Raw genomic sequence first — 57,369 nt, 5'->3', positions numbered from 1 at the left:
CCAGCCACATCCGGGGCGTGATGAGCAGGAACGTCAGGCCCTGGAGCACCAGGAAGACCACGGCGACGCGACGGACCACGCCGGAGACGTCCCCGATCCACAGGCTCCGTGTCTCGGCCTGCACGTTGAGCTGGGAACGCAGCCGGAAGCGGTGGATCATGGCCGTTCCGAGCACGGACGCCAGGGTCATGATCCCGATGCCCCCGACCTGCATCAGGGTGAGCATGACGATCTGGCCGAAGAGGTTGAGGTCGTGGCCGACCGAGATCACGCCGAGTCCGCACACGGCCAGGGCGGAGGTGGCCGTGAAGAGCGCGGGGACGAAGTCCAGTCCCTCGTCGCCGGGGGTGGCCAGCGGGGTCATCAGCAGGGCGGTGCCGACCAGGTCCACGGCGAGGAAGACGAGGAGGAAGACGCGGGCCGGTTTGCGCCAGGCGAGGAGTTCCCGGGTCGGCCGCCAGGCCAGGCGAGGGCGGAGGAGGGTCTTCGGCGATCGGAGGCGGAGGGCCGTCCTGCGGGCCAGCGCACCGAGGCTGCCTCCGCGCGGGCGGGGGCGTCGGCTCACCGGGTGCGCAGCCCGTGGCCGTGTGTGGTTTCCACCGGATTCTCCTCCTTCGACGAAGCGCGAACGATTCTGTCAAAGGTTGCGGGTCTGGTCACGTCGACGGCCCGGTGCGCGGGAACGGAGGGGCCGGTCAGGGCCGGGAGGACCCCCGCTCAGTCGTGTCTGGCGCCCTCGTGGTCGGCGTGGCCCGGGGGCTCCAGCTGCAGGGTGGAGTGCTCGACGTCGAAGTGGCCGGTCAGGCAGGCGTGGAGTTCGTCGAGCATCCTCCCGGTGTCCCGGAGGTGTTCCTCGGCGACCACCACGTGCGCCGACATCACGGGCACCCCGGAGGTGATGGTCCAGGCGTGCAGGTCGTGGACGTCCAGGACCGCGGGGTGCCCGAGGAGGTGGTCGCGCACCTCTGTGAGGTCCATGCCCTCGGGGGTGGCCTCCAGCAGGATGTGCACGGCCTCGCGCAGCAGGGACCAGGCCCGGGGCACGATGACGGCGGCGATGCCCAGGGAGACGAGGGTGTCGATCCGGCCCCACCCGGTCAGCCACACGGCGACTCCGCCGACGATGACGCCGACGGAGGCGAGGGCGTCGCTCATGACCTCCAGGTAGGCGCCCTTGACGTTGAGGCTGTCCTTGGCGCCCGAGCGGAGGACGAACAGCGCGGCGATGTTGGCGACCAGGCCGAACGCGGCGACGGCGACCATGCCCGGACCGGACACCTCGGCGGGCGACCGTAGGCGGTCGACCGCCTCGACCACGATGAACCCGCACAGCAGGAACAGCACCAGCGCGTTGACCGCGGCGGCGAGGATCTCGGCGCGCTGGTAGCCGAAGGTCCGCCGACTGGTGGCGGGGCGGGAGGCGATCCAGACGGCGGCCAGCGCCAGGGCCACGCCGAAGGAGTCGGTGACCGTGTGGCCGGCGTCGGCGAGCAGCGCCAGGCTGCCGCTGTACGCGGCGCCCACGACCTGGACGGCGGCGACGGCGACCATCATCGCCAGGACCAGCGCGAGCCTCCCGCTGTTGGCCGCGCCGGCGGTGATCGCGTGCCCGTGTCCGTGCCCGTGTCCCGCTCCCACGGCGCCTCCCTCTTGTCCGCGTCGTCCCGTGTCACCGGGCGCCGTGTGCGACGGCGCCCAACAGTTCAGCCTTCACTGTTTATACAGCCAAGGCTGTCTATACAGCAAACTATGTACAATGGTTTTCATGTTGACCTCCGAGCAGCGCCTGTCCGCCATCCACCGGCTCGGCCGCGCGCTGTCCGATCCGACCCGGTCCCGCCTCCTCCTGGCCCTCCTCGAAGGGCCGAACTATCCGGCCGGACTGGCCGACCAGCTCGGACTCACCCGGCAGAACGTCTCCAACCACCTCGCCTGCCTGCGCGACTGCGGGCTGGTGCACACCCACGCCCGCGGCCGCCAGGTCAGCTACGAGCTGGTGGACGCGTCCCTGGCGCACGCGCTGGAGGACCTCCTGCGCGTGGTGTGGGGGACCTCCCAGCCGCACGAGTCCCTGGAGGAGCACCGGGCGGGCTGAGCCCCACCCCTTCAGGATGCCCCGGCGGGCCCCGCTCTCCCGGTTGTCCACAGGCCGTTTTCGCGGAGGCGTCGCGCCCCCGGGAGCGACGCCTTTCTGGTGGGCCGGAAATCGTGGCTGTGATGTCCGTTACAAGAAGGCGGCGTCTGCGGCCACGGGAAGGCCCACCTCACCCCGGGGAGACTCCGACTTACGGCGGACGTCCCTAACTTTGGTCAGGGCTCGACCCTGACAGAAGACTGACGCGCCCCTGAGAGTCCCCTGAACCGGGCGGGGTTGGCGGATCTTCCGATATAACGCGACGTATTCTGAGATCGTGCGCCAGGCGGATGCTCCCCCTGTGCCGCACATCGCGAACGCACAACCTGCGTCCCCACCAGCACCACACGTTCGAGGACCGGTCACCAGACCGCAGTGACGGCGTGCCCGCCCGACGGTCGTCGGCAAGCGCTCGACCACCACACCACGGTCTGCTCCCGTGGTCAGCAGCGAACTAGGAGCGAAAACCTCTCATGTCCAGATCGGCCACAAGGGCCCGTGGTACGGGCCGTCCCCCGGCAGGGACCGCCGCCCGCCGCTCGGAAGGGGCCACGGTATGAACCGCCTCGCGGTCATGTCGCTCAAGAACCGGGCGCTGGTCCTGCTCGTCACCCTGGCCGTCCTCTTCTTCGGAGTCCTCGCGGCCACTTCGGCCAAGCGGGAGCTCTTCCCGGAGATGTCCCTCCCGATGGTGATGGTCTCCGGCACCTACCAGGGCGCCTCGCCCCAGGTCGTGGAGAACCAGGTCACCGAGCCCCTGGAGCAGGCCGTCCAGGGCGTGGCGGGCGCCACCACGGTGACCTCCACCTCCAGCACCGGCTCCTCCCAGGTCACCGTCGAGTTCGACTACGGCTCCGACCAGGACGACCTGGTGCGCCAGACGCAGATCGCGGTCGACCAGATCTCCGGCATGCTCCCCGAGGACGTCAGCACCAGCGTCATGTCCTTCAGCACGGACATGATGCCGGTCGTGATGCTCGCCGCGGGCGCCGAGGACGGCGACGACCAGTCCATGGTCGAACCGCTGGAGACGCACCTCGTCCCCGAGATCGAGTCCCTCCCCGGCGTGCGCTCGGCGATGGTCACCGGCGCCATGGGCTCCGACGTCGTCGTCAGCCCGGACGCGGACGAGCTCGCCTCCGCGGGGCTGTCCCCGCAGGACCTCACCCAGGCCCTCCAGTCGAGCGGCCTGCTCCAGCCCGGCGGTGACATCGACTCCGACGGCCGCACCCTGAGCGTGACCACCGGGGAGCAGTTCTCCTCCGTCGAGCAGATCGAGGACGTCTGGGTCCAGCCCTCGGCCGCCGCCGGCGACATGTCCGCCGCGGCGCCCGGAGCTCCCCCCGCGGCCCCGCCCTCCCCGGTCCAGATCTCCGAGGTCGCCGACGTCGAACTCGTCCAGGACGACGCCACCACGCTGGCCCGCGTCAACGGCGACCCGAGCATCGGCGTCATGGTCATGGCGACGCCCGACGGCAACACCGTCGAGGTGTCCGAGGGGGTCCAGAGGGTCCTCGACGAGCAGGCCGACGTCCTCGGCTCGAACATCGACGTCAGCGTGGTCTTCGACCAGGCCCCCTACATCAACGAGTCGATCCTCGCGATGGTCGAGGAGGGCGGCATGGGCCTCGCCGCCGCCGTCGTCATCATCCTCGTCTTCCTCCTGTCGATCCGCTCCACCCTGGTCACCGCGGTGTCCATCCCGGTGTCGGTCCTGATCGGGTTCCTCGGGATGCAGGCGTTCGGGTTCAGCCTCAACATGCTGACCCTCGCCGCCATCACGATCTCCATCGGCCGTGTGGTCGACGACTCCATCGTGGTGCTGGAGAACATCCGCAGGCACCTCGACTACGGCAAGGAGCGGATGGAGGCCGTCCGGACCGGTGTGCGCGAGGTCGCCGCCGCCGTGGTCTCCTCCACCCTCGCCACGATCGCCGTGTTCCTCCCGCTGGCGTTCGTCGGCGGCATGGTCGGCGAGCTGTTCATGCCGTTCGCGGTCACCGCCAGCCTCGCCCTGGCCGCCTCGCTGATCGTGTCCATCACCCTCATCCCGGTGCTCTGCTACTGGTTCATGCGCCCCAAGGACATCGGGGACGCCACCCAGGAGGAGATCGAGCAGGAGGAGAACGAGCGCGAGCGCAAGGGCGTCCTCCAGCGCGCCTACCTGCCCGTCATCCGGTGGATCACCACCAAGCGCAGGACCGCCACGATCACGACCGTGCTCGCCTCGGTCGTCATCTTCGCCGGCACCGTCTTCATGGCCACCAACCTCGAGACCGACTGGATGGGGCAGTCCGAGGAGAACTCCTACGCGATCGTCCAGGAGCTGCCCCCGGGCACGTCCCTGGAGGAGGCCGACGCCGAGGCCGTCAAGGTCGAGGACGCCCTGGCCGGGTTCGCCTGGGTGGAGTCCTACCAGACCAACGTCGGCGGCGGGGGCATGGCCGGGATGATGGGAGGCGGAGGCAGCAGCCAGGTCGACTACACGGTCACCGCCGACCCCGACACCGACCAGGCCCGCAACCGCGAGGTGCTCCGCGACGCCCTCGCGGACCTGGACACCGAGCACGAGCCCATCCTGAGCAGCATGGGCGCCATGGGCGGATCCGGCATCGAGGTGCAGGTCAGCGCGGACGACCAGGAGGTCCTCGCCGAGGCCACCGGCATGGTCGAGGACGAGCTGGGCGCCATCGACGGCACCGCCGACATCACCAACAGCGTCGCCGCGGAGCAGTCCTCGCTGGAGGTCAGCGTCGACGGCGAGGAGGCCGCGGCCGTCGGCCTCACCGAGGCGGCGGTCGGCCAGCAGGTCTCCGCGGCCTTCAACGGCCAGAACGTCGGCACCGTCACCCTCGACGACACCCGCCGTGACCTGGTGGTCCGCTTCGACGAGGCCCCGCAGACGGTGGCCGACCTGGAGGACCTGCCCGTCATGGGCGCGACCGGGGCCGTCCCGCTGTCGGACGTGGCCACGGTCGAGGAGGTGCTCCAGCAGCCGGAGCTCACCCGGATCGACGGCATCACCAGCGCCACCGTGTCGGCGAGCGTCACCGCCTCCGACCTGGGCGCGGTGAGCGCCTCCATCACCGAGGCCCTCGACGGGCTGGACCTGCCGGAGGGCGCCACGGCGACCCTGGGCGGCGTCAGCGAGGACCAGTCCGAGGGCTTCGCCGCGATGTTGCTGGCGATGCTCGCCGCGGTCGTGATCTGCTACCTGATCATGGTCGCGACCTTCAAGAGCCTGCTCCAGCCGCTCATGCTGCTGATCTCGATCCCGTTCGCGGTCACCGGCTCGCTGGGCCTGCTCCTGATCACCGGGAACCCGCTGGGCATCGCCGGCATGGTCGGCATGCTGATGCTCATCGGCGTGGTCATCACCAACGCCATCGTCCTGATGGACCTGATCAACCAGAACCAGAACAACGGGATGCCGCTCAGCGAGGCGATCGTGGAGGGTGCCCGCCACCGTCTGCGGCCCATCCTCATGACGGCGCTCGCCACCATCGCGGCACTGACCCCGATGGCCCTGGGGATCACCGGCGGCGGGGCGTTCATCTCCGCGCCGCTGGCGATCGTGGTGATCGGCGGCCTGCTGACCTCGACCGTGCTGACACTGGTCCTGGTCCCGGTCCTCTACCAGCTGGTGGAGTGGTCCAAGCAGCGCCGTGCCGCGCGGAGCGCGGAGCGCGCCGAACGGCGCCGCGCCCGCAAGCGGAAGACCGCGGGGAGTGCGCCCGAGGGCGGCACGTCCGGGTCCGAGCGGACGGAGGAGCGGGTCGGCTCGTAGCCGCAGGCTCCACAGGGGCGCCCCGCGCGATGCGCGGGGCGCCCCTCGCCGTTCGCGGCGCCGCCTCGCGGGGCCCGTGCCCAGGGCCCGCGGATCTCGGTACCGCCCCGGTACCACGGGGCGGGGACGGGGCAGGTACCGGCGACGGACCGCCGGAGGGCCCTGCCGTGCAGGGCCTGCCGAGGGGAAACCGGATGATGTCACCGAAATGCCTGCTATGTGGGACTTATCGGTCGTCCCTCTCCGTCACCGGAGCGGCGATTTGTGCAATCCGCGCACTACAGGCAGGCTGCGACACATGGCAGAAACGAACAAGAGCCTCGACGACCTGGTCCGCGACGAGCTGGGCGAGGAGCCGTCGCAGGAGGCGAAGGACTACGCACGCGAACTCTACGAGCGGTACCGGCTCCCCGCGCCCACCGAGGGCGGTGGTGGGCAGGAGCGGCAGGAGGCCGGCACCGAGGGGTGACGGCGGGCCCGCGCCCGCGGGCGGCCGGGGCCGGCGTGACGGAGGGGCCGCCCGCCCGAACCCCTACTCCGCCGCCGCGTCCACGGCGTCGGCGCCGCAGTCCCACACCAGCTCGAACCAGACCCTGCGCCCCATCCCGTCGGCGCGGGGCTCGGTTCCCCACTTGCTGGACAGCGCCTCGACCAGGTCCAGGCCCCGGCCGTGCTCGGCCGTGTCGTAGGGGTCCCGGTGCTGGGGTTGCGGCGCCTCCGCCCTGTTCCCCAGGTCCCGCACCTCCACGCGTGCCCACCCGGGGGCGAGGTGGACGCTGACCTCGAACTTGCCGGTCGCCCGGCCCGAGGCGCTGTGCGTGATGGCGTTCGTGGCGAGCTCGCTGGTCAACAGCGTCGCCGTGGTGAGCTCGGGTGAGGCGGCCAGCTGCCGGGCGACGAACCGCCTCGCATAGGCGATCTGGCTCGGCAGCCCCGGGAACCGTCGCCTCGCGGGTCTGCGGGCGGCGGCGGTGCTGTGGGGTATCTCGTCTTCCATGTGATTCGCCGGACTGTGTAAGGGACTGGGCGGAGGGACCGGGGCCGGGAGTGCGTCCGGCGACGGGGGACGGGTCCTGTGGGCGGGGCCGTGCGCGTGGCGCGCGACGAGGGGTCCGAGAGGGCTCTGGGATGCTGCGGTCTCACACATTGGGTTCGCTCCCCGATGACGTGTGTTCGCGGCGGGCAGGGCAACGCAGCGCCGGGTCCTCGAGGCGTCCGTGCCCGTGGGGACGGGTCACGGCGCGGAGCGGACGCACAGGGCGGAGCCCCCTGGAGCAGGGAGGGAAGCGGGACTGTGCCACGACTGCGCAAGGGCGGCGACAGGCGTTGGGCGGGAAGCCGCTGGGCTTCCCGAGGGACGGTGGTGGGGCCTGGGGCGGGCCGTGCTGCATGCTCATGTCTGGTAGCGGATGTGCCCTACGACACTGAAGGGCGTATTCGCGCTCAGCATACGCTCTGTGCCTCCCCGGAAACCCAGCCGACCTGGCTTGGTCAGGATAACCCCCGTTGAGCTGCCCGAAGAGGGCGTTCGGCCCGATGGGCCGGGTGGTCGGGCACGCGTATCGGCGCGGATTCGTGACTCGTGGGACTCGGGAGGCCGGATAACGATTGCGTCAAGCTCTCCCCCGGGTTCCGGTGCTTCCCGCGGTCTTGCGTCCGCCGTGTCCGACCCGACAAGGTATGGGGCATGGCCTCCCGCTCCCCGCTTCCCCCCGGCCTCGGTGTCGAGATCGACCGTTCCGTCCGCCTCGCCGACGAGGGGCACCTCCTCCTGGGCGGTCGCCCGCCACGGGCTGTCCGTCTCGCCCCGGCCCAGGTCAGCGCGCTGATCCGCTGGCTGAGCGGCGCGGTCCCCGCCGGAGCGGACGAGGGCCTGCTCGCCCGCGACCTGATCAGGGCCGGGCTCGCCCACCCCCGGCCGCTGCCCCTCCCGCCGGGGCGCACCGCCGACGTGGCCGTCGTCGGCCACGCGGGTTCCGCCGCGCTGGAGACCACGCTCGGCCTCCTCGCCGCGTCCCACCCGGGACTGCGGCCGGTCGTCGTCGGGGCCACCGGGGCCTGTGCGTGGACCGCGCGCAGGCACGGCGCCCGGGTCGTGCCCGGTCCGCCCGGGGGGGCGCGGGCACGGGCGGTGGCGCTGCAGGCCTGCTCCGCGGAGTTCGTCGCCCTGCTCGAGTCGGGGACGCGTCCCACCGCCGGATGGCTGGACATCGCCCTGGGCCATTTCGCCGACCCCGGGGTGGCGGCCGTGGTGCCCCGCGTGCTCACCGACCGGCCACGGGCCCCCGGCCCCCTGAGCAGGGCGGTGGCGGCCGTCGCCGCCCACGGGGCCGGGCCCGACCGCGGCGCCGACCCCGGTCCCGTCCTCCCCTGGGGACACGGGACCCCGGGCCAGGCGCGCCCGGGGGCCTTCGGCGACCAGGGCTCCGACGATCCGCTGCGTCCCGTCCCGGTGCTGGTCGTGCGCCGCTCCGTCGCCGACCTGGACCCCGGGCTGGGGCCGGCCGCCGAACTCGACCTGCTGTGGCGCCTCGCCGGAGGCGGGTGGTCGGTGCGCTACGAACCGAGGTCCCGTGTGCGGATGCCGCCGACCACCGTCATGGGGGACTACCTGCGCGCGTGTTTCACCTCCGGAGCGATCGCGGGCCCCCTGTCCCGCCGCCACGGAGGGCGGGCCGCCGGGCCCGAGGTCTCCTGGTCCGGGGCGGCCGCCCTGGTCCTGGCGGCGTCCGGCCGCCCCGGGGCCGCGCTGGCGGTCGGGACCCTGGGCGGCGCCGCGGCCGCGGCCGCGGTCTGCGGCCGGGCGCGCGCCCCTCTGTCGGAGGCGGTGAGGCTGACGGGACTCGACCTGGTGCGCACCGCCGGGGCGGGGGCGCACGCGGTGCGGACCGGCTGGTGGCCGGCGGCGGCCGCCGCCGTGGTCGCCGGCGCGGTGGGGCGGGGACCACGCAGGACGGGGGCGGGGCGGCCCGCCCTGTCCCGCCGGGTCGGCCGGATCGCGGCCGTGTCGGGGGCGGCCCTGGTCCTTCCGCACCTGGCGGCATGGCGGAGGGGGAGGGGCGTGTCCCTCGCGGGACCGGTGACCTGGACGGTCCTGGGAGCCGCGGGCGACGCGGCCCGCTCGCTGGGCGTCTGGTGGGGGACGGCACGGGCGCTCTCCGCGGCCCCCCTGGTGCCGAGGCCGGCGGCGGTGGCCGGGGCCGCCCCGTGGGCGCCCGCCGCCGAGGGGGCCGCGGCAGCCGCCGTCCGGGAGAGCGCGCCCGCCCTCGTCGGCCGTCATTGACCTTCGCTACCCAGGGTGAGTGGACTCGCGTGCGCGCTCCCGCTGTGCCCCGGGAGCGGGGCGCGGCGGGCACGGGCGTTCGGTACGCGTTCGCAGGTAGGAGGAGTCAGGGTTTCGTATGTGTTACTAACTATTGATGTTTGATGGCGTGTTTGTGGCGTTATGTCCAGTTCGAGGGCTTGAATGTTGTTTCGTTCGGGATGCTCTGGAGTTTATTCTTGCAGGTCAAGTGGTGTATTGGTAACTGTGGGGAGTCGTCGGGAGGCCGTGTGTGTAAAGATTGACAAAACGGATGCATCTGGATGACCGAATAGGCACCGTTGTCTTTTCTTGATGGAGTGGTTACCGTCGAGTGTCTAGTGCTCCCGCAGACTCTTGACATTCCGGTCACCGATCGTGAACCGGATGCAATTGTGTTTTGGTAGTCACCGGGAGTAACCCCCACCGGTGGTCGCAGGAACGTGAAGGCTTGACGGCAGTACCCGCCGTGCCCCTCCGATCCGTGACCCTCGGTGCTCTCAGTCACGACCGCGCACAAGGGACAAGCGTCGGGCTCGGCTGTGAGGTTCGGAGATAGTTTTGGGCAAGTTCCTGGCCAGGCGGCTGCTGAACTACGTCGTGCTGATCTTTCTCGCGACGAGTTTCGCCTACCTGCTCGCCGCAACCAACCTCTATCCGCGCGGCTATTTCGAGCAGATGCAGCCCCCGCCCACGGCCGAGGTCATCAACACCCAGCTCGACACCCTCAACCTCAACGACGAGACGCCCCTGGCCGAGCGCTACGCGGTCTGGTTGGGCGGTGTGGTCCAGGGAGACTTCGGGCAGAGCATCCAGGGGCGCGACGTCACCCCCCAGATCTGGCTGAAGGCCGGCGTCACGCTGCGCCTGATCACGTTCGCCACCGTCCTCGGCGCCGCCGTCGGCATCGCCGTCGGCGCCTACTCCGCCGTACGCCAGTACAGGCGCTTCGACAAGGCCTCCACGGCAGTCGCCTTCTTCGTGCTCTCCGTGCCCACCGTGGTCATCGCGATCAGCGTCCAGGTGGGCGCGACCGCCATCAACGACCTCGTCGGCTTCCAGCTGCTGATCTTCTCCGGCGAGTACTCGGCGGGCTTCCGGGGGGAGTGGTGGCAGCTCCTGCTCAACCGGATACACCACGCGCTGCTGCCCACGATCGTGCTCGCCCTCTCCCTGTTCGCGGCCTTCGCGCGCTACCAGCGCAACATGATGCTCGACGTGCTCAACGCCGACTTCGTGCGCACGGCCATGGCCAAGGGGCTCACCCGCAGGAGGGCGCTGTTCAAGCACGCCCTGCGCACCGCGCTGATCCCCACGATCACCTACTTCACCTTCACCTTCGGGATCATGGTGTCCGGCGCGACCTTCACCGAGAAGATCTACGGCTGGCACGGCATGGGCGCCTGGCTGATCGACTCGATCTCCCAGCACGACGTCCACGTGGTCGCGGCGGTCTCCTTCTTCATGGCGGTGACGGTCATGGCCGCCTCGTTCCTCTCGGACATCCTCTACGCCTGGCTCGACCCGAGGGTGCGGGTGTGATCGTGACCGGCCCCCGCACCGCCCACGGCGACGCCCGCGCGTCCCGCCCCTCGACCGCCCCGCACACCACCGCGGCAGCCCGCCTGGAGACCACGCCATGAGTACGACCGAAACGAGCACGGAGCCCGCACCGGCACCGGCCGTGCCCCCGGCGCCCAACCGCCTGAGGGACATCGGGCGCCAGCTCCTGGGGACGCGGCGCGTCGTCATCGGGCTCGGCCTGCTCGCCCTCCTGCTGGCCGTCGCCTTCATCGGTCCCCTCCTGACCGGCTGGGACGTGGGGGAGCGCGACTACACCGCCCTCATCGACCCGCCCTCGCCCGAGCACTGGATGGGCACCAACCGCACCGGCCAGGACGTCCTCACCCAGAGCACCGCGGGCCTGCAGAGGTCGCTGCTCATCGGCCTCCTCGTCGCCGTGCTCTCGACGGCGATCGCCGCCCTGGTCGGCTCCTTCGCCGGGTACTTCGGGGGAGTCACCGACCGCGGCCTCATGTGGATCGCCGACCTGGCCCTGGTCCTGCCCAGCTTCGTCGTCCTGGCGATCCTGTCCAGGCACTTCGTCGGCAACGGCGGCTGGCTGGTCCTCGTCATCCTGCTGGCCGCGTTCAGCTGGATGGTCACCTCCAAGATGGTGCGCGGACTGACCATCTCCCTGCGCGAACGCGAGTACATCCACGCCGCCCGGTACATGGGCGTCCCCCCGCACAAGATCATCCTGCGGCACATCCTGCCCAACATGTCGTCCCTGCTCATCGCGGACGCCACGATCGCCGTGAGCACGGCGATCATCGGCGAGACCGCACTGAGCTACTTCGGCCTGGGCGTGCAGGCGCCGGACATCAGCCTCGGCGTGGTCATCGCCGACGGCTCGCGGTTCGCGACCACGGCGTGGTGGATGTTCATGTTCCCCACGCTCCTGCTGGTGGTCCTCGTGCTCGCGGTGAACATGATCGGGGACGGGCTGCGCGACGCCCTCGACCCGCAGTCCAAGTCGCGCCGCTCCTAGGGGGACAGCAACACATGAGCACCGAAACGGTCGCCGCCACCGACGTCGCCCGCGACGGGCGGACCGCGGACAGCCCGGTCCTGGAGGTCACCGACCTCACCGTCACCTTCCCGGGGTTCGACGGCAACCCCGACGTGCACGCCGTCCGCGGCGTCAGCTACGCCGTCGGCCGAGGCGAGGTCCTGGGCATCGTCGGCGAGTCCGGCTCCGGCAAGTCCGTCTCCTCGATGGCCGCCATGGGCCTGCTGCCCGAGCACGCGAAGGTCACCGGCTCGGTCCTGCTGCACGGGGAGGAGATCCTCGGACTGGACGACCGGGCGATGGCCGCCAAACGCGGCAAGGTCATCTCCATGGTCTTCCAGGACCCGCTCTCCGGCCTCACCCCCGTCTACACCGTCGGCGACCAGCTGGCCGAGGCCGTCCTGGTCCACGACCCGAAGACCCCCAAGGCCAGGGCGCACGAGCGTGCCGTCGAACTCCTCGACCTCGTCGGCATCCCCAACGCGGCCCAGCGCTACCGGTCCTTCCCGCACGAGTTCTCCGGCGGCATGCGCCAGCGGGTCATGATCGCCATGGCCATGGCCAACAACCCCGACGTCATCATCTGCGACGAGCCCACCACCGCGCTCGACGTCACCATCCAGGCCCAGATCCTCGACCTGCTCCGCACCGCGCAGAACGAGACCGGCGCGGCCATCGTCATGATCACCCACGACCTGGGGGTGGTCGCGGGCTTCGTCGACCGCGTCCTGGTCATGTACGCGGGCCGCCCCGTCGAGATCGGCACCGTCGACGAGATCTACTACAACAGCCGCATGCCCTACACCATGGGCCTGCTCGGCGCCGTCCCCCGCATGGACCTGGACCACCAGGGCGCCCTCGTCCCCATCAAGGGCACCCCGCCGTCGCTGTCCGCCCTGCCGCCCGGCTGCCCCTTCGCGCCGCGCTGCCCCATCGCCCAGCCCGAGTGCGAGGCCGCCGAGCCCGAACTGCTCGCCATCGGCTCCCAGCCGAGCGCGGAGACCATCCGGACCGCCCACGCCGACGGCGGGGCCTCGCCCGACAGAACCGGGGTCCACGACACCGGCGTGCAGCGGGTGGCGTGCATCCGCTCCGGCGAGATCGCCGACCGGGACTGGACCGCCCAGGACATCTACCCCGTCCCCGAGATCCCCGAGGTCCCGGCCGCCGACGTCCCCCGCGAGGACCGGCCCGAGATGCTGCGGGTCGAGGGCCTGGTCAAGCACCACGCGCTCAACAAGGGCATGGTGTTCAAGCGGCGCGTCGGCACGGTCTACGCGGTGGACGGCATCGACTTCGACATCCGCGAGGGGGAGACCCTCGCCCTCGTCGGCGAGTCCGGCTGCGGCAAGTCCACCACCCTCATGCAGATCATGGACCTGGAGAAGCCCCAGGGCGGCTCCGTCTCCGTCATGGGCAAGGACGTGACCACGCTCGGCAAGAGCGGGCGGTTCGCGCTGCGCCGCGACATGCAGATCGTCTTCCAGGACCCCATGAGCTCCCTGGACCCCCGCATGCCGGTGTTCGACATCATCGCCGAGCCCCTGCGGGCCCACCGGACCGGCACGGCCGAGGTCACCCGGCGCGTCTACGAGCTCATCCAGCTGGTCGGCCTCAACACCGAGCACGCCACCCGCTTCCCCTCGGAGTTCTCCGGCGGCCAGCGCCAGCGCATCGGCATCGCCCGTGCCCTCGCGCTGGAGCCCAAGCTGCTGGTCCTCGACGAGCCCGTGTCCGCGCTCGACGTGTCCATCCAGGCCGGCGTCGTCAACCTCCTGGAGGAGCTCCAGGCCAGGCTGGGACTCTCCTACCTGTTCGTGGCGCACGACCTGTCCGTGGTGCGGCACATCGCCGACCGCGTGGCCGTCATGTACCTCGGCCGGATCGTGGAGATCGGCGACACCCGGTCCGTCTACTCCAGGCCCGCGCACCCCTACACCCAGGCGCTGCTGTCCGCCATCCCGATCCCCGACCCGGAGAAGGAGCGGGCCCGCACCCACATCGTCCTCGACGGAGACCTGCCCAGCCCCGCCAACCCGCCCTCGGGTTGCAGGTTCCGGACCAGGTGCCAGAAGTTCATCACCCTCTCCGACACGGAGAAGGACACGTGCGTGAACGTCGAACCGCAGATCCTCGCCACCAACGGAGGAGACCAGGGCGCCGCCTGCCACTACGCGGAACGGCGCCAGGTCGTCTGACCCCCCGGCCCTTCGAGGCACGGCCGGCGCCGCCCCGCGCGCCGGCAGAACCACCCCCATAGGAGGAATCCCCATGCGAATCGGGAAGGCGCGCTATCTCGCCCCCGTCGCCGCCCTGGTGATGGTCGCCAGCGCCTGCGGCAGCGATGACGGAAACGACACGGACGCCGCGCAGGAGGAGGTCGCCGCGCTGCCCGCGTCCGACCTCAACGCCGCTCCGCGCGAGGACCTGCAGGAGGGCGGCACCTTCGTGTGGGCCCTCAGCGAGTACGAAGAACAGCACAACATGGTGCACGTCCAGGGCAACAAGGGCGACGTCCGCCGTGTCCTGGGCTCCCTCATGCCGACCCCGACCCGGTTCGACGACCAGGGCGGCTTCGCCCCCAACGAGGACTACGTCCTCGAGTACGGGGTCAGCGACGACGGCCTGGAGGTCTCCTACACCCTCAACCCCGACGCGGTCTGGTCCAACGGCGAGCCCATCACCTGGGAGGACTACGAGGCCCAGGTCATCACCCGCAAGGGCGAGCGCGACGGCGAGTTCGAGATCGGCTCCGACACCGGCTACAGGTGGATCGAGGACGTCGTCCAGGGCGAGGACGAGTACTCGTTCACCCTGGAGTTCTCCCAGCCCTACGCCGACTGGCCCGCCCTCTTCGACATCGTGTACCCCAAGGAGTACATGGAGGACGAGGAGCTCTTCCTGGAGGGCTACGACGGCGAGATCCCCGTCACGGCCGGCCCGTTCGCGGACCCCGAGTTCGACGACGTCACCCAGCGCATCACGGTGACGAAGAACGAGGACTGGTGGGGCGACCCCGCCATGCTGGACGAGATCATCTTCACCAACGTGGCGATCGACGGCCAGGCGACCGCGTTCAACAACGGTGAGATCGACGCCTTCTACCTCGGCTACGACGCCGCGGCGTGGGAGCTCCTGAAGGACCGCGAGGGCACCTACTTCACCCGCGCCGTCGACAACGCCCACCGGTTCATCTCGCTGAACGCCGGAAGCGAGATGCTCCAGGACAAGAACGTCCGCCAGGCCATCTCCATGGCCGTCAACCGCGACACCATGGCCGAGGTGGCCCTGGGCGCCGTGGAATGGCCCATCACCGGCGAGGTCAACCGCCTGCTCCGCTCCAGCCAGAACGGCTACCAGGACAACAGCGACCCGGTCGGCACCTACGACCCCGAGGCCGCGGCGGCGCTGCTCGACGAGGCCGGCTGGACACTGGAGGAGGGCGCGGAGTTCCGCACCAACGAGGAGGGCGAGACCCTCACCCTGGGCTGGGTGGCCTCCGAGGACATGCAGCTGGCGCAGGACGAGGGCGACATCGCCCGCGAGATGCTCGCCGAGATCGGCGTCGAGGTGGACGTCCAGAACGTCCCGGGCAACGCCCTGTTCTCGGACTACGTCGTCCCCGGCAACTACGAGATGGCCAGCTTCGTCCTGACCGGCTCCAACCCCTACCCCACCGACTCCGAGGGCAACTACAGCGGCCCGTACGACGAGGCCGGGGAGGACTGGGGCAACAACACCAGCTTCCACTCCACCCAGGAGATCAACGACCTGTTCTCCGAGCTGGCCCAGGAGACCGACCCGGACCGCTACGCCGAGATCGCCAACCAGATCGACGCCGCCATCTGGGAGGAGGTCCTCACCATCCCGCTGTTCGAGCGGCCCGGCCTGTACGCCATGGACGAGAACCTGCGCAACTGGGGCGCCTACGGCGTCGCCGGCAACTACGTCTACGAGGACATCGGCTGGCTCGCCGAGTAGCCTCCGCGACGGCGTCGCCCACGGCGGTCTGAGCGGTCGCCGCTCCGAGCGCCGAAGGACACCCGGGCGCCGGTCCCCGACAGGGGGCCGGCGCCCTTCGCCGTGCCCGGCCGCCTGCGGCCTCCGTTCCGCCACCGGCCCTCGGAACGGGCCCCGCGCCCGCTCCCGGAGAGTCCCCCGGCGCCTGCCGCGGCGGCGCCCGGGTGCCGCGCACACGGGGCGGGCCGGGCGGGAAGCCTCGCGCACAAGGGGAACCGGGCCCTGGGTTGGGTCTGCGACCCCCGCTGTGGCAGGGTCGGGGGTGCAACCCCCCGCCCCCCGTACCCCGCTCGCTGGAAAGCTCTCGATGAGACCTCACCCCATCCCCGCCGCGGCCGCGGCGGTGCTGCTCTGCGCGGCACTCGTCTCCTGTACACGCCAGGAGGAGGAACCCCGGGACGCCGTCGAACCCCCCGTCGGCGCGGCCGTCGAACCGCAGACGGAGGAGGCCGACGAGTCGAGCCCCCCGCCCTCGGAGGAACCCGGGGAGGAGGACCCGTTCGGCACACCGGTGGGCTGGGCCGGCGAGCCCCTGGAACGCGACGGCGAGGACCACCCCGGCGTCGCCGGCGGAGCGGGTGGCGAGACCGTCACCGCGTCCGACGCGGACGAGCTCTCCGACCACCTGTCCGACGAGGAACCGCTCACCATCGAGGTCAGCGGACGCATCGACCTGGACGGAGCCGTCGAGGTCGGCTCCGACAAGACGCTCGTGGGCGTGGGGGACGGCGCCGAGCTCACCGGCGGGAGGCTGGTCGTCGACGGCTCCAGCAACGTCGTCCTCGCCAACCTGGCGCTGGAGTCGGACGGGACCGCGGTGGCGGTCCGCGGAGGGGCGCACCACGTGTGGGTGGACGGCTCCACCCTCACCGGGAGCGGCGGCGGCGCCGCCCTGGTCACCGTCACCGGGGGCGCCGACAACGTCACCCTGTCCTGGAACCACTTCCGGGACGCGGAGTCCGCGATCAGCATCGGGGGCGAGGACGACGAGCCCGGCGCCCTCCGCGTGACCGTGCACCACAACTACTTCGACGGGACCTCCGGCCGGCACCCGAGCGCCCGGTCCGCCGAGCACGTGCACGTGTTCAACAACTACTACCGGGCCAACACCGAGTACGGTGTGCGGTCCACCCACGACGCCAACGTGCTCGTCGAGGGCAACTACTTCGACGGCACCCCGGTCTCGGTGGCGCCCGAGGACGAGGAGCCGGGCAACGTCGTCACCCGCGACAACCTGTTGGTCGACTCGGCCCAGCCCGACCTGCGCGGCGCCGTCCCCGACCCGCCCTACGCCTACGAGCTCGACGACACCGCGACGGTCCCCGACGTGGTGTCGGAGGGAGCGGGCGCGGACACCCCGTAGCCGAGGGGCGGCCGGCGCCGGGCCCGGGGCGGGGCGGTACCGGGCCCGGACGGGCGCCCGCCCCCGGGGCTCAGCTGAACGAGTGGTACTCGTAGCTCTCCGCGAAACCGCCGGGGGCCCGGTAGTCGAGTCTGCGCGGATACCCCTGCTCGTCGATCCACAGCTCGAACTCGGCGTCCGGCACGAGGGTGAGGGTGTTGATCCCGCTGTCCTTGTCGTAGCCGCCCACCTTGGCGGAGAAGGTCCCGGTGTAGAGGTAGGCGCTGTGGGTGCTGCGCTGGCCGGGCCGCCGCAGGTCCACCTCCTCCAGACCGACCAGGGCCAGGTCGGAGGACGTGGCGAGGATCTCGTGCAGCTTGGCCGAGCCGAAGCCCCGCGAACAGAGGTAGCCGTCGGCCTCGCTCGGCGGATCCAGGAGCTTCAGCCCCCGGTCCGCCGTCATCATGAGCTGCCCGTCGCCCACGTCGTAGCGGTAGACGCTCTGCCCCTCCGTCGTGGTGAAGAAGTGGTCGAACTCCGGCTCGGCCGTGGCGTCGTACATGACGCGTCCGTGGCCGGAGGCCACGTTCGGGTACCTGGGCGCCTCGGGGACCGCCCCGGAGGCGGGACGGTCGGCGGGACGGCGGGCGTCCTCGGCGGAACCCCCCGAGGCGGGCAGGACCCGGGGCGCCCTCCGCTCCGGGAGGGGCGCCTCGGTCCCCTCACCGCCTTCCGGGTCCTCCCGGTCCTCCGAGGCCTGCGAGCCCTCCGGTGCGGTGCTCCCGTCGTCGACGGTGAAGGTGATGTGGAAGGCGGCCGCGTCCTCCACCAGGCCCGCGGCCACCGCGACGTAGGACTCGGCGTCCTCCGGGTCGGCCTCCGAGGAGGGGGCGCCCGTCCGGGGCGGCCGGGACTCGGGGCCGTCCGCGACCTCCAGGGGCTTCAGGGGGGAGCCCAGCGTGAGCCGGGCCACCCCCCAGCCGCTGGCGATCACGGCGAGGCAGACCACGACCACGAGCACGGACACCAGCCAGTTGGGGCGCTCTCCCCCCTCCGACGGCGGGTCCTCGGAGTCGGAGGTGCGCGGTATCGACGGCATCGACACGGCCTGGGCCTCGTTTCTGCGAATCGGAACGCGCCCGCCAGGGCACGGAGGGGGACGGCGGCGCATCTTCGTCAGCTGGCGTCGTCGGGTTGTGTCTGCGGGGGGTACGACGCGGTGACGCAGTGTTCTGTTCGATGGTCGCATGCGCGTCATCGCCTCCCGCATCGGCGAACCGGAGCACCCAGTCCAGGTGCGGCGCCTCCAGAGCCGGCTCCAGGAAGCCGAAGGTGCGGGTCCGTGACAGCCTCCGCAGGGCCTCCTCCGACGCGTGCTCCCACAGCGCCCGGACCGCGACCCGGGCCGCGCCGGTCGCGGTGAAGGAACGGCTGGAGAAGAGTTCGTGCAGCTCATCGGCTTCCAGACGGAGAACGGTCGCTTCGAGTACCTCCGATTCCAGCAGTCCCAGGAGCGCCAGGGCACAGTCGACGCGAGCCACGGGGCCGGGAACGATCGTGCCCCGCGAGCAGCGCAGGACGGCTTCGGCCGCGGCCACAGGATCCAGCGTCCAGTCACCGTCCGGTGGGCGTTCGTGGCCGATTGTGGCCTCGTCGTTATGGTCCGGCCCGAGCGTTCCGCCGTCCGCGGGGAGCCCGTGGCGGCCGCTCCCGCTCGCACCGGGCTCTCCGCCGGAGCGGCCGCCCGGAGGGGGCGCGTCCCCGGGCCGAGCCTCCGGGGCCCGGCCCAGGGCGGCGTGCACGGCGTCGAGGACCTCCCCGGGCAGCCCCCGAACCGGCGCCTGGACGACGAGAGCCGCCACGGCGGCCACCGCGACCAGCAGTGCCGTGTACTCGATCACGGCGTTGCCCCGGTCCACGTCGGGTCTCCTCTCTCCGGTCGGGGACGGTGTTGGAGGCACCGCGGGCGGCCCCCGGGGAGGGGTCCGGTGCGCGGGCGCCGGGCGCCGCCCTCGGGAGGGCCACCCGGGCCTCAGGGCTCCGGGGGAGCCGCCAACAGGGGCGGCCGTGCCGCGTAGGCGCGGATCTTCCGGCGGACGTGGCGCAGACGGTGCGGGGGACACGACCAGCCCCGGCGGACGAGCGTGTGTAGGAGGCGCCGCACCAGGCGGTCGGGGCGCCGCTGGAGGTCGTGCGCACCGACGGAGACCACCTCCCAGCCCTCGGCCCGCATCGCCGCGTAGCGCGCGCGGTCGCGGGCCAGGGACTCCCGCGAGGAGTGGAACTCCAGGCTGTCGTACTCCAGCGCCACCCCCAGGGAGGGCCATCCGAGGTCGGCGTGGAACAGGCCCTCCGCGGTGGCGACCGGGCGCTGGGGGACGGGAGGCGGCAGCCCCGCCTCCAGGAGCAGTACCCGTGCCCACGACTCGGCGGGGGACTGGCTCAGGGCGCTGGAGTAGGACAGCGCGGAGCGGAGCCGCCGCAGCCGCTGGCGCGTCCGGGGCGCGAGGGCCGAGCGGGCCATCTCGTCGCCGGTGACCAGACCCCGTGAGAGGAACCCGTCGAGTCGGGCCGTGGCCACGAAGACCGAGGGGGCGCGTGCGGCGACGTCGGCGGCGGTCCTCGCCGGGGTGGTGATCCGGACGCCCTCCACCACGGTGGTGTCGGCGGGCGGCAGGACCTCCCTGTGGGCGACGACCGGGGCCCCGGCGGTGCTCACCCCCGGCGGTACCGACACGTGCAGCCGGGTGCGGGTGGGCCGGGCGCCGCGCGGGTACAGGTCCACGCCCCACACGTAGGCGGCGGTGACGTCGGCTGCGACCGCCGTGGCGGACACCGTGTCGAGGACGGGGGCGAGTGTGCGGAGGAGGAGGGAGCGGTCGGGAAGGGCGGACCCACGGAGTGTCATACCTCCAGGCTGGACCGCGGCCGGAGGGGGGACAAGGGGGAGTTCGCGCCTGTGGACGGCCGCCCCGGCGCGGCCGGCGGGCGGAGGAACGGCCCTACTGCATGTTCCCCTCGCCCGCGGCCAGGTGGATGTGGTCGACGTGGTCCTGGGTGTTGTTCCCGGTGTCCTGGTGGAAGCGGCGCACGCTCTCCCAGGGCCCCACCGGGTCCCGGTTCGCGTTCCAGATGTGGTGGTCGTAGATGATGCCCTTGACGCGCAGCTCCCTGGCCCGCGGGATGATCCAGTTGATCACCGTCACAGCGGTCTGGTGCATCTGCGGGGTCGGCACCGCGCCCAGGTCCGACACCATCATGTAGTCGACCGCCTGGCCGGTGTGGTGGTCGCTCCCGGGCTCCGTGCGCCGCCCGCCCGCGGAGATGTAGAAACCGCCGAACTCCTCCTGGAGGCGGTTGTGCACGGCGCACATCGCGGGGTGGAGGGAGCCCAGCGAGGAGCAGTTCACCACCGCGCCACCCCCGAAGTACGAGTCCGGGTCGAACCTGTACCGGCCCTCCTGGTCCACCAGGTGCACGGCGACCAGGCGCTTGGCCGACTCGACGTCGGTGACCGGCCCGCCGCCGCAGTCCATGACGCCGCCGTCCACGCCGCAGTCGTGGGGGACCCGGACGATCGCGATGGCCGAGGCGTTGCCGACCACGGTGTCGGTCTCGTCCTCGCTCCCGTCGCACACCACGTCGTTCCAGTGCCGGGACCCGTCCTCCTCAAGCTCCCTCTGGCAGACGGCGCCGCGCACCTCGACCCGCACGATGTTGCCGTACCGCCCGAGGCTGTTGTCGCTGGCGCGGATGTCGGTCAGGACCGCCCCGTTGGCCCGCGCGTACTCCTCGGCGCGCCCCTCGGCGACCTCCTCGTCGAACCACGGGTACGGGATGCCGCCCTCGACCATCTCCTGGGCGGCCTCGTCCTGCAGGGCGCCCACGGCGGCCAGCGCGGCGGCGTCGGCGGCCGTCTGGACCCTGGAGCGCGTGTCGTTGGCGGCGCCGACCCTGACGAACAGCAGGGTCAGGGCCAGCAGGGCCAGGGTGAGGCCGAAGAGGAGGAGGGTGTTGGCCTGCCCGTCGTCGTCGCGGCCCAGGAGGGGCCGTGGCCTCTTCCGGGCGGGGGAGGAGGGGAGGAGGGTCCGTCGCAGTCCCATGTGTTTTCCGTGGGTGGGGGCCTTCCCCGTGTGGGCGGGGAGCGGGGGCGGGTGTTCGAGGGGCCGGGAGCGCGTCGCGCGAGGCGTGCGTGCGGGCGCATCCGGACAGGTGCCCTGCCGGGCGCAGCTTATCCGGGCTCGTCCATGATCGGTAGTCGCCTGTGGACGGAGCCGCGTTTCACACGACGCCGGAGGGGGTTTTCGTCCTTGTGATGTCGCCCTGGGCGGTGGAGGCGTGACCACACCTGGCCATCGGCGCGGGAGTTCGTCCACACCCGCCTGTTGGCCCGTTTCGCGGCGCTTGGCCTGGTAGGAAAGGAAACGCGGGCCGAACGTCCCGCCGTTCCGAGGGGTGGGTCCGGAAGGCATGCGGGGGCCGCGCCGGACTCGCACGCGGGTTTTTGTCGTGTGTTCGGCCAGAATCGGATTCCACCCGGAAGGATGTACACCGTCCGGAAGCCGTATACGGGAAACTTTCCCCATCCTCGCGGCAAGCCACCCAAGAACTCCATGTGCCACATACGGGGCAACTAGAAGGCGAGAACATGAGCGCCCGAAAAGCGATGACGCCCGTCGAACAGGACGAATCCCTCCGCGGTCTGGGAGCGGACCTGCTGCGGACGGCCCCCGAGGACTGGGTCAAGTTCCGGCTCGTGTACGCGGGACTCGCCGACGCCGAGTCCGCCCACTTCGAGGTCATGTTCGACGGGGGCCGGAGCTCCGGGTGGCTCCCGCCGCTCTCCGCCCTGGAGGTCCTGCGGGAGGTCCGCACCGGCATGTACACGCACGGGAAGGGCACCTGGTACACGGCCTACTTCGAGTACGACCGGACCGGCCGCTACCGGGTCCGGTACGACTACGACAACGAGCCCTGGTTCGACGAGCCCCGGGGCGCCGCCGACTACATGCTCGACCTGGAGTACTTCCCCCGCGACGACGAGCACCTCCCCGACTGGCTCATGGAGAGACTCGAGGGGGAGCGGGTCCCCGACACGTCGGAGGCCTCGTCGCCCTGGAGCGTGTTCCGGAGCGCGCGCGTCACGCGGGAGACCAGGATCGCCCCGGGCGACATGTCGCCCGAGGAGATGATGGACACCGTCCAGGAGATCGTCGACCGCACGATCGAGTCCGTGTGGGGCGAGTGGAGCGAGATCGTCGTCGACTACAAGGGGCTCGTCGGCGTCTCCTCGGCCAGGGTCAGCGTGCGCACACCGGACGGCGGGACGGAGTGGGACCTCCTCCTGCCGGAGGCCGGCCGCCTGCTCGGCCGCCTGAGGACGGGCATGTACCAGCCGGGCAAGGGGACGTGGTTCACCGCCCGCATCACGATCCAGGAGTCGCGGGAGATCGGGATCCACTTCGACCACCAGAACCCGCCGGAGTTCGACGTGGAACCCGACCCCCGCAGCTACCACCAGGACATGCGGTACTTCCCCCGCAGCGCCGACCACCTCCCCGACTGGCTCCTGGACCACCTGAGCGCCGCCCAGCGCCTTCTCCGCGCCGACGGGCAGGAGTAGCCGCGGCGGGGGGGGGGGGGCCCCCCCCCGGGGCCCCCCCCCCCCCCCCGCGCCCGGGGGGGCCCCCCCCCCCCGCCCCCCCCCCCCCCCCCCCCCGCCCGGGCCCCCCCCCCCCGGCGCCGCCCCCCGCGCTCGCCCGCGGCCGCGGGGCGGGTGGCCCCGGGGGGCCGGGGGGGCCCCCGGGGGGGCCCCCCCCGCCCCCGCCGTGCTCCGTTTCCGGCCGCGGCCGGCCGCCGCGCGTCAGCGCAGACGCCGTCTGACCGAGCCCCACAGGTGCACGTCGGCGACGGTGACCCTGAGGTCGCCCGAGCCCACCGGCATCACGGTCACCGAACGCAGGTAAGGGCCGTGGTTCCAGCGGCGCGCCGTGTGTCCGGGGACCTCCTCGGCCCTCACACGGCCCATCGCGTCCGAGGGCCCCGCCAGGAGCCGCAGCTGCCACGTGGCCCGTAGAGCGGACGCTCCGCCGTACTCGCCGCCCCGGAGCAGCGGCAGGCTCCCCACGAGGCGACCGCCCCCGGGGGCGGGGGCCGTCCCCGGCCGACTCCGCGGACCCTCGGCGTACAGGGGGAAGCGCCGGCCCGTGTCGGTGCCGCGCACCACCTCCACCGCGTACTCCGCGCCCTCCGGCAGCGGGCCGTCCAGATGCGCCTCGAACCGCAGACGCCTTCCGTGGAGCCCCGTCGGACGCACCCGCACCTCGCCGACCCCCAGGGACGGCGCGGACGGGGACGTCAGCAGCCCCAGGCGGTCGTTGACCGTGTAGTAGGGCCGCACCCGCACCCCGCCCCCGCGCGGGGACTCCACCCGCTGCGCCGGGTACTCGATGATCTTCTTGTAGCCGACCACCCCGGACAGGTGACGGCCCAGGGTGCACTCGGCGCCGTCGGACAGGACCAGCCGCATCTCCCACTTCCGCGACGTCCCCTCCTGACCGCGCACGACCGTCTCCGGGTCGATCACCGCGGTGAAGAGGCCGTCGGCGGCCACCGGGGCCGAGAACTCCCGCGGCGCCCGCGGCGCCTCCCGGAGCCGCACGGCGAGTCTGGCCCGGGCGTCCGGCCCGCCCCGGCCCAGGACCCGCCCCCGCACGGTGATCAGCCCGTCGGCGGCCTCCACGCGCTCGACCTCCGCGTGGTGGGCGGAGCGGCGCACGTGCAGTACCAGGCGGCCCTTGCCGGAACGGGTGGGAAGCACCAGGGCGAGCCGGTCGACGCCGTCGGCGGCCAACGGGTAGCCGTGCTGGTGGATCTCGACGTCCTCGACGGGGCTCACCCGGCCCCCGTCGACCCGGCACACCTCCCACGTGCGCGCCGCCAGGCGGTCCCGCTCGGCGTCCACCACCACCTCGCCACCGGGGTCGGGGGCCAGCGGGACCCGCTGCCCCGGGCGCACCAGCACCACCTCGTCGGGAGGGTCCGTGAACGAGAGCACGGCCGTGCCGTCGCCCCCCGCACGCACCCGGCACGCCGCCGGCGGCTCGGGCCGGGGCACGGGCGCCGCGGGCGCCGGCGTCCGCAGCGGCCGTCCGGCCAGCTCGGAGAACAGCTCCTCGTGCAGGCGCACGACGTTGGACGGGTCGAACCGCTCGGAACCCACGAGGGCGGCCGAGGACATCCGGCGGCGGAGGCCGTCGTCGGCCATCAGCGTGGACAACCCCTCGGCGATGCCCTGGGCCGACCGGTTGGGCACCAGCAGCCCGTCCTCGCGGTCGCGGATGATCGACGCCGGCCCGTGCGGGCAGTCGGTGCTCACCACGGGCAGTCCCGACCGCATGGCCTCCACGATGGTCATCCCGAACGGCTCCTCGCTGGAGGTGACCGCGGCGAACGCCCCCTGGGCCCACGCCTCCTCCACCCGCGGATGCGGCCCCATCAGCCACACACGGTCCTGGAGGCCCAGCGAACGCACCAGGCGGACCAGCGACGCACGCTTGTCGCCGCGCCCGTAGATGCGCAGTGTCCACTCGGGGAACTCGTCGCCCACCATGGAGAACGCCTCCACCAGCAGGTCGTGCCGCTTGCTGGGCGCCAGCCGCCCGGCGGCCACGATCGTCCGCGTGTTGTGGCCGTTGGTGGTGAACGGAGGGGCGGGCACCGAGTTCGGGATGGACAGCACCCGGACCCCCGGCATCGGCATGCGCTCCGCGTAGGTGCGCGCGTCGGCCTCGGTCACCGTCACGAAGGCGTCCAGGCGGGGGTACTCGGCCTCCATCACCCGGCGCAGCGGTTCGGAGTGCTGGTCGTAGGTCAGGTGCTCCTGTCCCACCTTCACCACCCGGCTCGGGGCGGCGCGGGCGATCACCACGTTCAGACCGGGCCGGGTCCCCACGACCACGTCGGCGTCCGTGGTCGCCAGGTACTCCTCCAGCCGGTCGTCCGTGAGCCGGCTGTGCGTGGACCCCCGCGTGTCCTCCCGGGGGAACAGCTCAGGGGGGAGCCCGGCCCGCTCGGACCCCTCGTACAGGGGGCGCCCCTCCGCCCCGGCGCCGGGCCCCCGCCGGTCCTTGCGCACGTCGACGAGGGGCCGCAGGCGCACCCCGGACGGCACGGGCAGGGCGGGCTCGGCGCGGTGCCGGAACACCGAGACGATCTCGACCTCGTGCCGCGCCGACAGCGCCGCCGCCTGGTTGGCGACGGTACGGACGGTGCCGCCGATGCCGTACATGTCGTTGATCAGATAAGCGATCTTCACTGGCCCCCCGTGCTTTCCGGCGCCGCTCGGCGTTCTCTCGCGCGGGAAGGCGCCGACCCCCGCCGACCACGCCGATCCGAGCCCCCGGCAGGGAAAGGCGTGGGGAATGAACGCTCAGGCTATGGGTCCTGTGTAAGTAGAAAGTACTTTATGTCTGATTGATGCCTGAAGGTTTGCCGGTCACTGTGCGGCTTTTGCGCACACCACGGGGCGTCCGGGGAACGAGAAAGGCGCCGTCCCCCGGAGGGGGGACGGCGCACGGGACGCCGGCCCCGGCGGGCACGCGCCGGGGACGTTCAGTAGGCGCCGGAACCCTCCCACTGGGCGAAGGCGCCGCAGGGCGAGTCGTAGGCGGCGGCGATGTAGCCGATCCCCCAGGAGATCTGCGCCGAGGGGCTCTCCATGTAACCGGCGGGCATCGAGCCGTGCCTGGCCGGGTTGAACCCGGCGATGCCGCTGTTGCCCGTCTCGGTGTCGATGACGGTGTGGTCCCAGCTGGAGATGGTGCCCCACAGGTTGCTCAGGCACTGCCATTCGCCGTCGGTCCACCCGGCGTCCGCGGCCATGCGCATGGCGAGGCTCTGGTTCTCGGTGGAGGTGGGGTCGTCGCCGCTCCACTCGTACTGCTCGGGTTCCTCCGGCCGGTCGGCGTCGACCCACGTCTCGTCGCCGCAGTCGGGCCCCTCGACCAGGCAGACCATCTGCCGGACCCCGCTGTTGAAGGTCTGGCTCAGTTCGAGCTGGTACACCGAGACCATGATCGCCGCGGCCAGTACGGTGACCGCCGCGAGCTCCACGAGGGCCGCGCCCCCGTCCCGGTCGGATCTTCGCGCCGGACGGAACCAGCGGCAGGCGCGTTCGATCCGGGCCCGCACGCGAGGCGGCCCGTGGCGTGCGCCCGAGCGTCCGGGCGGACCGCTGGGGGAGGGCCGTCGGCTGCCTCCGGGGGCGGGGCGGTGGGGGGTGGGCAACGCCGTCTCCTACGGGTGTCCGGAAAGGGAGCGGGACAGGGGTCAGGAAATCGGAACATCCTCGATGGGCTCGAACCCGGGGATCTCGATCGTCACCGCATCGACGTCACCCGGCACCGAGAACATGGACCAATAGGAGACCTTGTCGCCGACCTCCAGGCGTTCTTTGAAGGAGGAGGAGTTGTTTCCTGAGCACAGGCACTCACCCATGCCGTCCATCACCGGGTGATGGCGGGAAGCCCCCTCATTGCTCGCTACTGTGACACCAGAGAAGTTGGCTCCGGAGTAGGTGTAGGTGCGACCGTACAGCCAGGTGAGAACCACCCGTTCCGAAGCTTGGTTCTCGATGCTCCAGGTGACGGAGAGGATATTCCCCGATTCGTTGGTTTCCACTTGGTTGACTTCGGCGATGAGTCCGGAGGACTCCGTCGCGTTTCCCTGTGACGTTCCAAGCGCATCAAGATCGCTTGCGCGGGGAGCTGCAGATGCCCCGGGGATTCCGGTAGAAACGGCAAGGAAGGTGGACGCGGTCAGTGCCAGGAGTCCGGCGGATCGAGTTGTTCTCCTCACGGCTGTCCCCTACTTTTCAAAGGTAACACTGACTCGGCGGTTGCGCTCTCGTCCTACTTCGGAACTGTTGTCGGCGATGGGGTCGCTTGAACCGTGTCCCTCGCTCTCGTAGGAGATGCCGTTCCTGGTGACCAGTTCGCTCAGTGTCGTCTCCACTGCTTCTGCTCGTTCCTCGGAAAGCGGGAGATTGATGGAATCGTTGCCGGTGTTGTCCGCGTGGCCGTCAATATTCACCGTTGCCGAGGTGGCATCGTCGATCTCGGTCGCCACTTGTTCGAGGATTTCCTCTGCTTCGGGGCTGAGGGTTGCCCTGTTCGTCTCGAACAAAACGTCCGAGGAGAGGATGATGCTGACCTCGTCCCCGCTCTCTGTGCGGCCCGTCTGGTCCTCGAGGTTGTCCGAGATCAGGGTGAGGTCCAGGATCTCGGCCTCAGCGAGCCCCTCGTTCTCGATGCTCTCCGAAGCATATCCCAAGGGTACGTCGAGCAGAGGAGGCGCTAAGGCGGTGACAACCGTCATGGATTCCAGCTCCGGTGGGGGTTCCGGGTAGATGACCCACATGTCGACCGACTCACCTGCCTGAAGGGACCCTTCTACAGGAGGAGAGCAGAAGCATTTTCCATTGCTTTGATCATAACTCAGATAACGCTTCTGGTTTTCTGAATCGATGAGTGATACGTGACTCGCTGTGCTCTGGTCGCCTTCTTGGGAGAGCCCGTCGACGAGGGAGAAGCTCTCGGAAGAGTTGTTCGTGACCCCGAGCTTGAGTCTGACGAGGTTGTTCTCGAGCCTCTCGAGCGCGAACACGTCTATCTGGAGATCGCTCCCGGGGTCTGTGGCTGTGGTTGTGGTGCTTGCGATGGGTTGGGTTTCTTCTCGATCGCCGGGTTCGGAGGGCTGGGCGGCGGACGAGTCCGGGTTGCCGTTGTCGTTTCCGGTTGATTCCGGGGCGACCACGCATCCGGTGATGGTGAGGAGTAGAAGAGAGGTCGCGGTGCCGCGGCCGAGGAATGCGGAACCGGCCCCCGTGGTGAAGGTATGGCTTCTGAAGGTATGGGCATTCTTGCTTTCGCATGCCCGGTCGGTGTTCATGTGCAGGTCTCGGTCCCCTGTGCGTCCTTGTCGGAAAAGAGCGACATTGCGCACGTCAGGGCCCACTGAGAATATCGGAAACGGCCGTTCCGACAGCCCCGCTGATGTTCTCTGGAATTCCGAGTGCGAACACGCCGACGGCGATGGCCGCGACGAGGATGAGGATGGCGGCGTATTCGACGATCCCCGCGCCCTCGTCCTGCCTCTCGGAGGGGGGCGCCAGGTAGGTGCTGAGCGTCACCCAGAACCTGTTGGGACTGTTCACGGAACTGACTCCTTGCGGGAAGGGCTGGGGGCGCCGACTGGGTGCGGCTCTGCGCCGGTGAACCGAGGCGGGGGTCCACGGGGTGTGCGTGCGGGTTCTGAGTGACCCTGGGGAACCACTATCCGACACGGGCTCGGGTGCCGCCCCGCGTCCTGGCCGGATGTGGCCATCTTTCTTCAGGATGCCCTCCGGGGCACGGGGCCACACACTTTCCACAGGGCTCGATGTCGGCCCAGGTGGATGCCGGTAACCGGGGAGTCGGTGGTTCACGTCCGCGCTGCCAGGGAGGTCACGATCGGTGCTCGTCGAGTGACCATGATGGCACGCGGTCCGTCGAGGTGCCATGGCCGGGGGTGTAGTGCCAGGCCACCCCGTGTACGCGGTAGCGCCGTGGTGTTGGATGGGTGGGCCGTTCCGGCCGGGACGGTCGGAGGGAGCGTGATCCCGACACCGACGCGGAAAGGCGGCGGGGATGGACGGCGGTTCTATTCTCTTCCTGGTGCTGGGGGTGGCTGCGGGCCTCCTGGTCGGAGGCGTCCCGCTTCTGCGGGTCGTCCGCGGCCACCTCGACCTCCGTGCCGCTCTCCGGCGGAGCCCGGGACCGGTCCCGGCCCCCGACCCCGACGAGTTGAGCGCGAACGAGCTGGCCTTCCTCGCCGGGGGGCCGGTGCGGGTGGGGGAGACCGCGGTCGTGGACGCGTTCCTGGGCGACCGCATCCGGCGCCAGGCCGCCAGGGGGTTCTTCACCCTCGTGGGGCCCGGCAGCCCCTACGCGCACGAGAAGGATCCCGTACGGCGCGTCCTGGTGAAGGCGTTCAAGAAGCGCGTCGGGGTCAGCGCCCGGGAGATGGTGCGCCGGGTGGTGACCGGCCGCGGCGTGGAGCAGATCAGACGGGACCTGGCCGGGTCCGGCCTGATCGTCGACACCCCCGAGGTTCGCGCGATCCTGGGGCGGCGGGCCGGGCTCCCGAGGACGATCCGCGGGCTGAGGATCCTCTCGCTGCTGGTAGCCGCGGTGGGAGCGGGAACGTTCTTCCTGGTGAAGCCGGCGAACCCGGGGTTGGCGGCCCTGGCGGGCGGCCTCGCGGCCTCGGCCCTCCTCGTCGCCGCACAGGCGGTCCTGGCCGCGACGGGCGGTCCGGCCGTCCTGCCCAACACCGCGGCGGGCGACGAGGTCGTCGCGCGGGCCCGGGAGCGCTACGGGAACAGCACGGCCCTGACCACGGCCGAGATGACCCGGGACCAGGCGGTTCGCCGTACGGCGGTCACCGGTTTCCGGGCGCTGCGGGCCGGCGCCCGCAGCGGGATCTCCCACAGGACGGTGTACGAGGACGGATCGCCGGCCCCCAGCCCGGACCTCACCGCGGCCAACGTCGGCTCGGGAGGCCGGGGGGACGCGGGCGGCGGGGGAACCATCGACCTGGACTCCCTCTGCGAGTTCGCCGAGCTCTGCCAGGGCGGAACCTCCGAGAGCGGCACCTCCGGCGGCGGTTCCGGCGGCGACGGCTGGAACGGCGGTTTCGACGGGTCCGGCGGCGACGGGTCCGGCGGCGGCGGTGGCTGGGGCGGCTTCGGCGGTGGCGGCGGTGACTCCGGCGGCGGAGGAGGAGACGGCGGTGGCGGGGGCGGCGGGGGCGACTGAGCCCGCCGGTCGCGACCGGGGGCGGCCTCCGGGGGCGGCTGTCCGGGGTGGGCCGGGGCCGGGCGGGGTTCTGCCGAAGCCCCGCCCGGCCCGCCCTCACCGGGAAGACGGCGCCACTGCCTGCCTACAGTTCGGCGCCGCCACCCTTGACCGGTTCCCGGCTCGGGTGTGGGTCAGCCCTGTTCCGGACGCCGGAGTTCGGCCACCTCCGCTAGCAGCTCGAACGAGCGCAGGCGGGCCGACTGGTCGTAGATCATCGACGACACCATCAGCTCGTCCACACCCGTGTCAGCGACGAACAGTTCGAGCTTCTCGCGGACGGTCTCGGGGGAGCCCACGAACGAGTAACGAAGCATGTGGTCCAGTCGTTCCTTCTCGCCGGGACGCCATGCGGTGTCGAGGTTCTCGACCGGCGGGCGCAGCCGCCCGCGGGCGCCGCGCAGGGTGCCGAGGAACGCCTGCTGCATGGTGGTGAACAGTCGGCGGGCCTCCTCGTCGGTGTCGGCGACGAAGGCGTTCACCCCGGCCATGACGTAGGGCTTCTCCAGCTGGGCGGAGGGCCGGAAACCCGCACGGTAGGCCTTGAGGGCCTCGTACAGGGCGTCGGGGGCGAAGTGCGAGGCGAACGCGTACGGCAGGCCGAGCTGGGCGCCGAGCTGGGCGCCGAAGAGGCTGGAACCGAGGATCCACAGGGGGACCCGGAGCCCTTCGCCGGGAACGGCGCGGACCGGCTGGCCGGGTTCGGCGGGCTCGAAGAACGCCTGGAGCTCCTGGACGTCGCTGGGGAACGTCGAGGAGGCGCTGTGGTCGCGGCGCAGCGCCGCCATCGTGCGCGGGTCGGTGCCGGGCGCGCGACCCAGGCCGAGGTCGACGCGTCCCGGGTAGAGGGCTTCCAGGGTGCCGAACTGCTCGGCGATGACGAGCGGCGAGTGGTTGGGGAGCATGATGCCGCCGGCGCCGACCCGGATGCTGGTCGTGCCCTCGGCGATGAACCCCAGCGAGACCGACGTGGCGGCGCTGGCGATGGCCTGCATGTTGTGGTGCTCGGAGAGCCAGAAGCGGGTGTAGCCCGCGCGTTCCGCGTGCTGGGCGAGTTCCCGGGCGGAGCGGAGCGCCTGGCCGGGGGTGGACCCCTCGGCGATGCTGGCGTGGTCGAGCACGGACAGCGCGATGGTGGACATGGTTGCCCTCTTCCCCTGCTGCGTAGCGGTTCCTGCGGCAGGGCCGGGGCGGGAGGGTCGGTGACCCCAGCCTGTCTGCGCGTTCGATGTTCGACGAACATCGAACTACGAAGGTACACTCGCGACTGTCCATGAGCCAAATCCCGTCTGGTCGTCGGCCAGGCCCCGCACGAGGAGGACCGCCTTGGCTCCCAGGGAGCAGGAGCACCCCGCCCTCAACGACGTGGAGCTGGTGACGGTGCTCTCCGCGCTGGCCGAACCGACCAGGTTGCGGATCGTGCGGATGCTCGCGGCGATGGAGGGCGAGCGGGCGTGGAAGGACATCGACCTCCCCATCGCCCAGTCCACGCTGAGCCACCACCTGAAGATCCTGCGCAACGCCGGCCTGGTGCAGAACCGGACCGAGGGCACGCGTTGCTTCATCTCCCTGCGCGACACGGAGCTGGACATCCGTTTCCCGGGGCTGCTGGAGTCGGTGCTGGAGTGCCGGGACACCGCTGCAGGCGGCGAGCCGGAGGAGCCCGGGGCCCCGGAGGACCACGGGACCACCGAGGGCCCACCGGTTCCAGCGGCCACATGAGGGCGGGTCAGCGCCCAGTCACGGCCGGACGGAAGCCGTGGCCGGGCGCTGCGTTCACACAGTAGGCGACGGCGGAGGCCCCTGTCAGGGGTTGCGCCCGGCTGCAATGGGGCCCTCCGCGCTCCTCCGTCTCCGGCGGGCCGCTGTGTCCGGGCCCGGCTCCCCGCCCCGGGAGCGGCGCACCGTCGGTCGGCCCCCGGGGCCTGCCGGGCCGTGGGCCCGGCGCGGTGCACGCGTGTTCTCCGGCCCCTCCTCCAGGCCGCGGGAGGCGGGCGGGGAGGTCCCCGGGTGCGTTCGGGAATGTACGCTCTGTATCCAGGAGATTCCCGTACCCATGGGTCGTGGCTGGACGGGTCGGACACCGCGCCGACGGCCCAGGAGAGTCGAAAGCGTTCCCCCCATGGCACCCACCCCGTCTGCTCCCCTCCCACCGCACGTCCGCCCCCTCGCCGGCGACGACCCGGAGGAGGTCGGCGGCCACCGGCTGATCGGCCGCCTCGGCCGCGACGGCGCGGGCACCGTCCACGCGGCCGTGTCGCCGGACGGGGAGCCCGTCGCGCTCAAGCTCGCCCACCCGGAGCGGTCCCCGTCCCCGGGGGCGCCGGGCGCCCCCGCCGTGGTCCGGGGGAAACGGGGCGTGTGCTGCGTGAGGGTCGAGGACAGCGGGAGCCTGGGCCCCCGACCGTGGTCGGCGACCCCGTACGTGCCCGGGGCCGACCTCGTCCGCCACCTGGAAGACAGCGGTCCGCTGGCCGGCGGCGCGCTCCTCGTCCTGGCGGCGGGGACCGCGGAGGCCCTCGCGTCGGTCCACGCGGCGGGCGTGCCCCACGGTGACGTCAGGCCCGCCAACGTCGTCGTCGCCCCCGGCGGCCCGCGGTTGATCGACCACGGGCTCGCGCGCCGGTCGCATGCCGGCGAGGCGCCGACGACCGAGGGCGGCCCCGGGTGGCTCTCCCCGGAACGCCGCGCGGGGGCCCGGCCCGACCCCGCCTCGGACATGTTCTCGTGGGCGTGCCTGGTGGCGTTCGCCGCGACCGGCCGGGCCCCCGAGGGCTCCGTCGACCTGTCCGCCGTCCCCGAGGGGCTGCGCGACCTGCTGAGCCGCGCGTTGTCGCCGGACCCCGGGCGACGGCCCTCGTCGGAGGAGGCGTACCTGGAGTGCCTGCTGCTCGCGGGGGTCGAGGACGACGCCACCCGCGAGGTGTGGGCCGACCGCCTGCGCGGCCTCGTCCACGCCCACTGGCCGCCGGTCGACACGGCCTGGCACCGGCCCGGGCGGTGGGCCGACGCCGCCCGGGCCCTGGCGGAACACGGCCCGGGGGCGGTCCGGCCGCACCCCGGTCCCGCCGGCCCGGGCCGGGAGGGCACGCGCGACGGAGGCGCCGGGCGCCCCGTCGGCGCCCTGCTGCGCCGGGGCCGGCCGGGCGGGCCCCTCGCCCTCGCGGTCGCCGCGGGTGTGTTCGTCGGTGCGGCGCTCGGCGGCGGGTACCTGTTCCTGGACTCCCTGGCGGAAGGGACGGACGCCGCCGCGCCGGAAGGCGGGGGCGGCGCCGGGGCGGAGCCGGAGGGGTCCGCGCGGCTCTCCGGGGCGGACCTGGTGGCGGCGTCGCTGGACACGTTTTTGGCCGCGGAGTCCTTCGAGCTCACCGTGCTCACGCACGCGGGGAACGGCGAGGGCTTCGGCCAGCCCCTTCCCGCCGACACCGGTACCGTCCCGACCCTGTTCGACCGGGTACTGCGCCAGTCCGGGCCCCCGGACGCGCTCCGCTGGAGCAGTACCGTCAGCGGGTCGCGTACCAGCGACCTGATGGCGGTGGACGGGGAGCTGCTGCGCGGGGAGGGGAGCGCCTGGGACGGCGCCCCCACCTGGTACCGGGTCGGGTCCGGGCCCGCGCCGGCCGCCACGTTCACCCCGGAGGGGGTGGTCGGGCCGCTCGTCCGCGCGGCGGAGGCCGGCACGGTCACCGGAGAGGCCGAGACGGTCTTCCGCGCGCCCGCGCCCGCGGAGGACGCCTACGGGCACCTCGCGGGCGGTGTGCCCGAGGAGGTGCCCGCCGTCCGGGTGGAGGGGGACTTCCGGACCTCCGACACCGACGCGCGGGAGGCGACACGGTTCACGCTCGTCGCCACGGAGGACGGCGTCCCGCTGTCCTTCGCCACGGAGGGAGCCGCGGACGTCGGCCCCGTCCTCAACGGGCGCCCCGTCTCCCAGGAGGCGCCGCCGTCGCTCCTGGCCCCCGCCGTCCCGGTGCAGCGGTGGTACACGCAGTACACGTTCGTGGAGCTGAACGGCCGACCGGACCTGCGCGTCCCCGACCCCGCCGAGGTGCGGCCCCCGGGCGCCGAGACCCCCTCTCCGATCGCCCACCGGCCGATGCGGTCGCCGCGTCCCGGGCCGCCTTCTCAGGGGGAGGGGGCGTGGGTGCTCCCGGCATAGGTCAGACGGCGCAGCACCGCCTCCGCGGGGCCCCGGCGCCCCGCCCTGCGCAGCACCTCCGCCAGGACCACCGTGGCCAGCCACGTGGCGACCGCGACCGCCGCGGCCCCGGCCACGCCGAGGGTCGCCCCCAGCCCCGCGCCGTAGGGCGCGAACACCAGGGTGAACACCACCGACTGCGCCAGGTAGCAGGTCAGCGACCGCTGTCCGACCGCCGCCACCGCCGACACCGCCGGTCCGTACCCGGCGGAGGGCCCTCCGCCGGCGCGGCGCCCCTCCCAGCGGGCCGCGAGAAGGGCGAACAGCGCCGCCCAGCCCAGGCCGCCGAACCAGCCGACGGCATCGTGCAGGAGCTCCAGCAGGGCCTGCGGAAGGGGCGCTCCCGCGGGCACCAGCTCCGCGTACACCAGAGCGCTCGGCAACCCCGCGGCGACGGCCGCGCCGAGACCGATCACGGCCGTGCGGACCAGCAGGGGGCGGTGCGCCCCCGGCTCCTCCAGGATTCGGCGCCGCGCCGCCCAGACGCCCAGGGCGATCATCGGCATGGCGACGGTCAGCATCGTGACCGGTGTGTACAGCAGCCATTCCCGGAACCGTTCGGCCGAGGCGGCGAGGAAGCCGGCCTCGGTCAGCGACGGCGCCGCGATCGAGGTCTCCCCGCCCGCGCCGGCCAGCGCCACGGTCAACGCGGTGTTCAGGGCGGTCGCCCCGGCCGCCAGCAGACCGGCGGTCCACAGCAGAACGGCATCGCGCGCCCGCGTCAGCCCCACGAACAGGAGCAGCGCCAGCCCGTAGGCGCCGACGATGTCCACCGGCAGCAGCAGGACGCCGTGCACCGCCCCGATCGCCAGCATCACCCAGCCGCGCCGCCGCAGCAGCCGGCGGACGTGGATCCACCCGCCCCCGCCGGCACGGACCCTGCCCATGATCCGGACCGCCCCGTACCCGAACAGGAACGCGAACAGGGGGACGGCACGGGCGTTCACCAGGGTGAGCTGGACGACCGCCACGGCCTGGTCGCCGAAGGTCCGTACGGGATCCGGTCCGACCAGGAAGAACTGGGCGTTCACCAGGGCGATGAACACCAGCATGAAACCCCGTGCCAGGTCCGGCGCGAGGGAGCGCACCGGGGTCGGCGCGGGGTCGGTGGGCGGCGCTCCGGCCGTACCCGGGTTCGGGCTCACTGTGGTCCGCCTTCGTCTCGATCGGTGTGTCCACGAAGCTACGGACCGGGGAGGCCGCGCCCCATGGGGCAGGCACACCTTTTCCGGTGGACCCGGCCCTACCCCCTGGGGTAGGCTCACCGGCGTGTCGCGTGCCCCGACCATGAGCAGTGGGCCGGTCGGCGGGCATGGAGGCACCTTGATCGTCGAGGAGAGCACCGTGAGCGCACCCACCATGCATCGCGCCTAGGAGTCCGCGCGGCGTCGGCCCGAGCCACGCCCGAACGCGTTGATCCACCGCGACCTCCCCGAGTTCCACGACACCCGGTCACCTCCGGGACCCCTGTCACCCCGCCCGACCCTTCCGCGCCCGCGCGCAGGGGCGGTCCGCCGGCGTGCTCCGCCGCGCGGTCCGCCGTGCGCGCCTCCGGTCGCGTGCGGGATCCCTCGGGGGCGGTCGCCCACCCCACACCCCGAAGGAGACCCGTGTCAGATCCGTACGCACCGACCGCACCGCACGTCAGCGACTTCAACGTCCCGGTCGTGGAGGAGTTCCGCGCCAACGGCGGCCGCGTGGGCGGCATGTTCGAGGGCGGTGACCTGCTGCTGCTCACCACCACGGGCGCCACATCGGGCCGCGAGCACACCACCCCGCTCGGATTCGTCCGAGTGGAGGAGAAACTGCTGGTCGTCGGCTCGGCAGGAGGTTCCGACCGCCACCCCGCCTGGTACCACAACCTCCTCGCCCACCCCGCGGTCACCGTGGAGCTGGGCACCGAGGAGTTCACCGCCGTCGCCGTTCCCGCCGAGGGCGCGGAACGGGACCGGTGGTTCGCCGAAATCGTGCGCCTGGTCCCCGGGTACGGCGACTACCAGGCCGGGACCGCCAGGGTCCTGCCGGTGGTGGCACTGGAGCGGACCCACTCCCCGGGCCCGTCCGAGGCCGCCAACCTCGCCGAGAAGCTGGTGGAGATCCACACCTGGCTGCGCGCCCAGCTCCGGCACGTCCGGGAGGAGGCCGACGCCTTCCTCGCGGAACGCGCGGCCAGGGAGGAGCGGGAGGCGGACGTGGAGCCGAGGCTCGGGCTCAACCTCCAGCTGCGGCAGCACTGCCTGGCGTTCTGCGAGTCCCTGCACTACCACCACACGGGGGAGGAGTCGATGTTCCCCCGCCTCGCGGAGGCGGACCCGCACCTGGAGGAGGCGCTGAGGAGGCTGTCGGAGGAACACCGCACCGTGGACCGCGTCCGCGGAGAGCTGGAGGCGCTCATCGGCGACCTGGCGACCGCCGATCCGGAGGCCTTCCGACGTGAGCTGGACCGGATGACGCGGGAGCTGGAGGCGCACCTGGACTACGAGGAGTCCGCGCTGTTCCCCGTGCTGACCGCCATCCCCCTCCCTCCGGGCGGGCCCGCGTAGCCGCTGTCCGGAACCGTGGGCGTCGTGCCGCCCGCGGTCGACCGTGAGGAGACCCGCTCCCACTGCCACCGCCGTCGCCCCTGGCGGCGGTGGGGGCGGGGCCGTTCCCGCAACCGGTCACGACACGTGTCCCTCCGGAGCGACCGGTCTCCGGGGCCCGACGCGAACCGCCGCGCCGGTGTCCGTCAGTGTCCGCGGAAACGCCCTACGTAGCCCCGGTCGCTCCGGGAAGTTACGTAGTGACCACGTATTGTCCTCACCCGGGCCGGCGCGCATGATGGGAGCAGGGTGGCCACCCCCCCGCATCCCCCGCCCCCTCCCCGAAGGGTTCCTCCCACCATGCGCAAGTTCGGTGCGGTCCTCGCGGCCGCAGCCCTGTTACCCGCCGTGCTCGCGAGCCCGGCCCTCGCCGACGGCGGCCCCGGCCCCGACACGACGGACACGGCAGAACGCACCTACATCGTCGTCCTGGACGGGGACGCCTCCCCGGACGACGTGGCCGACCGCCACGGAGACGACCCCAGCAGCGTCTACGAGCACGCGCTCACCGGCTACGCGGCCGACATGACCGCCGCCGACGCCGCCGCCCTGCTCCAGGACCCCGACGTGGCCTTCGTCCAGGAGGACCAGGTCATGCACACCTTCGCGCAGGACGTCCCGGACGGGGTGGCCCGCACGTTCGCCCCGGACAACCCCGGCCTGGCCATCAACGGCCAGGCCGACTACGTGCCCGACGTGTCCGTGGCCGTCCTGGACACGGGTGTGGACGCGGGCCACCCCGACCTGAACGTCGTGGACGCCGTGAACTGCACGAGCGGGACCTGCGTCCCCGTCACCGGCGCCGACGGGAACGGCCACGGCACCCACGTCGCGGGCACCGCCGCCGCCGTCGACAACGACGAGGGCGTGGTGGGCGTGGCGCCCGGCGCCGCCATCTGGAGCGTGCAGGTCCTGAACTCCGGCGGCAGCGGCTCCCTCGCCGGGATCACGGCGGGCGTGGACTACGTCGCCGCCAACGCCGACCAGGTCGCCGTGGCCAACATGAGCCTGGGCTGCCAGGGGTGCACCAACCAGGCCCTCAGCCGGGCCATCGCCGGGTCCGTCGACGCCGGCGTCGCCTTCGCCGTCGCCGCGGGCAACAGTGCCACCAACGCCGCGAACTTCTTCCCGGCCAACCACCCCGACGTCCTGACGGTCTCCTCCATGGCCGACTCCGACGGCGCACCCGGGGGCACCGGCGGCACGCTCCGCTGCACCGGTGACGACGACGACACCCTGTCCTACTTCTCCAACTACGGCTCGGTCGTGGAGATCGCCGCACCCGGCTCCTGCATCACCTCCACCATGCCCGGTGGCGGCTACGGGTCCATGAGCGGTACCTCGATGGCCTCGCCCCACGCCGCGGGCGGCCTGGCCCTGCTGGCCGCGGGCCCGGCCAAGCCGACCGACCGGGCCGGGGTGCTGGCGCTGTACGACACCCTCGTCGGCGCGGGCAACCACGACTGGACCGACACCTCCGGCGACGGGATCCACGAACCGCTGCTGGACGTGGGCGACCCCGGACTCTTCCCCTCCGACGGGTGACCGGCGGGCCCTCCGCCGCCGACCGCGGGCGGCGGGGGCCCGGCCGGCCCCGGGCGGCCCTTCCCCGAGCACGGGGAGGGGCCGCCACCGCGGTCGGGGGACGCCCGAGGGCCCGGCGGTCAGCCGCCGAAGATGGCGCCGAGGTCGATCTCGGTGCCCAGGAACATGGACCCGACGATGAGGATCAGCAGCCCCGGCAGCAGGGTCACCGCCGTCACCATCGTCACGCGCGGGTTCATCCTCTGGGCCTTGCGGCGCATGTACTGGGCGTCGGCGCGGCGCATGTCCCGGCTGATGTCCACCAGGGTGTCGCTGAGCGGTGCGCCCAGCTCCTCCGCCTGCTGGATGGCGGTCACGAACTTGCTCAGCGACTCGTTGCGGGTACGGCGCCGCAGCATCTCGAAGGCCTCGCGCCGGGACGTCCCCAGCTCCATCTGCCGGAGGGCGAGCGTGAACTCGTCGGCGAGCACCCCGGGCATCGACTCGGCCACCCTGGCCACGGCGGCCCGGAACGACATCCCCGCGCTCACCGTCACCGAGAGCACGTCCAGGAAGTCCGGCAGCTGCGACTGCACCCGGTCGGCCCGCTCCTGGCCCTGGACGTACATGCTGAGATCGGTCAACCCCATGAACGCCAGCACGACCACGCCGACCAGAGGGCTGCCCACGGCGAACATCAGCAGCCCCAGGGGGCCGTACAGCGCCACCTCGCCGATCTTGCGCCGCACGTACCGTTCGACGGTCAGCCCGTCCGGGCGCCCCGCCGCCTCCAGCCGCTCGGTGACGGAGGCGCGCATCCGCGGGCTCATCGACGCCAGGACCGACGTGACGAAGGGCCTGCCGATCGCCTCGGTCAGGCGGTGCAGGAAGAACGTCTCCTCCGTCCTGGTCCGGGGTGCGCGGGCCGCCGGACCGCCCACCTCCACCCGGGTCCGCGACATGGTCAGGTACAGGCCGTAGCAGGCGGTCAGCACGACCAGGGCGCCGGCCAGCGCCGCGGCGAGCGGGACCAGGGTGGGGAGCACACTCATCGGGGGAGTCCTTCTAGAGGTCGAACTTGGTGATGCGGGACACCAGCAGGAAACCGAGCGCGAACAGCGCCGCCACCACCAGGAGCACCGTCACCCCCGCGACGGACGTGGTCATGACGCGCATGATCCCGGGCTCGATGCCGTTGATCAGGAACAGGGCGCCCACCGACATGAACCCCAGAGCCCACACGGTGCTCGTCGTTTCGCTGAGGATCGTCTGCACCTCGCGCCGGGTCTCCTTGCGGTTCTCCAGCGTCGTGGAGATGTTGCGCAGCGCCGTGACCAGCGAACCCCCCGAGCGCGACGCCACCACCAGTGTGGACAGCAGCACACCCAGCTCCCGCGAGGGCATCCGCTCGCGCAGCTCCCGCACGGCCTCCTCGAAGCCGGCGCCGAGCTTCATCGACTCCGCCATCCGGCCCAGCTCCTCCCCGGCGGGCCCGTCCAGCTCCTCGGCGGCCATCGCCACCGCCGTGGGCAGCGCCAGCCCGGCGGAGGTCGCGTTGCCCAGGACCCGCGCCAGGTCCGGCAGCTGGGCGGTGAACTCCTCGCGCCGCTTGGCCTCCGCCCGGTTCAGGTAGGAGAAGAAGAGGAACGCCACCCCGACCGCGGCCAGCAGGCCGAAGAACGGGGCCAGGACCTGCCAGACCACGACCACCGCGAGGAGCGATCCGCCGGTCAGCGCGAGCACGAACGTCGAGAGGCGCACGTCCGCCCCGGACCTGGCGATCCGGCGGTACAGACGCGAACCCCACTGGGTGCGGTAGATGGCCGCGTCCAGGCGGGCGGCCGGCGTGGACGCCTCGTACTCGGCCCGGTCCAGGGCGCTGCGGGCGGCGATCATGCGACGCTGCTCGGCGCTGGCGACGAACTCCCACAGCCCCCACAGGGCCAGGGCGAGGACCACGGCCAGGCCGCCGAGGATCACTACGAACTGCCAGGTCACCGGGGCTCCAATCGGGTGGGGGGCGGGCACGCCCCGGAGGGCGCGGGAAGGGGGTTCACCATCGGCCCGCGACGCCCTCGTCGGGGACGACGCCGAACGCCGCCGGGATGGCCTCGCCCACGTGGTAGATCCGTCCCGCCATGTGCCGCGGCATCGGGTAGTGCCGGAACTCGCCGGACACGGACCGGTTGGGCCCCGTGGGCAGGGCGTCGAAGGTCATCACCGGGTCCAGCCGGAACTCCTCCCGGCGGCGCGAGGAGACCACGGCGATCTCGTTGACCCGTCTCGACCCGTCCGGCCAGCGCCCGAGGTGCACGATGGCGTCCACCGCGTTGTTGATCTGGTCGCGGATCGCGTCGTAGGGCACGTTGCCGTCGCCCAGCGTCGCCAGGGTCTGCAACCGGTGGATGGCGTCGTCGGCCGAGTTGGCGTGCACGGTCACCAGGGAGCCGTCGTGGCCGGTGTTCATGGCCTGGAGCATGTCGATGGTCTCCGGGCCGCGCACCTCGCCGACGATGATGCGGTCGGGGCGCATCCGCAGCGCGTTGCGGACCAGGTCGCGGATGGCGATCTCGCCCCGGCCCTCGATGTTGGCCGGCCTGGTCTCCAACCGCACCACGTGCTCCTGCATGAGCTGGAGCTCGGCGGAGTCCTCGATGGTGACGATGCGCTCGTCGGTCGGCACGAACGCCGACACGGCGTTGAGGAACGTGGTCTTCCCCGTGCCGGTGCCCCCGGACACCACGATGTTGAACCGGGCCCGCACCATCGCCGCCAGCAGGATGCCCGTCGGCGCGTCCAGGCTGCCCATCCGCACGAGCTCGTCGATGGGGTAGGGCTTGGGGAAGCGCCGGATGGTCAGGATCGGCCCGGACAGCGACAGCGGCGGGATGATCACGTTGACGCGCTCGCCCGTGGGCAGGCGGGCGTCGACCATCGGCGAGGACTCGTCCACCCGGCGGTTGACCAGCGACACGATGCGGTCGATGGTCTGGTAGAGCTGCTCCTCGCCGTTGAAGGTGGCGTCCACCCGCTGCATCCTGCCGCCGCGCTCGATGAACACGTTGTCGGGGCCGTTCACCATGATCTCGGTGACGGTCTCGTCGGCCAGCAGGGGCTCCAGCACACCCAGGCCGAGGGCCTCGTCCACGACCCTGCGGATCAGCAGCGACCGCTCGCGGTCGGACAGCACCGGGCCCTCGCGGGTGAGGATGTGCCCCACGACCTTCTCCAGCCGCACGCGGCGCTGCGCCAGGGTCAGCTGGGTGAGGTCCTCCAGGTTGATCTCCTCCAGGAGGCGGCGCCGCCAGTGCGTCACGCTGGCGCTGTCCGCGCGGCCCTCGACCACGCGGTCCTCCTCGAGGCGGTCCTTCAGGCCCATGTCCCTCGTCTCCTTCCCCCCGGACGGGCGCGGGGCGCCGCTCCCGCCTCACACATTGGGCATGTCCACGCGACGCGTCAGGGTCAGGTCGAGCCCCGACGCCGAGAACACGATGGGCAGCGGGTGCGACACCTCCACGTAGAAGCCCTCGCTGTCGTTGGTCCCGCTGGTGACGGTCGCGCCGTCCAGCCACGAGGGCAGGGCCTCCCGGGCCGCCGCCTCCGCGCCCGGCAACTGCTCGGCCCCGGCCACCCGGGCGCCGGCGCGCGCGGCCGACTCCAGGCGCTCGACGGCGACGAAGGCCAGGAACGCCTCGATCGCGACGACCGCGGTCAGGAGCAGGATCGGGAAGAACGCCGCGAACTCCAGGAGCGGGCCGCCGCGGTCGGCGTCCCGCCCCGGCCGGGCGCCGAGCGGTACGCGCCGTGCGGCTCCACCGCGCGGGCGCCCGGGGGAGGACCTCCGGGCGGCGGGGCCGCCCCGGCCGGGGCCGGCGGTCGGTCGGCTCATGGCGTGGTCCCCCGCGGCTCCACCTCGGGGACGACCAGGGCCTCACCGGTGATGTCCCACGGCCCCGTGACCCCGGGCAGGAAGATCGGCATGGCGAGGGTGACCCGGGCGAACCGCCCGCCGTCGCGCTCGACGACGCTCACCGTCATCACGTCCTCGCCGTCCCACGGCGGACGCACCCGTTTGCGTGCCTCCTCACCGACGCGCTCCATGTCGTCGGGGGTCACGGAGGCCTGGCGGGCGGCCTCGGCGGCGCCGTGCGAGGCGTACATCGAGGTGATGCCGAGGAGCAGGACCTGCCACACCAGTGCCAGGGCGAGCATCATGAACGGCACCGCGGCCGCGAACTCGACGATGACCGCGCCGTCGTCGCGGCGGCGCCGTGCGCGCGCGGACCGCGGCTCAGCCATCGAACCCACCGCGGCCCCCGCCGCCCCAGGGCCCCGCCGCCGGGTGGCCGCCCGACGGGGTCGCCGAGGACCCGTTGGCGGCCCTGCGGGCCGGGTCGGGGACCGACGCGTTGAGGAACCCGGACACGTCGCGGGTGGACGGCGCGAGCGCCTGGCGGTCCGCGAGGGCGGCGAACGACCCCAGCCCGCCGGAGGGCGTGGTCGGCCCGCCCTTGCCGCCGCTGCCCGGAGGGGCCGGCGGGCTCAGCAGGTCCAGCTCCGCGGCCAGGCGCGCGAAGGCCTTGCGCAGGCCCTCGTCGGTGACCTTGGTCGGATCGCCGTTGTTCTCCCCGGGTTCGAGGGCCCGGTAGGCCGCGGGGACCGGGGTGCGCAGCACCCTGGTGCCCAGCAGCTGCTGGAGGAAGTCCGGCTGGATCTCGTTCTTGCGGCTGTGCCGTGTGACCAGCGAGTACACGTCCTCGTGGGAGCGGATCTGCAGCCGTTCCCACATGCCCATGAGCCGCTGGGCGCCGCGCAGGGCCGGGACGTCGGGGGTGACGGTGACGACCGCGGTGTCGGCGAGCTCCACCGCCATGGCGGTGGCCTCGTTCATGGTCGAGCCGCAGTCCACCACCACCAGCTCGTACCGGGAGCGCAGCGCGTTGAGGACACGGCGGGTGGCGCGGGCGGTGACGTCCTCGCCGCGTTCGCCGTGCTCGGGAGCGAGCAGCACGTGCGGGCCGCGGTGGTCCACGTACAGGGTCTCGGCGAGCATCCCCGGGGTGATGTCGTCCCCGGCGTCGACCAGGTCGCTGATGGAGCGGCGGTGGCGCAGGTTGAGGAACGCGGGCAGGTCGCCCGTCTGGAGGTCGAGGTCCACCAGGCACACGACCCGTCCGGCGGCCGCCGCGACCATCGCGAGGTGGACGGCGCAGGTGGTGGCGCCCACGCCCCCCTTGGCGCCGCTGACGGCCATGATCCGGCCGCGCACCCCCGAGGCGGGCAGGTCCAGGGACGCCGACTCCAGGTGGCGGCGCAGGGTCCGCGACCACTCAGCTGCCTTGGTGACACGGGTCTCCAGCTCGGCGATCCCGGAGTCGTGGGGCAGCACGCCCCGTGCGCCGGCCTCCATCGCCCCGGTGAACGTGTCGGGGTCCATGGTGGGGGAGACCAGGAGGATCGCGAGCTGGGGGTGGCGGTGGGACAGGTCGCGGATGGCGTCGAACACCGGGGCGGGCCCCAGTTCCTGGTGGATGAGCACGACGTCGATCTCGGGGAACTCCCCCGCCGCGTCGATCAGCGCGGAGGTGGTGGGCCGGGAGGCCACCAGTTCGGCGCTGCCCAGCTCCTCGAAGCGGGCGGCCAGCACCAGCTCCGCCTCGGAGGTGGGCATCCCCGCCAGGACTCGGAACATCAACGTCTACCCCCCATGCGGCGCGGGCCGCTCGTCGGTCGTCTCTCCCTCGTCGGGGGTCGCGCCCCCGGCGAGGTCGTCGAAGTCCCCGCTGCAGAACTCGCTGGCCCCGGGCGAGCCGCCGCCGTCGGCGCTCACCAGGGCCAGCCGGAGCTTGGTGGAGAAGTCCTCCGCGTAGGCGAGCTGGAGCGCCGCCTGCGGATCGAGGCGGAAGGTCACCGGGACGACCCCGGAGACACCGCCGTTCTCGCGCTCCTGGGAGCGGAGCTCCCCGATGTCGAGGACCTCGACCTCGGTGATGATCCGCACCGCGCACGCCTCACCGTGGTCGCGCGGCTGGAACGTGCCGTAGATGTCCACGAAGGATCCGCGCTGCACCTTGCCCGCGACACCGGTCTCGGCGTCGACCATGATCGCGATCTCCCGCTCACCCGTGGTGAGGGTGGGCTGGGGCTGCACCATGCCGCGCTGGAGGTAGACGCCCTCCTCCAGGTGGGAGGCGGCGACGAGCTCCTGGTCGGCGGGGGTGTCCACGTCGGCCAGGTCGGTGATGAACACCTCGGGGTCGAAGTACATCCTCGGCACCTGCACCCGTTCGACGGAGTCCTCGCCGACGGGCTGGTAGGCGTCCACGTCCTCCGACAGGCGGAGGACGGTCGCGAACTCGCCCAGGCGGTCCTGCTGCGAGTTGAGGTAGGTGAACACGGACGCGAACACGGCGACGGCGCCGATGGCGGCGACGACCATGAGCAGCACGCCACGTCGCTGACGGGGGTTCATAGGGGGTCTTTTCCGTTTCCAGTGTCGTCGCGGAGCCGTCCGCCCGTCGGGCCGGCGCGGTCGCGGGCCCTAGCGGGAGTAGGTCCTGGGTGTCCCGGGCCACAGGGCGCGGCCCGCGAACGGGGCGCCCTCCGGCCGGTCGGCGGTCGGTGGGGTCGGGCCGCCGTCGGAGGCGTCCCCGCCGCCCGGGGGCGGGGGAGCGCCGTCGGACGGCGGGTCGGAGGGTACGGGCCCCGCCCGGCGCCGGCCTCGCGCGTGGCCGGGCGGCGGGTCCTCCACCGGGCCCCGCGCGGGTCCGGAGGGCGGGCGCCGCTGCGGCCGGGGCGCGGATTCGGGCACGGGGGGCCGGGGCGCCTGCGGTGTCCGGACGCCGGCGCCGGTCCGGGGGCTGTCGGCCGAGCAGAAGGGGCACGGTCTGCCCGACATGGGTTCGCCGCACCAGGAGCAGTAGGAGGCGCGAATGGCGCCCGCCGCGTAGGCGAGCGCCTGGGGGTGGGCGCTCAGGGCCACGAACTCCACGTACCGGGACGTCCCCCAGTACACGGGCCCGAGCGGTTGGGCGGGAAGGGTGCGTGTGGCCACCGGCTGGATGGCCTGCGGCAGGTTGTCGTCGAAGACCCCGGTGATGGCCGGGTCGGGGGTGGAGCAGAGCAGCTGGACCGGCTGGACCGGGCGGAAGGGCAGTGTCCGGGAGACGTCGGCCGGACGCAGGCGTCCCACGCGGGCCGTGGGGGCGCAGTAGGCGAGGAAGGACACGGACGGGGCGAAGGAGCCCATGTGCTGGCGCATCGAGGTGGGGATGGTGGACAGGCCGGAGACCGTCTTCAGCCAGGCGCCCGCGAGCAGGTGCCGGGGGAGTTCGTCGCAGAGCGCGGCGACCATGCCCGGCGGCAGGTAGGGGGCGAGGTAGGCGAGCTGGTCCGCGATCAGTGACAGCGCCAGGGGGGAGAGGTCGACGGCGATCCCCGCGACGTGGTCGGTGCGCATGGAGCCGCGCGCGAAGTTGATCGCGCGTTCGGCGTCCTCGGACCGCCAGGCGGGGTAGAGCGCGACGACCTTGCGGCCGGCGTCCACCTGCTGCCTGGCGAAGGCGACGAACGCGGAGCTGCGCTCGCCGATGCCCTCGCCCCGCATCGCGAACCGCTGCGCCCGGACCTCGCCCACATGGCCCGTGCTGGGGATATCCGCCAACAGGGCGACGGTCGTCGCCGACCGAGGTTGGGCTCTGGACACTGGGCAAGCTCCATCGGTTCTGCGCGCTCGGGAGAGATCTGAAGCAGAGCGGCCTTCCGCGTCGAAGGTGCCACCCGAACGCATCGTAACGAATGTGTGGCTGAAGGGGGGAGACCTCGCATTTGTCGCCATTGAACAGGAGGCGCGGGCCGGCCGGAAGGGCCGGGGGCGGGAACCCGCGTGCGCGGCCCGTGCGCGGCGCCTCCCGCGCGGGTCCCGGGGGACCGGCCCGGGGCGGGAGGCCGGTCGCGTGCCGCCAGGGGGCGGGCGGGCCGTTCTCCGCCGGCCCGGTGGACGTGTGTGTGCCTTGCCCGCCGTGTTCGCGGGATGTGCGCGCGTTCGTTTCCTCACCTCCGTCCTTCCCACCCAAGGATGCCCCTCCGCTCCGCCTCCCACCAGTGCCCGCGGCCGAACTGTGGAAAACTCCCCGGCGGGCACGTGTGTCGTGTGCGTCTCGTCGGGGGTTGGGTCGTGCTCCCGCGGGAACGAATCGGGGGGACTTCGCGTCATATCTTGAGAAGTCAGACGCCCCCTGAGGAGACCAACGATGCGCAAGGCAAACCGTGCCGCGGCCGGAGCCGCCGCCTGGCAGGTCATCCAGAACTCCGACACCGACATCTCTGTCTGGAAGCGGGTCGGGGCCGTCCCACGCATGCTCGGGGCCAAGATGCGCGGCCGGTACCCGGATCTGAGCAGCGGGAAGCTGCTCGGCATGCTGGTGCTGGCGGTCTACATCGTCTCGCCGGTCGACTTCGTTCCCGAACTGTTCATCCCCCTGCTCGGCCTCGCGGACGACATCGGCGTCGCCGTGTGGCTGACCACGATGGCGCTCGGCGAGAGCGAGCGCTTCGTGCGGTGGGAGCGGCAGAACCAGGCCCAGCAGGCCTTCCACCAGGCCAACCGGCCCGGTGGGGGCGCCGGGCGGCCGGAGCCCGGACAGACGGGCCCGGGCCGCGAGGGCGCCCGCGACGGGGCCGACCGGGCCGCCGCCCGGCGGTCCTGACGGGCGTGGCGCCCCGGCCTCCGGGAAGCCCTGACGGGCCCCGCGTGTCACGGACGCGCGGGGCCCGCTCCGTTCCGTCCGTCCCCGCGGTCGGGCCCCGGGCCCGCCTCGGCGCCGGCCCGCTCCCGTGACGCGCGGGGGATGGGACCTCAAGGCAATTGTGGTCGGTCCGAAAATGGTGACAGTGTGACGCCTGCGGCTCCGTAAACGAGTGGACGGGCCCTGCGGCCCGCCCGCTCCTTGCGCCGGAGCGCGCCGTGCGTCACAGCGCCCGGCCGTGTGCCGCCCCGCGGCGGCCCGCAGCCCCGGGACCCGCGCCCGCCGGACCCCGCTGCCCCGACCCCCGGGGCCGGCGCCCCGACCCCGGGGGTCGGGACCGGCCCCCGTCCGCCGCACCGGCGCGGGATCACCGGGCGGGGCGCACCGTCTCCCGGTACGACGCGTGGTCGAAGTCGGCGTGGCACCCGGTCCCGGCGAGATCGTGCACCCACAGGCCGAGGAAGGCGCCCGTGAAACCCCAGGCCCTCACCAGGCCGGCGTTGCCCTCCCGGTCCGGATGGCCGCCCTCGCCGCCCTCGCGCTCGGCCGCGTGGTCGTCGGAGAGGATCCCCGCGTCCAGCACCACGCCCATGTCGGTCCACGAGCGCCCGTCCCGGGAGAGGCCAAACCGCAGTTCGGCGCCGTCGATCGCGGCCCTCATGTGGTACCGCTCCCAGTCCTCGACCACGACACGGTGCCCGACCTCCCGGTACCGGCCCCGGTCGCAGGTGAGGACCCTCGCGAACATCCCCTCCTCCTCGTCGAAACCGATCCGCAGGTAGTGCCAGTGCCGGGTGTTGTAGTACGCCGTGAGGCCGGCCATCTGCTGGAAGGTGCGGGTGCGGAACTCCATCACCGTCTCCATGGCGCACCGCTCGTGCTGGACGCGCCGCGCCACCAGGCTCGGCGACCCGGTGCCCGCGGGGGACTGCCCGCCCCGGACGCGCAGGTGCCCCGGGCGCTCCTCCAGCGACAGCCAGTCCGCGGAGGCGTGGCGCCGCAGGGTGCTCCACTCGGGACGGAGCTCGGCGGCGTCGAAGCCGTCCGTCTCCGGGGGCTCCGGCCACGGGTGGGGCTCCAGCCCGGGGCCGGGCACCTCCTCGCGGGGCGCGGCCCCCTCCACCCGCGGCCACCCCTCGGGCGACCAGGCCACGCGCTGGAGCGCCGTCTCCCGTCCGCGCACGCACCTCCCGCGCTCGGTGAGGGGGCGCGAGGCCAGGTGCGCCAGGAACCACTCGCCGTCCCGGGTCTCCACCAGGCTCCCGTGGCCGGCCTTCTGGAGGACCAGCGAGGGGTCGGGGCGCGAGGTCAGGGTCGGGCCGGCCGGGTCGGGCTCGTAGGGGCCCTCGATCCGGCGCGACCTCGCCACCGTGACCTGGTGGTCCCAGGTGGTCCCGCCCTCGGCGGTCATCAGGTAGTACCAGCCGTCCTTGCGGTACAGGTGCGCCCCCTCGGTCACACCCGCCTCGGTCCCGGCGAAGATCAGCCGGGCCTCGCCGACCAGGCGCATCGCGTCGGTGTCCAGCTCCTGGAGCACGATCCCCTTGAACGCGTTCCTGTCGGGGCGCCAGTCGTTCAGGTTGGACAGCACCCAGCTGCGGCCGTCCGCGTCGTGGAAGACCGACGGGTCGAACCCCTTGGAGTGCAGGGGCACCGGGTCCGACCAGGGGCCGGTGACCGCCGGTGCGGTGGTCACGAGGTTGGGGGTGTCCCAGAAGCCGCCCGCGTAGTTCTCCACGTTCGTGAAGATCAGGTAGAACAGCCCCTCCTTGTGGGAGAGGCAGGGGGCCCACACGCCGGCGGAGTCCCGGCGCCCCCTCAGGTCCAGGAGCCGCGCCTCGGTCAGCGCACCGCCCAGGGGACGCCAGCGGACCAGGTCCCTGGAGTGGTGCAGCACCACCCCCGGGCACCATTCGAAGGTCGACGTGGCCAGGTAGTAGTCGTCCCCGACCCGCAGGATCGAGGGGTCGGGGTGGAACCCGGGCAGCACCGGGTTGGCGATGGTCCCGGAGAGCGCGGCGGTGGCGGGGAGGATCGTCATCGTGGCCTTTCGTCAGTGCGGTTCGCGTGTGGTCGGGAGGGGTTTCCTACTTGCCGAACCCCGCGGCCAGCCCGCCCAGGAGGTGCCTGCGCCCGAACAGGTAGAGGGCGAAGATCGGCAGGGTGGAGAGGACCACGGCGGCCATCAGGCCGGGCACGTCGGTGCCGTACTGGGTCTGGAAGGACCACAGGCCCAGGGGGAGGACGCGGTTCTCCTCGCTCTGGGTGAGCACCAGCGGGAAGAGGAAGTTGTTCCAGGCGTTGAGCCCCACGAAGATGGCCACGGTGACCACGCCGGGGCGCGCCAGGGGGAGCACTAGGCGCAGGAACGCCTGGAGGTTGGTGGCGCCGTCCAGCGCCATCGCCTCGTAGAGCTCGCCGGGCACGTCGCGCAGCGAGCTGGTCAGCACCACGATGGAGATCGGCAGTGTGAACGCGGCGGTGGGCAGGATGATCGCGGTGAGGCTGTCGTACAGGCTCAGACGGGTGATGATCAGGTAGATCGGGATGATCACCGCCTGGGCGGGGACCGCCAGCCCCAGCAGGAACAGCAGGAACGCCACGCGGAGGGCGCGGCTGCGGCCGCGCACGATCGCGAACGCCGCCGGCAGGGCCACGGCGAGGACCAGCGCCACGGAGCCGCACGCCACGACCAGGCTGTTGGCGAGGAACCGCAGGAACCCCACCTCGAGGACGTTGAGGTAGTTGTCCAGGGTCAGGTTGTCGGGCAGGGCCAGCGGGCCGTCGGCCATGTAGTCGCCCGGCCCGCGCAGGCTGGTGACGAGCAGGTAGTAGATCGGCACGGCGACGACGACGAGCCACAGCGCGGCCCCGATCCCGCCGCCGACGGAGGGCCTGGTTCGGGCGGCCATGTCACACTCCCTCTCTCTGGCTGGTCATACGGGCGTAGCCGGTCACGCGCACCACCAGCAGCGACAGCCCGGTGCCGATCACGACCAGCAGCACCGCGACGGCGCTCGCGTAGCCCATCTCGAAGGCGATGAAGCCCTGGTCGTACATGTGCAGCGGCAGGATGCGGGTCGCGTTGCCCGGACCGCCGTCGGTGAGCAGCAGGACGGTCTCGAAGTAGGTCATCGACCCGACCAGGATCAGCACGGACGAGGCGATGATCGTGTGCCGCAGCTGGGGGACGGTGATGTGCCAGAACCTCCGGAGGGGGGAGGCCCCGTCGAGTTCCGCGGCCTCGTAGAGGGAAGTCGGGATCTGCCGTGCCGCCGCCTGGTAGAGCAGCATGTGGAACGGCAGGAACTGCCACAGCAGGATGAGGACGATCGCGTACAGGGCCAGTGAGCGGTTGCCGAGCACGTTGCCGTCGGGCAGCCCGATCCAGGGGCCGATCTGGGAGGGCAGGCCGAAGTTCGGGTCGAGCAGCGCCTTCCAGATCAGGGCGATGGCGGCGGTGGACAGCAGGAGCGGGAGGAAGAACACGGCGCTCGCCACGGCCCGTGCGCGCTGGTGTCCCGCCGCCCATGTGCCGAACGCCAGGGCCAGGGGGGTCTGCGTCGCCCAGCACAGCGCGGTCAGTGCCAGGGTGACGCCCAGTCCCCGGGTGACGTCGTCGTCGCCCGGGAGCGCCCGCCAGTTGTCCAGGCCCACCCACTGCGGGGAGCCGAGCCCGTTCCACGCGGTGAGGCTGAGGTAGACGACCACCGCGACGGGCGCCAGGCCGAACAGGCCGAAGAACAGCAGGGCCGGAGCGGCCCAGGCGAACCCGGGCCGCTCCGCGGGGGTCGCGGTCCTCACAGGTGCTGCTCCATGTCCTGGGAGAACTCCTCGGGGGTGATGTCGCCGAGGAAGAGCAGCTGGAGGTTGGTCAGCAGGGCCTGCGAGGCGGACGGGGAGAGCGCCTGGTCCCACGACTGGGTGAAGCTCGGAGCCTCGGAGACCAGCTGGTGGGTGAAGACGGCGAAGTCGGCGTGCTCGCTCTCCTGGAGCCGGTCCTCCACGCCCTCGATGGGGGGCACCTGGCCCGCCTCGATGAGCCCGTCGACGTACTCGTCGGAGGCGAAGGTCTCCACCAGGAAGTCCACGGCCGCGTCCGTGTGCCCGCTGTCGGCGTTGACAGAGAAGTAGTTGCTGGGGTTGCCGACGATCGCCCCGGGCTCGCCCTCGCCGCCCTCCACGGTCGGGAAGGCCGTGTACCCGAGGTCGCCGCTCGCCATGAACTCGGGGCTGTCCTGCTGCTGGCGGGCGATGTCCCAGGTCCCCATGAGGAACATGGCGGACTCCCCGGTGGCGAGCAGCGCCGAGGCGCTGCCGTTGTCGTAGTCGATGGAGCTGAAGTTGGTGCCGAACGCGCCCCTGTCCACCAGCTCCCGGCACATCTCCATGGCCCGGACGATCGCCGGGTCGCTCCACGCGCCCGCCTCGCCGTCGACGACGGCCTGGAAGCTGTCGGGGCCGCCGATCCGCTCGACCAGGTACGAGAACCACATCAGCTGGGTCCACCCCTGGGCCCCGGGGAGGGTGACGGGGGTGACGCCCTGCTCCTGGAAGGCGTCGACGGCGTCGAGCAGTTCCTCGTAGGTCTCGGGGGGCTCGATGCCGGCCTCCTCGAAGACCGCCCTGTTGTGGAACAGCACGACGGGCTGCACGCCGAGGATGGGGACGCCGTAGTAGGCGTCGTCGATCCGGGCGACGTCGAGCACGCTGGGGAGGAAGGCGTCCCGGAACTCCGGCGCGTCCTCCAGGGCCCCGGTCAGGTCGACGGCCTGGCCGGCGTCGACGTACTGCGCCAGGTTGCCGCCGCCCCAGTTGAAGAACACGTCGGGGGCGTTGGGCGAGCCGAGGGCCACCTGGAGCCGCTGCTTGTAGGAGTCGTTGACGTAGGTGACGAGTTCGGCGGGGACGTCGCTGTCGGCGTTGTAGGCCTCGATGCCCGCTTCGACCAGCTCGTTCACCGCGGCGTCCTCCAGGGCCCACACCTGGAAGGCGTCGCCGCCGCCGGGCCCGGTCGTCCCGCAGCCCGTGGCCAGGAGCATGGCCAGGGCCAGGGAGGTACCGCCGATCACACGTATCCGGTGGGTGCTTCTCATGGGGACACCGTTCTTCCGTCGGGGGGAGACGTGAGTCGAAATTCTCGAAATATTTCGATATGTTTCGGTTGGCACGACGCTAAGTTGTCCGGGAGGGTGCGTCAAGGCCCCCTCTGATTTCGGGTAGGTTACGGCGAATGCTCTCGAAAAGTTTCGAGATAGAATCCTGAAGGGCCGCGAACCGCTCCCGGCCCGGATCCGACGAGGAGGCGCATGCCACAGCGACGACCCACCCTGGCGGAGATCGCTCAGGAGGCGGGGGTCTCCGTCCCGACCGTGTCCAAGGTGCTCAACGGTCGCCTCGACGTCGCCGCGGAGACCCGCCGCCAGGTGGAACGGCTCCTGGAACAGCACCGCTACCAGCCGCGCAGGCACCGCGACGACCGCACGGTGGGCCTCATCGACCTGGTCTTCCTCGACCTGGGCAGCCCCTGGTCGATGGCGATCCTCGACGGGGTCGAGGAGGTCACCCACGAGGCGGGGTTCGGCATCGTGGTCTCCGCCGTGCACGACCGCAGCCGCACCCGCCCGGGGCGCAAGTGGCTGGACAACCTCCAGGCGCGCAACTCCGACGGCGTGGTCCTGGTCCTGTCCGAGCTGTCCGCCGCGCAGCACGCCCAGCTGGACGCGCTGGGCATACCCGTGGTGGTGGTCGACCCCGTCGGCGACCTCGCCAAGGGCGTCCCGGCGGTCGGCGCCACCAACTGGGCCGGGGGCGTCGCCGCGACCGAGCACCTCATCGGCCTCGGCCACCGGCGCATCGCCACGCTGAGCGGCCCCCCGGACGTGATGTGCAGCCGGGCGCGGGTGGACGGCTACCGGAGCGCGATGCGCGACGCGGGCCTCGCCGTTCCCGACGACTACATCCGCTACGGCGACTTCCTGCTGGACACGGGCCGGACCGAGACGGCCGCCCTCCTGGAGCTGCCCGAGCCCCCCACCGCGATCTTCGCGGGGTCGGACCAGATGGCCAGGGGGGCCTACGGGGCCCTGTTCGACCGCGGGCTGCGGGTCCCGGACGACGTCAGCGTGGTGGGCTTCGACGACCTGCCCGAGGCGCTGTGGGCGACTCCGCCGCTGACCACCGTCCGCCAGCCCCTGCGCGACATGGCGCAGATGGCCGCGCGCATGCTGCTCGACCTGGTCGGCGGGGACCGGCCCGAGACCACCCGCGTGGAGATGGCCACACGGCTGGTGGAGCGCAGCAGCACGGCCCCGCCCAAGGACTGACCGGCGCCGGGCCCGCGCCCGGCGGGGGACGGGCGGAGGGGGGCGCCGGGTGGCGGCGGCTCACGTGCGGCGCGGGCCGCAGCCCGCGGGCGCGGTGCCGGGGAGCGGTCAGGGACCGTCCCGGTCCTCGTCCCACCCCTCGTCCGCGTCGGCGTCCTCGCTGCCGGGCCCGATGCGGACGACCTCCAGGTCCAGGCCCGCGGCCGGGCGGCCCAGCGCGGAGGCGAGCGCGCGCAGGGCCTGGCCCTCGGCCGCCTCCCGGCTCAGCGCCACCGGGAGGTCCAGGGCCGCGGGGAGGTCCTCCTGGGCCGGGAAGCGCGTGTGCCACCCGGCGCCGTCGCACAGGACGGCCGCCGCGTAGCAGGGGTCGTCGCCGTCGTGCCCGAAGAGGGTCACGTCGACCTCGTCGGGGGAGACGCCCAGGCGCCCGGCGACGGCCTCGGCCATCTCGTCCGCCAGTCCGGCCTCGTCGTCGCCGGTCACGACGGCGTCGGGCCGTCCCGGCAGTTCGACGACGGCCCGTCGGGTGCGGCCGTCGCCGGTGACGATGCCGAAGTGGTGTGTGTGCACGGGGCCTCCTCGCGAGAGTCTGGAGTCTCGCACGCCGGAGCCGTCCCCCGACAGGGGTTTTCCGGGACGGAACGGACGCCGCGGCCTCTCCCGGGCACGCGCGGACCGGCCGTCGCGGACCCGTGCGGGGGCGGCTATGCCTGGTCGGGGCCGGGGACGATGAGGTCCACCATGCGGTCCACCAGGGGGCCGGCGGCGTCGTCGGCGAGCACCGCGGGCAGGGTCAGGTGCTCGATGAACAGGCCCGTCATCGCCAGGTAGAGCGTCACCACGGTGGTCCGGTCGCCGGGGAAGCCGCCCTCCAGGTGGGCGCGCACGTTCTCCTCCAGTGTCTCCTTGATGGTGCGGGTCAGCTCCTCGCGGATGCCCGGGTGGCGGTTGGCCTCCAGCCGGAGCTCCAGCAGCGCCAGGTAGCCGTTGCGGTTGTCCTCGATGCGCCGCAACAGGTCCTGCATGCCGAGCCGGGTCTGCTCCCGGGACGGCCGGGCGTTCGCGAACCGGTCCATGAACTCGTCGGTGGGGGTCAGGCGCACATGGACGTGCGCGCCCGCCTGGAGCAGGAGCTCGGCGCGGTTGGCGAAGTAGTTCGACGCGGTGCCCTTCGGCACCTCCGCGCGCGCGTCCACCGCCCGGAAGGTGAGCCCCCGCGCGCCCTCCTCGGCCAGGACGTCGATGGCCGCGTCCAGGAGGGCGCGCCTGCGTTCGGGGTTCTGCCGCATGGTCTCGGTCTCCAGTCGTCGGGAATGGGGTGCTTGCTGTGACCACTCAAAGTGTAGTACTTTGTTTGAAGTGGTCAAGGACGGCTCAGGGGAGAACACCGTGAATATCGACCTCATCGGCATGGCGGTGCTCTGCGACGACCCGCGCGCGAGCGCCGAGTGGTTCGCCGAGCACATCGGCTTCGAGATCGGCGCCGACATCGGCTGGTACGTCAACGCCCAGCACGCCCAGCACAAGAACCTGTCGCTGGACTTCGTCCGGCGCGACCACGCGTCCCTCGCCGAGGGGATGCTCGGCAGGACGGTGGCGGGAACACTCGTCGCCTTCCTGGTGCAGGACGTGGACGCGGAGGAGAAGCGGCTGAGGGAGGCCGGACTGGAGATCGTCCTGCCGCTGGTCAGCGAGCCCTGGGGGCAGCGCCGCTTCCAGGTCGCCGGCCTGGAGGGGCTCTTCGTGGAGATCCTCCAGCCGGTCGCCCCCGACCCGCGGTGGATGAGGGACAACGGCTTCGCGCCGGAGTAGCGCACGCGGGGGCCGGGGGAGCGCCGCGGGACCGGCCGGGGAGACCCTTCCCGCGGCGCGCGCCCCGGGCGCCGGATCAGAAGTGCTCGGAGAGCGGTCCCAGCACCGGGACCCACTCCTGGGCGGAGACATCCGCCACCAGGCCCTGGACCCGGAAGGGGTCCTTCTCCGTGTGGGCCACCGCCTCCTCGCGGGAGTCGGCCCGGAGCAGCAGCAGCGCGCCGGGCGCCTCCTCGGGGCCGAACGGACCCGAGCACAGGTTGACGCCCCGCTCGGAGAGCCCGCCCAGGTACTCCCGGTGGGCCGGGCGGTGCTCGTCGCGTGCGGCGGCGCTCCCGTCGGCGTAGGTGTAGGTGACGGCGAAGACGGCCATCGGTTTCCTTCCGTCATGCGTGGTCAGGCGGTGGTCACCGCTTCCGCCGCCACTGTGCCACAGGCGGACCCCGGGCCGCCGACCGGGTTGCGACCGCGGCCCGGTCCTCCCGGCGGGCCGGGCGGCCGGAGCCGCGTTCCTCCCGTCCCGGCGGGGCGCCGTCACATCCGGGCGAGGGCGTGCTCCCACACGGACTGGACGGCGGCGACGCCGAACCAGACGGCGGCGGCGACCGCGGCCGCCGTCAGTACCCCGGTGACCAGGTAGACGGTGACGGCGATCGTCCGGCGCGCGCCCCGGTGCCCGGGGGCCCGGCCGCTCATCGGGACCCTCCCACGCGCTCGGGCCGGGGCGGGGCGGGGCCGAGGGGCACGGGCGCGCCGCGCGGCGCCGCCCCCGCCCCGGAACCGGGCGCGGGCCCGGCCAGCATCCCCGCGAACGCGGCGGACTCCCCGGCCAGCACCCACCGCAGCAGCGCGGAGAGGCTGGGGTGCGCGATCCCGGAGCCGTCGGCGACCGACGACGCCAGGAACACCCGCACCTCCCCGAAGTCGGCCTCCGCGTCCCGCAGAAGGTTCCCGAGCCCCAGGATCCGTGCCGCCCACTCCTCCGGCGGCATCCCACCGGGCGCCGCCGAGGTGCCGTGGACCAGGTCCCCACGGGAGACCACCACCGCCAGACGGGTCCGCGCCCGCCGGGTCCGTGCACGCCGGGACCGCAGCCTGCGGCCGGTCATGCGGTACTGGCGCCGGATCTCGTCGCGCACCGCCCCGTACGCCAGTTCGGGGTCGCGGGCGCGCGAGCGGTTCCCGGACAGGCGCGACCGTTCCCCCGCGGTCATGGACCGCCACACCGCCTCGACGCCCAGGGGGTCCACCACCAGCACGAACGTCGACGCCTGCCCCAGGTAGGCGAGTTCCTCGGTGGTCGCCGACCGGCTGAACCGCTCCCCGGCCGCGTCGTACACCTGGAGGAGGAGGGTCCGCCCCTCGGCCCCCACACGCACCGTCAGCCCGCGGACCTCGCGTCCCGGGGGAGTGGGGCCGGTGCGGTGCGCCGCGGCCAGGAGCCGCTCGCCGTCGCGCAGCCGCCGGACGGTCTCCTCGCCGACGGGCTCCGCGTACGCCTCCCGTGTGCCCCGCGCGGCCTGTGCCAGCGCCAGGTTCATCCCCGCCACCAGGCGGGTCTTGCCCGCGCCCGCGCTGCCGAACACCGGCAGCACGAACTCCCGGGCCTCCCCGGGCCGGTGGTCCAGGCCCCGGTCGCAGTGCGGGCACAGCGCGTCCAGGTCGGCCGAGCCCAGCAGGAGCAGCGTGGGGAGCCGGGCCCCGCACAGGCACCGGCGCCGCAGCAGTCCCCGGAGACCCGGGCGGATCGCGTCGTGCCTGCGCCCGCACCGCGTGCACAGGTACGCCGGGTAGCCGAGCCGCAGGAAGCAGCCCGGGCACACCATCCGCACCCTGCGGACTGCCAGCACCCCGGCGTCCACGACCCGCAGCACCCCCACGAGCGTCCAGGCCGCCGCCAGGTACGCGGCCACCACCAGGGCGTGCACGGCGAAGTGCGCGCCCAGGAGCACCCCCCACAGCGCCGACGCGGTCCACGTCCGGCCCACGATCGTCCGCAGGTCCCACCAGGCGGGGCCCCCGTGGTAGGCGCGGTGGGCCGGGTCCTCCCCCTCGCCCGGGGGCGGGTCCTCGGGGCGGCCGCCACCGAACATCACCTCGTGCGTCCGGCGGAAGTACAGGCCCGTCA

48 protein-coding genes (2 of these 48 cut by a window edge) are annotated in these 57,369 nt (G+C 72.7%); 18 read left to right on the top strand and 30 right to left on the bottom strand.

What is annotated here, in order from left to right; all coding sequences use genetic code 11:
* Together ACIRPH_RS05055 and ACIRPH_RS05050 are read right to left on the bottom strand one after the other, a co-directional pair.
* Window positions 1-466: the start of a TrkH family potassium uptake protein gene (locus tag ACIRPH_RS05055; protein WP_402909541.1), read on the bottom strand. It extends 887 nt beyond the left edge of the window; 466 of the gene's 1,353 nt are visible here — the first part of the coding sequence; it begins with the start codon at window positions 464-466; its stop codon lies beyond the left edge, outside the window.
* Window positions 467-717: 251 nt separating this feature from the next.
* Window positions 718-1,638, bottom strand: a complete 921-nt coding sequence (locus ACIRPH_RS05050) for a cation diffusion facilitator family transporter (RefSeq protein ID WP_402909340.1) — start codon at window positions 1,636-1,638, stop codon at window positions 718-720.
* Between the two features lie 127 nt (window positions 1,639-1,765).
* On the opposite strand from ACIRPH_RS05050, the gene ACIRPH_RS05045 reads away from it, so the two are divergent.
* The 3 genes from ACIRPH_RS05045 (at window position 1,766) to ACIRPH_RS05035 (ending at window position 6,390) form a co-directional block, all read left to right on the top strand.
* Complete coding sequence (locus ACIRPH_RS05045; protein WP_402909337.1) at window positions 1,766-2,095, top strand: ArsR/SmtB family transcription factor; 330 nt, start codon at window positions 1,766-1,768, stop codon at window positions 2,093-2,095.
* Between the two features lie 595 nt (window positions 2,096-2,690).
* Window positions 2,691-5,921, top strand: coding sequence for an efflux RND transporter permease subunit (locus ACIRPH_RS05040; RefSeq protein WP_402909335.1), 3,231 nt, complete (start codon window positions 2,691-2,693; stop codon window positions 5,919-5,921).
* 298 nt (window positions 5,922-6,219) lie between these two features.
* Window positions 6,220-6,390 carry a hypothetical protein gene (locus ACIRPH_RS05035; RefSeq protein ID WP_402909332.1) on the top strand — a complete coding sequence of 57 codons (171 nt, stop codon included), beginning with the start codon at window positions 6,220-6,222 and terminating at the stop codon, window positions 6,388-6,390.
* Between the two features lie 63 nt (window positions 6,391-6,453).
* Here the strand turns inward: ACIRPH_RS05035 and ACIRPH_RS05030 are convergent, their stop codons facing one another.
* Window positions 6,454-6,918 (bottom strand): ATP-binding protein, encoded by a 465-nt coding sequence (locus ACIRPH_RS05030; protein ID WP_402909329.1) that lies wholly within the window; start codon window positions 6,916-6,918, stop codon window positions 6,454-6,456.
* Window positions 6,919-7,608: 690 nt separating this feature from the next.
* Between ACIRPH_RS05030 and ACIRPH_RS05025 the strand changes: the two genes are divergently transcribed.
* The 6 genes from ACIRPH_RS05025 (at window position 7,609) to ACIRPH_RS05000 (ending at window position 17,177) form a co-directional block, all read left to right on the top strand.
* Window positions 7,609-9,204: a family 2 glycosyl transferase gene (locus tag ACIRPH_RS05025; protein WP_402909327.1), complete on the top strand. Its 1,596-nt coding sequence runs from the start codon at window positions 7,609-7,611 to the stop codon at window positions 9,202-9,204.
* Between the two features lie 579 nt (window positions 9,205-9,783).
* Window positions 9,784-10,764, top strand: a complete 981-nt coding sequence (locus ACIRPH_RS05020; protein WP_402909324.1) for an ABC transporter permease — start codon at window positions 9,784-9,786, stop codon at window positions 10,762-10,764.
* Between the two features lie 97 nt (window positions 10,765-10,861).
* Entirely contained in the window at window positions 10,862-11,773 is a 912-nt protein-coding gene (locus tag ACIRPH_RS05015) for an ABC transporter permease (RefSeq protein WP_402909322.1), read from the top strand.
* A gap of 14 nt (window positions 11,774-11,787) precedes the next feature.
* Window positions 11,788-13,992 carry a dipeptide ABC transporter ATP-binding protein gene (locus tag ACIRPH_RS05010; RefSeq protein ID WP_402909320.1) on the top strand — a complete coding sequence of 735 codons (2,205 nt, stop codon included), beginning with the start codon at window positions 11,788-11,790 and terminating at the stop codon, window positions 13,990-13,992.
* 73 nt (window positions 13,993-14,065) lie between these two features.
* A complete protein-coding gene (locus tag ACIRPH_RS05005) occupies window positions 14,066-15,775 on the top strand; it encodes an ABC transporter family substrate-binding protein (RefSeq protein WP_402909317.1) in 1,710 nt (569 codons plus the stop codon).
* Between the two features lie 346 nt (window positions 15,776-16,121).
* Complete coding sequence (locus ACIRPH_RS05000; RefSeq protein ID WP_402909314.1) at window positions 16,122-17,177, top strand: polysaccharide lyase family 1 protein; 1,056 nt, start codon at window positions 16,122-16,124, stop codon at window positions 17,175-17,177.
* A 70-nt stretch (window positions 17,178-17,247) separates the two neighbouring features.
* Here ACIRPH_RS05000 and ACIRPH_RS04995 read toward each other — a convergent pair whose 3' ends face one another.
* The 3 genes from ACIRPH_RS04995 to ACIRPH_RS04985 all read right to left on the bottom strand — a co-directional run bounded on the left by ACIRPH_RS04995 (window position 17,248) and on the right by ACIRPH_RS04985 (window position 21,259).
* A complete protein-coding gene (locus ACIRPH_RS04995; protein WP_402909312.1) occupies window positions 17,248-18,255 on the bottom strand; it encodes a hypothetical protein in 1,008 nt (335 codons plus the stop codon).
* Between the two features lie 933 nt (window positions 18,256-19,188).
* Window positions 19,189-20,064, bottom strand: a complete 876-nt coding sequence (locus tag ACIRPH_RS04990; protein ID WP_402909309.1) for an endonuclease domain-containing protein — start codon at window positions 20,062-20,064, stop codon at window positions 19,189-19,191.
* A 94-nt stretch (window positions 20,065-20,158) separates the two neighbouring features.
* On the bottom strand, window positions 20,159-21,259 hold the full coding sequence (locus ACIRPH_RS04985; RefSeq protein ID WP_402909306.1) for a pilus assembly protein TadG-related protein: 1,101 nt from the start codon (window positions 21,257-21,259) through the stop codon (window positions 20,159-20,161).
* A gap of 545 nt (window positions 21,260-21,804) precedes the next feature.
* On the opposite strand from ACIRPH_RS04985, the gene ACIRPH_RS04980 reads away from it, so the two are divergent.
* Complete coding sequence (locus tag ACIRPH_RS04980; protein WP_402909303.1) at window positions 21,805-22,779, top strand: hypothetical protein; 975 nt, start codon at window positions 21,805-21,807, stop codon at window positions 22,777-22,779.
* Between the two features lie 240 nt (window positions 22,780-23,019).
* Here the strand turns inward: ACIRPH_RS04980 and ACIRPH_RS04975 are convergent, their stop codons facing one another.
* From ACIRPH_RS04975 to ACIRPH_RS04955, 5 genes are all read right to left on the bottom strand, one after another.
* Window positions 23,020-25,473, bottom strand: a complete 2,454-nt coding sequence (locus ACIRPH_RS04975; RefSeq protein ID WP_402909301.1) for a glycosyltransferase family 4 protein — start codon at window positions 25,471-25,473, stop codon at window positions 23,020-23,022.
* Between the two features lie 296 nt (window positions 25,474-25,769).
* Window positions 25,770-26,444: a hypothetical protein gene (locus ACIRPH_RS04970; protein ID WP_402909298.1), complete on the bottom strand. Its 675-nt coding sequence runs from the start codon at window positions 26,442-26,444 to the stop codon at window positions 25,770-25,772.
* Window positions 26,445-26,486: 42 nt separating this feature from the next.
* On the bottom strand, window positions 26,487-27,014 hold the full coding sequence (locus ACIRPH_RS04965) for a hypothetical protein (RefSeq protein WP_402909295.1): 528 nt from the start codon (window positions 27,012-27,014) through the stop codon (window positions 26,487-26,489).
* Between the two features lie 9 nt (window positions 27,015-27,023).
* A complete protein-coding gene (locus ACIRPH_RS04960; protein ID WP_402909292.1) occupies window positions 27,024-28,106 on the bottom strand; it encodes an OmpA family protein in 1,083 nt (360 codons plus the stop codon).
* A gap of 55 nt (window positions 28,107-28,161) precedes the next feature.
* On the bottom strand, window positions 28,162-28,371 hold the full coding sequence (locus ACIRPH_RS04955) for a hypothetical protein (RefSeq protein ID WP_344183509.1): 210 nt from the start codon (window positions 28,369-28,371) through the stop codon (window positions 28,162-28,164).
* Between the two features lie 472 nt (window positions 28,372-28,843).
* Between ACIRPH_RS04955 and ACIRPH_RS04950 the strand changes: the two genes are divergently transcribed.
* The gene (locus ACIRPH_RS04950) at window positions 28,844-30,013 is read left to right on the top strand and encodes a TIGR04222 domain-containing membrane protein (RefSeq protein WP_402909289.1); all 1,170 of its coding nucleotides are present in this window, start codon (window positions 28,844-28,846) and stop codon (window positions 30,011-30,013) included.
* Window positions 30,014-30,186: 173 nt separating this feature from the next.
* Here the strand turns inward: ACIRPH_RS04950 and ACIRPH_RS04945 are convergent, their stop codons facing one another.
* Window positions 30,187-31,194 (bottom strand): LLM class flavin-dependent oxidoreductase, encoded by a 1,008-nt coding sequence (locus tag ACIRPH_RS04945; RefSeq protein ID WP_402909286.1) that lies wholly within the window; start codon window positions 31,192-31,194, stop codon window positions 30,187-30,189.
* Window positions 31,195-31,378: 184 nt separating this feature from the next.
* Between ACIRPH_RS04945 and ACIRPH_RS04940 the strand changes: the two genes are divergently transcribed.
* Together ACIRPH_RS04940 and ACIRPH_RS04935 are read left to right on the top strand one after the other, a co-directional pair.
* Complete coding sequence (locus tag ACIRPH_RS04940; RefSeq protein WP_402909284.1) at window positions 31,379-31,774, top strand: ArsR/SmtB family transcription factor; 396 nt, start codon at window positions 31,379-31,381, stop codon at window positions 31,772-31,774.
* 400 nt (window positions 31,775-32,174) lie between these two features.
* Complete coding sequence (locus tag ACIRPH_RS04935; RefSeq protein ID WP_402909281.1) at window positions 32,175-34,211, top strand: serine/threonine protein kinase; 2,037 nt, start codon at window positions 32,175-32,177, stop codon at window positions 34,209-34,211.
* Here the strand turns inward: ACIRPH_RS04935 and ACIRPH_RS04930 are convergent.
* Window positions 34,178-35,395: a DUF418 domain-containing protein gene (locus tag ACIRPH_RS04930; protein ID WP_402909279.1), complete on the bottom strand. Its 1,218-nt coding sequence runs from the start codon at window positions 35,393-35,395 to the stop codon at window positions 34,178-34,180. The two genes, ACIRPH_RS04935 and ACIRPH_RS04930, sit on opposite strands and share 34 nt — an antisense overlap.
* Window positions 35,396-35,860: 465 nt before the next feature.
* On the opposite strand from ACIRPH_RS04930, the gene ACIRPH_RS04925 reads away from it, so the two are divergent.
* Window positions 35,861-36,793, top strand: coding sequence for a nitroreductase/quinone reductase family protein (locus tag ACIRPH_RS04925; RefSeq protein WP_402909276.1), 933 nt, complete (start codon window positions 35,861-35,863; stop codon window positions 36,791-36,793).
* 339 nt (window positions 36,794-37,132) lie between these two features.
* On the top strand, window positions 37,133-38,377 hold the full coding sequence (locus ACIRPH_RS04920) for a S8 family serine peptidase (RefSeq protein ID WP_402909274.1): 1,245 nt from the start codon (window positions 37,133-37,135) through the stop codon (window positions 38,375-38,377).
* A 119-nt stretch (window positions 38,378-38,496) separates the two neighbouring features.
* On the opposite strand, the gene ACIRPH_RS04915 is transcribed toward ACIRPH_RS04920, so the two are convergent.
* From ACIRPH_RS04915 to ACIRPH_RS04880, 8 genes are all read right to left on the bottom strand, one after another.
* Complete coding sequence (locus ACIRPH_RS04915; RefSeq protein WP_402909271.1) at window positions 38,497-39,408, bottom strand: type II secretion system F family protein; 912 nt, start codon at window positions 39,406-39,408, stop codon at window positions 38,497-38,499.
* A 13-nt stretch (window positions 39,409-39,421) separates the two neighbouring features.
* Entirely contained in the window at window positions 39,422-40,354 is a 933-nt protein-coding gene (locus ACIRPH_RS04910; RefSeq protein ID WP_402909269.1) for a type II secretion system F family protein, read from the bottom strand.
* 55 nt (window positions 40,355-40,409) lie between these two features.
* Window positions 40,410-41,735 carry a CpaF family protein gene (locus tag ACIRPH_RS04905; RefSeq protein WP_402909267.1) on the bottom strand — a complete coding sequence of 442 codons (1,326 nt, stop codon included), beginning with the start codon at window positions 41,733-41,735 and terminating at the stop codon, window positions 40,410-40,412.
* A 48-nt stretch (window positions 41,736-41,783) separates the two neighbouring features.
* Entirely contained in the window at window positions 41,784-42,245 is a 462-nt protein-coding gene (locus ACIRPH_RS04900) for a TadE/TadG family type IV pilus assembly protein (RefSeq protein WP_402909264.1), read from the bottom strand.
* Window positions 42,242-42,655, bottom strand: a complete 414-nt coding sequence (locus ACIRPH_RS04895; RefSeq protein ID WP_402909261.1) for a TadE/TadG family type IV pilus assembly protein — start codon at window positions 42,653-42,655, stop codon at window positions 42,242-42,244. Before ACIRPH_RS04895 ends, ACIRPH_RS04900 begins: the two co-directional genes overlap by 4 nt.
* Window positions 42,648-44,048, bottom strand: a complete 1,401-nt coding sequence (locus tag ACIRPH_RS04890; protein ID WP_402909258.1) for a CpaE family protein — start codon at window positions 44,046-44,048, stop codon at window positions 42,648-42,650. The genes ACIRPH_RS04895 and ACIRPH_RS04890 overlap by 8 nt, the downstream gene beginning before the upstream one ends.
* A 6-nt stretch (window positions 44,049-44,054) precedes the next feature.
* Window positions 44,055-44,828: a Flp pilus assembly protein CpaB gene (gene cpaB, locus ACIRPH_RS04885; RefSeq protein WP_402909255.1), complete on the bottom strand. Its 774-nt coding sequence runs from the start codon at window positions 44,826-44,828 to the stop codon at window positions 44,055-44,057.
* 69 nt (window positions 44,829-44,897) lie between these two features.
* Window positions 44,898-46,019, bottom strand: coding sequence for a hypothetical protein (locus ACIRPH_RS04880; protein ID WP_402909252.1), 1,122 nt, complete (start codon window positions 46,017-46,019; stop codon window positions 44,898-44,900).
* 589 nt (window positions 46,020-46,608) lie between these two features.
* On the opposite strand from ACIRPH_RS04880, the gene ACIRPH_RS04875 reads away from it, so the two are divergent.
* Window positions 46,609-47,064 (top strand): YkvA family protein, encoded by a 456-nt coding sequence (locus ACIRPH_RS04875; RefSeq protein ID WP_402909250.1) that lies wholly within the window; start codon window positions 46,609-46,611, stop codon window positions 47,062-47,064.
* A gap of 406 nt (window positions 47,065-47,470) precedes the next feature.
* Here ACIRPH_RS04875 and ACIRPH_RS04870 read toward each other — a convergent pair whose 3' ends face one another.
* From ACIRPH_RS04870 to ACIRPH_RS04855, 4 genes are read right to left on the bottom strand one after another with little or no spacing between them, the layout of a single operon-like run.
* Window positions 47,471-49,144, bottom strand: coding sequence for a glycoside hydrolase family 43 protein (locus ACIRPH_RS04870; protein WP_402909247.1), 1,674 nt, complete (start codon window positions 49,142-49,144; stop codon window positions 47,471-47,473).
* Window positions 49,145-49,190: 46 nt separating this feature from the next.
* A complete protein-coding gene (locus ACIRPH_RS04865) occupies window positions 49,191-50,015 on the bottom strand; it encodes a carbohydrate ABC transporter permease (protein ID WP_402909245.1) in 825 nt (274 codons plus the stop codon).
* 1 nt (window position 50,016) lies between these two features.
* Window positions 50,017-50,907 (bottom strand): carbohydrate ABC transporter permease, encoded by an 891-nt coding sequence (locus tag ACIRPH_RS04860; RefSeq protein WP_402909242.1) that lies wholly within the window; start codon window positions 50,905-50,907, stop codon window positions 50,017-50,019.
* A complete protein-coding gene (locus ACIRPH_RS04855) occupies window positions 50,904-52,199 on the bottom strand; it encodes an ABC transporter substrate-binding protein (protein WP_402909239.1) in 1,296 nt (431 codons plus the stop codon). Before ACIRPH_RS04855 ends, ACIRPH_RS04860 begins: the two co-directional genes overlap by 4 nt.
* A 213-nt stretch (window positions 52,200-52,412) precedes the next feature.
* Here ACIRPH_RS04855 and ACIRPH_RS04850 point away from each other — a divergent pair, with 213 nt between their 5' ends.
* Entirely contained in the window at window positions 52,413-53,429 is a 1,017-nt protein-coding gene (locus tag ACIRPH_RS04850) for a LacI family DNA-binding transcriptional regulator (protein ID WP_402909236.1), read from the top strand.
* Between the two features lie 108 nt (window positions 53,430-53,537).
* Here the strand turns inward: ACIRPH_RS04850 and ACIRPH_RS04845 are convergent, their stop codons facing one another.
* Window positions 53,538-53,999, bottom strand: coding sequence for a hypothetical protein (locus tag ACIRPH_RS04845; RefSeq protein ID WP_402909234.1), 462 nt, complete (start codon window positions 53,997-53,999; stop codon window positions 53,538-53,540).
* 134 nt (window positions 54,000-54,133) lie between these two features.
* On the bottom strand, window positions 54,134-54,718 hold the full coding sequence (locus tag ACIRPH_RS04840; protein WP_402909231.1) for a TetR/AcrR family transcriptional regulator: 585 nt from the start codon (window positions 54,716-54,718) through the stop codon (window positions 54,134-54,136).
* 100 nt (window positions 54,719-54,818) lie between these two features.
* Here ACIRPH_RS04840 and ACIRPH_RS04835 point away from each other — a divergent pair, with 100 nt between their 5' ends.
* Window positions 54,819-55,241: a VOC family protein gene (locus ACIRPH_RS04835; RefSeq protein WP_402909229.1), complete on the top strand. Its 423-nt coding sequence runs from the start codon at window positions 54,819-54,821 to the stop codon at window positions 55,239-55,241.
* A gap of 76 nt (window positions 55,242-55,317) precedes the next feature.
* On the opposite strand, the gene ACIRPH_RS04830 is transcribed toward ACIRPH_RS04835, so the two are convergent.
* From ACIRPH_RS04830 to ACIRPH_RS04820, 3 genes are all read right to left on the bottom strand, one after another.
* A complete protein-coding gene (locus ACIRPH_RS04830) occupies window positions 55,318-55,614 on the bottom strand; it encodes a YciI family protein (RefSeq protein WP_402909226.1) in 297 nt (98 codons plus the stop codon).
* A gap of 161 nt (window positions 55,615-55,775) precedes the next feature.
* Window positions 55,776-55,937 (bottom strand): hypothetical protein, encoded by a 162-nt coding sequence (locus ACIRPH_RS04825; protein WP_402909223.1) that lies wholly within the window; start codon window positions 55,935-55,937, stop codon window positions 55,776-55,778.
* Window positions 55,934-57,369, bottom strand: partial view of a hypothetical protein gene (locus tag ACIRPH_RS04820; RefSeq protein WP_402909221.1) — the 3' portion only. Its footprint extends 349 nt past the window's final position; the window shows 1,436 of its 1,785 coding nt (coding positions 350-1,785); the start codon falls outside the window, past its right edge — the gene reads right to left on this strand; it ends in the stop codon at window positions 55,934-55,936. Before ACIRPH_RS04820 ends, ACIRPH_RS04825 begins: the two co-directional genes overlap by 4 nt.

Source organism: Nocardiopsis sp. NPDC101807, from assembly GCF_044766605.1.
Taxonomy (GTDB): Bacteria; Actinomycetota; Actinomycetes; order Streptosporangiales; family Streptosporangiaceae; genus Nocardiopsis; species Nocardiopsis tropica.
The sequence above is the reverse complement of the archived record's forward strand: the minus strand, read 5'-3'. Positions and strand labels throughout refer to the sequence as shown.

Coding starts and splice junctions, on each gene's coding strand:
- ACIRPH_RS04960 (WP_402909292.1), bottom strand. CDS start 28,106: ATGAACACCGACCGGGCATGCGAAAGCAAGAATGCCCATACCTTCAGA.
- ACIRPH_RS04990 (WP_402909309.1), bottom strand. CDS start 20,064: ATGACACTCCGTGGGTCCGCCCTTCCCGACCGCTCCCTCCTCCTCCGC.
- ACIRPH_RS04915 (WP_402909271.1), bottom strand. CDS start 39,408: ATGAGTGTGCTCCCCACCCTGGTCCCGCTCGCCGCGGCGCTGGCCGGC.
- ACIRPH_RS04945 (WP_402909286.1), bottom strand. CDS start 31,194: ATGTCCACCATCGCGCTGTCCGTGCTCGACCACGCCAGCATCGCCGAG.
- ACIRPH_RS04900 (WP_402909264.1), bottom strand. CDS start 42,245: ATGAGCCGACCGACCGCCGGCCCCGGCCGGGGCGGCCCCGCCGCCCGG.
- ACIRPH_RS05040 (WP_402909335.1), top strand. CDS start 2,691: ATGAACCGCCTCGCGGTCATGTCGCTCAAGAACCGGGCGCTGGTCCTG.
- ACIRPH_RS04830 (WP_402909226.1), bottom strand. CDS start 55,614: ATGGCCGTCTTCGCCGTCACCTACACCTACGCCGACGGGAGCGCCGCC.
- ACIRPH_RS04920 (WP_402909274.1), top strand. CDS start 37,133: ATGCGCAAGTTCGGTGCGGTCCTCGCGGCCGCAGCCCTGTTACCCGCC.
- ACIRPH_RS04895 (WP_402909261.1), bottom strand. CDS start 42,655: ATGGCTGAGCCGCGGTCCGCGCGCGCACGGCGCCGCCGCGACGACGGC.
- ACIRPH_RS05030 (WP_402909329.1), bottom strand. CDS start 6,918: ATGGAAGACGAGATACCCCACAGCACCGCCGCCGCCCGCAGACCCGCG.
- ACIRPH_RS04905 (WP_402909267.1), bottom strand. CDS start 41,735: ATGGGCCTGAAGGACCGCCTCGAGGAGGACCGCGTGGTCGAGGGCCGC.
- ACIRPH_RS04985 (WP_402909306.1), bottom strand. CDS start 21,259: ATGGGACTGCGACGGACCCTCCTCCCCTCCTCCCCCGCCCGGAAGAGG.
- ACIRPH_RS04935 (WP_402909281.1), top strand. CDS start 32,175: ATGGCACCCACCCCGTCTGCTCCCCTCCCACCGCACGTCCGCCCCCTC.
- ACIRPH_RS05045 (WP_402909337.1), top strand. CDS start 1,766: ATGTTGACCTCCGAGCAGCGCCTGTCCGCCATCCACCGGCTCGGCCGC.
- ACIRPH_RS04890 (WP_402909258.1), bottom strand. CDS start 44,048: ATGTTCCGAGTCCTGGCGGGGATGCCCACCTCCGAGGCGGAGCTGGTG.
- ACIRPH_RS04865 (WP_402909245.1), bottom strand. CDS start 50,015: ATGGCCGCCCGAACCAGGCCCTCCGTCGGCGGCGGGATCGGGGCCGCG.
- ACIRPH_RS05000 (WP_402909314.1), top strand. CDS start 16,122: ATGAGACCTCACCCCATCCCCGCCGCGGCCGCGGCGGTGCTGCTCTGC.
- ACIRPH_RS05015 (WP_402909322.1), top strand. CDS start 10,862: ATGAGTACGACCGAAACGAGCACGGAGCCCGCACCGGCACCGGCCGTG.
- ACIRPH_RS05010 (WP_402909320.1), top strand. CDS start 11,788: ATGAGCACCGAAACGGTCGCCGCCACCGACGTCGCCCGCGACGGGCGG.
- ACIRPH_RS04870 (WP_402909247.1), bottom strand. CDS start 49,144: ATGACGATCCTCCCCGCCACCGCCGCGCTCTCCGGGACCATCGCCAAC.
- ACIRPH_RS05005 (WP_402909317.1), top strand. CDS start 14,066: ATGCGAATCGGGAAGGCGCGCTATCTCGCCCCCGTCGCCGCCCTGGTG.
- ACIRPH_RS04825 (WP_402909223.1), bottom strand. CDS start 55,937: ATGAGCGGCCGGGCCCCCGGGCACCGGGGCGCGCGCCGGACGATCGCC.
- ACIRPH_RS05025 (WP_402909327.1), top strand. CDS start 7,609: ATGGCCTCCCGCTCCCCGCTTCCCCCCGGCCTCGGTGTCGAGATCGAC.
- ACIRPH_RS04850 (WP_402909236.1), top strand. CDS start 52,413: ATGCCACAGCGACGACCCACCCTGGCGGAGATCGCTCAGGAGGCGGGG.
- ACIRPH_RS04840 (WP_402909231.1), bottom strand. CDS start 54,718: ATGCGGCAGAACCCCGAACGCAGGCGCGCCCTCCTGGACGCGGCCATC.
- ACIRPH_RS04995 (WP_402909312.1), bottom strand. CDS start 18,255: ATGCCGTCGATACCGCGCACCTCCGACTCCGAGGACCCGCCGTCGGAG.
- ACIRPH_RS05035 (WP_402909332.1), top strand. CDS start 6,220: ATGGCAGAAACGAACAAGAGCCTCGACGACCTGGTCCGCGACGAGCTG.
- cpaB (WP_402909255.1), bottom strand. CDS start 44,828: ATGAACCCCCGTCAGCGACGTGGCGTGCTGCTCATGGTCGTCGCCGCC.
- ACIRPH_RS04875 (WP_402909250.1), top strand. CDS start 46,609: ATGCGCAAGGCAAACCGTGCCGCGGCCGGAGCCGCCGCCTGGCAGGTC.
- ACIRPH_RS04980 (WP_402909303.1), top strand. CDS start 21,805: ATGAGCGCCCGAAAAGCGATGACGCCCGTCGAACAGGACGAATCCCTC.
- ACIRPH_RS04950 (WP_402909289.1), top strand. CDS start 28,844: ATGGACGGCGGTTCTATTCTCTTCCTGGTGCTGGGGGTGGCTGCGGGC.
- ACIRPH_RS04855 (WP_402909239.1), bottom strand. CDS start 52,199: ATGAGAAGCACCCACCGGATACGTGTGATCGGCGGTACCTCCCTGGCC.